Origin of the sequence: Micromonospora sp. NPDC049171 (assembly GCF_040648275.1) — a bacterium.
In the GTDB taxonomy this organism is placed as follows: Bacteria; Actinomycetota; Actinomycetes; order Mycobacteriales; family Micromonosporaceae; genus Micromonospora.
The window spans coordinates 113,625-171,295 of sequence record NZ_JBEZDJ010000014.1; the positions used below are offsets into that span (position 1 = coordinate 113,625).

The 57,671-nt window shown below is 72.0% G+C and carries 48 protein-coding genes (2 of these 48 cut by a window edge); 24 read left to right on the plus strand and 24 right to left on the minus strand.

Translation table 11 applies throughout. The features are described from left to right. A protein-coding gene (locus AB0B14_RS19205) for a hypothetical protein (RefSeq protein WP_357065397.1) crosses the window boundary here: on the minus strand, nt 1–215 show its 5' end (the start). 817 nt of this gene lie to the left of the window's left edge; the window shows 215 of its 1,032 coding nt (coding positions 1–215); the start codon lies at nt 213–215; its stop codon lies beyond the left edge, outside the window. Here AB0B14_RS19205 and AB0B14_RS19210 point away from each other — a divergent pair. Continuing rightward, a complete protein-coding gene (locus AB0B14_RS19210; protein WP_357523313.1) occupies nt 193–939 on the plus strand; it encodes a hypothetical protein in 747 nt (248 codons plus the stop codon). The genes AB0B14_RS19205 and AB0B14_RS19210 overlap by 23 nt on opposite strands. A 267-nt stretch (nt 940–1,206) precedes the next feature. Here AB0B14_RS19210 and AB0B14_RS19215 read toward each other — a convergent pair whose 3' ends face one another. Further along, the gene (locus AB0B14_RS19215; protein WP_357523315.1) at nt 1,207–3,867 is read right to left on the minus strand and encodes an AAA family ATPase; all 2,661 of its coding nucleotides are present in this window, start codon (nt 3,865–3,867) and stop codon (nt 1,207–1,209) included. A 176-nt stretch (nt 3,868–4,043) separates the two neighbouring features. Further along, nucleotides 4,044–5,147 carry a PIN domain-containing protein gene (locus tag AB0B14_RS19220; RefSeq protein WP_357065393.1) on the minus strand — a complete coding sequence of 368 codons (1,104 nt, stop codon included), beginning with the start codon at nt 5,145–5,147 and terminating at the stop codon, nt 4,044–4,046. A gap of 220 nt (nt 5,148–5,367) precedes the next feature. Between AB0B14_RS19220 and AB0B14_RS19225 the strand changes: the two genes are divergently transcribed. Continuing rightward, nucleotides 5,368–7,404 carry a glycosyl hydrolase family 28-related protein gene (locus AB0B14_RS19225; protein ID WP_357523317.1) on the plus strand — a complete coding sequence of 679 codons (2,037 nt, stop codon included), beginning with the start codon at nt 5,368–5,370 and terminating at the stop codon, nt 7,402–7,404. Between the two features lie 42 nt (nt 7,405–7,446). Here the strand turns inward: AB0B14_RS19225 and AB0B14_RS19230 are convergent, their stop codons facing one another. The 4 genes from AB0B14_RS19230 to AB0B14_RS19245 all read right to left on the minus strand — a co-directional run bounded on the left by AB0B14_RS19230 (nt 7,447) and on the right by AB0B14_RS19245 (nt 11,489). Beyond that, nucleotides 7,447–8,076, minus strand: coding sequence for a hypothetical protein (locus tag AB0B14_RS19230; RefSeq protein ID WP_357065390.1), 630 nt, complete (start codon nt 8,074–8,076; stop codon nt 7,447–7,449). A gap of 67 nt (nt 8,077–8,143) precedes the next feature. Continuing rightward, nucleotides 8,144–9,244 carry an SRPBCC family protein gene (locus tag AB0B14_RS19235; RefSeq protein ID WP_357065388.1) on the minus strand — a complete coding sequence of 367 codons (1,101 nt, stop codon included), beginning with the start codon at nt 9,242–9,244 and terminating at the stop codon, nt 8,144–8,146. A gap of 54 nt (nt 9,245–9,298) precedes the next feature. Continuing rightward, the gene (locus AB0B14_RS19240) at nt 9,299–10,348 is read right to left on the minus strand and encodes a nitronate monooxygenase (protein ID WP_357065387.1); all 1,050 of its coding nucleotides are present in this window, start codon (nt 10,346–10,348) and stop codon (nt 9,299–9,301) included. A gap of 31 nt (nt 10,349–10,379) precedes the next feature. After that, entirely contained in the window at nt 10,380–11,489 is a 1,110-nt protein-coding gene (locus AB0B14_RS19245) for a hypothetical protein (RefSeq protein WP_357523318.1), read from the minus strand. A 295-nt stretch (nt 11,490–11,784) separates the two neighbouring features. On the opposite strand from AB0B14_RS19245, the gene AB0B14_RS19250 reads away from it, so the two are divergent. The 6 genes from AB0B14_RS19250 to AB0B14_RS19275 all read left to right on the plus strand — a co-directional run bounded on the left by AB0B14_RS19250 (nt 11,785) and on the right by AB0B14_RS19275 (nt 18,953). Beyond that, nucleotides 11,785–14,082 (plus strand): M64 family metallopeptidase, encoded by a 2,298-nt coding sequence (locus AB0B14_RS19250; protein ID WP_357523319.1) that lies wholly within the window; start codon nt 11,785–11,787, stop codon nt 14,080–14,082. Nucleotides 14,083–14,164: 82 nt separating this feature from the next. Next, nucleotides 14,165–14,437 (plus strand): hypothetical protein, encoded by a 273-nt coding sequence (locus AB0B14_RS19255; RefSeq protein ID WP_357523321.1) that lies wholly within the window; start codon nt 14,165–14,167, stop codon nt 14,435–14,437. Nucleotides 14,438–14,782: 345 nt separating this feature from the next. Next, entirely contained in the window at nt 14,783–15,190 is a 408-nt protein-coding gene (locus tag AB0B14_RS19260) for a GntR family transcriptional regulator (RefSeq protein ID WP_357065379.1), read from the plus strand. Between the two features lie 89 nt (nt 15,191–15,279). Continuing rightward, a complete protein-coding gene (locus AB0B14_RS19265) occupies nt 15,280–16,170 on the plus strand; it encodes an ABC transporter ATP-binding protein (RefSeq protein ID WP_357523323.1) in 891 nt (296 codons plus the stop codon). Then, nucleotides 16,167–17,156, plus strand: coding sequence for a transporter (locus tag AB0B14_RS19270; protein WP_357065376.1), 990 nt, complete (start codon nt 16,167–16,169; stop codon nt 17,154–17,156). The genes AB0B14_RS19265 and AB0B14_RS19270 overlap by 4 nt, the downstream gene beginning before the upstream one ends. Nucleotides 17,157–17,342: 186 nt before the next feature. Then, the gene (locus tag AB0B14_RS19275) at nt 17,343–18,953 is read left to right on the plus strand and encodes a hypothetical protein (protein WP_357523325.1); all 1,611 of its coding nucleotides are present in this window, start codon (nt 17,343–17,345) and stop codon (nt 18,951–18,953) included. 51 nt (nt 18,954–19,004) lie between these two features. Here the strand turns inward: AB0B14_RS19275 and AB0B14_RS19280 are convergent, their stop codons facing one another. The 7 genes from AB0B14_RS19280 to AB0B14_RS19310 all read right to left on the minus strand — a co-directional run bounded on the left by AB0B14_RS19280 (nt 19,005) and on the right by AB0B14_RS19310 (nt 27,997). Continuing rightward, on the minus strand, nt 19,005–19,835 hold the full coding sequence (locus tag AB0B14_RS19280; protein ID WP_357065372.1) for an ABC transporter permease: 831 nt from the start codon (nt 19,833–19,835) through the stop codon (nt 19,005–19,007). Then, entirely contained in the window at nt 19,832–20,803 is a 972-nt protein-coding gene (locus AB0B14_RS19285; RefSeq protein ID WP_357523327.1) for an ATP-binding cassette domain-containing protein, read from the minus strand. The genes AB0B14_RS19280 and AB0B14_RS19285 overlap by 4 nt, the downstream gene beginning before the upstream one ends. A gap of 142 nt (nt 20,804–20,945) precedes the next feature. Beyond that, nucleotides 20,946–22,145, minus strand: a complete 1,200-nt coding sequence (locus AB0B14_RS19290; RefSeq protein WP_357523405.1) for an ROK family transcriptional regulator — start codon at nt 22,143–22,145, stop codon at nt 20,946–20,948. Nucleotides 22,146–22,314: 169 nt separating this feature from the next. Continuing rightward, nucleotides 22,315–23,418: a sugar-binding protein gene (locus AB0B14_RS19295; protein WP_357065369.1), complete on the minus strand. Its 1,104-nt coding sequence runs from the start codon at nt 23,416–23,418 to the stop codon at nt 22,315–22,317. A gap of 54 nt (nt 23,419–23,472) precedes the next feature. Further along, entirely contained in the window at nt 23,473–24,762 is a 1,290-nt protein-coding gene (gene mmsB / locus AB0B14_RS19300; protein ID WP_357065367.1) for a multiple monosaccharide ABC transporter permease, read from the minus strand. After that, a complete protein-coding gene (mmsA, locus tag AB0B14_RS19305) occupies nt 24,759–26,306 on the minus strand; it encodes a multiple monosaccharide ABC transporter ATP-binding protein (protein WP_357065365.1) in 1,548 nt (515 codons plus the stop codon). The genes mmsB and mmsA overlap by 4 nt, the downstream gene beginning before the upstream one ends. Before the next feature lie 512 nt (nt 26,307–26,818). Further along, the gene (locus AB0B14_RS19310) at nt 26,819–27,997 is read right to left on the minus strand and encodes an alcohol dehydrogenase catalytic domain-containing protein (protein WP_357523329.1); all 1,179 of its coding nucleotides are present in this window, start codon (nt 27,995–27,997) and stop codon (nt 26,819–26,821) included. Between the two features lie 112 nt (nt 27,998–28,109). Between AB0B14_RS19310 and AB0B14_RS19315 the strand changes: the two genes are divergently transcribed. Both AB0B14_RS19315 and AB0B14_RS19320 read left to right on the plus strand, forming a co-directional pair. Then, nucleotides 28,110–28,694 (plus strand): WHG domain-containing protein, encoded by a 585-nt coding sequence (locus AB0B14_RS19315; protein ID WP_357065359.1) that lies wholly within the window; start codon nt 28,110–28,112, stop codon nt 28,692–28,694. Beyond that, nucleotides 28,691–29,569, plus strand: a complete 879-nt coding sequence (locus AB0B14_RS19320) for an alpha/beta fold hydrolase (RefSeq protein ID WP_357523331.1) — start codon at nt 28,691–28,693, stop codon at nt 29,567–29,569. Before AB0B14_RS19315 ends, AB0B14_RS19320 begins: the two co-directional genes overlap by 4 nt. Nucleotides 29,570–29,637: 68 nt before the next feature. Here AB0B14_RS19320 and AB0B14_RS19325 read toward each other — a convergent pair whose 3' ends face one another. Further along, entirely contained in the window at nt 29,638–29,868 is a 231-nt protein-coding gene (locus AB0B14_RS19325; protein ID WP_357065356.1) for a 4-oxalocrotonate tautomerase family protein, read from the minus strand. 30 nt (nt 29,869–29,898) lie between these two features. Next, nucleotides 29,899–30,615, minus strand: coding sequence for an SDR family oxidoreductase (locus AB0B14_RS19330; RefSeq protein ID WP_357523333.1), 717 nt, complete (start codon nt 30,613–30,615; stop codon nt 29,899–29,901). Nucleotides 30,616–30,683: 68 nt separating this feature from the next. Here AB0B14_RS19330 and AB0B14_RS19335 point away from each other — a divergent pair, with 68 nt between their 5' ends. From AB0B14_RS19335 to AB0B14_RS19345, 3 genes are all read left to right on the plus strand, one after another. After that, a complete protein-coding gene (locus tag AB0B14_RS19335) occupies nt 30,684–31,304 on the plus strand; it encodes a TetR/AcrR family transcriptional regulator (protein ID WP_357523335.1) in 621 nt (206 codons plus the stop codon). Nucleotides 31,305–31,415: 111 nt separating this feature from the next. Continuing rightward, nucleotides 31,416–33,101 (plus strand): ATP-binding cassette domain-containing protein, encoded by a 1,686-nt coding sequence (locus tag AB0B14_RS19340; RefSeq protein WP_357523337.1) that lies wholly within the window; start codon nt 31,416–31,418, stop codon nt 33,099–33,101. Continuing rightward, nucleotides 33,091–34,554, plus strand: a complete 1,464-nt coding sequence (locus tag AB0B14_RS19345) for an aminotransferase class V-fold PLP-dependent enzyme (protein ID WP_357523339.1) — start codon at nt 33,091–33,093, stop codon at nt 34,552–34,554. The genes AB0B14_RS19340 and AB0B14_RS19345 overlap by 11 nt, the downstream gene beginning before the upstream one ends. Nucleotides 34,555–34,575: 21 nt before the next feature. Here the strand turns inward: AB0B14_RS19345 and AB0B14_RS19350 are convergent, their stop codons facing one another. Beyond that, on the minus strand, nt 34,576–34,974 hold the full coding sequence (locus AB0B14_RS19350; RefSeq protein WP_357523341.1) for a hypothetical protein: 399 nt from the start codon (nt 34,972–34,974) through the stop codon (nt 34,576–34,578). A 269-nt stretch (nt 34,975–35,243) separates the two neighbouring features. On the opposite strand from AB0B14_RS19350, the gene AB0B14_RS19355 reads away from it, so the two are divergent. The 4 genes from AB0B14_RS19355 (at nt 35,244) to AB0B14_RS19370 (ending at nt 39,338) form a co-directional block, all read left to right on the plus strand. Beyond that, entirely contained in the window at nt 35,244–36,497 is a 1,254-nt protein-coding gene (locus tag AB0B14_RS19355) for a family 16 glycosylhydrolase (protein WP_357523343.1), read from the plus strand. Between the two features lie 151 nt (nt 36,498–36,648). Then, entirely contained in the window at nt 36,649–37,671 is a 1,023-nt protein-coding gene (locus tag AB0B14_RS19360) for a DUF4331 family protein (RefSeq protein ID WP_357523345.1), read from the plus strand. 121 nt (nt 37,672–37,792) lie between these two features. After that, complete coding sequence (locus AB0B14_RS19365; RefSeq protein WP_357523347.1) at nt 37,793–38,338, plus strand: hypothetical protein; 546 nt, start codon at nt 37,793–37,795, stop codon at nt 38,336–38,338. 40 nt (nt 38,339–38,378) lie between these two features. Then, nucleotides 38,379–39,338, plus strand: a complete 960-nt coding sequence (locus tag AB0B14_RS19370) for a hypothetical protein (protein ID WP_357523349.1) — start codon at nt 38,379–38,381, stop codon at nt 39,336–39,338. Between the two features lie 111 nt (nt 39,339–39,449). On the opposite strand, the gene AB0B14_RS19375 is transcribed toward AB0B14_RS19370, so the two are convergent. From AB0B14_RS19375 to AB0B14_RS19385, 3 genes are all read right to left on the minus strand, one after another. Beyond that, nucleotides 39,450–42,455 carry a fibronectin type III domain-containing protein gene (locus tag AB0B14_RS19375; protein ID WP_357523351.1) on the minus strand — a complete coding sequence of 1,002 codons (3,006 nt, stop codon included), beginning with the start codon at nt 42,453–42,455 and terminating at the stop codon, nt 39,450–39,452. A 152-nt stretch (nt 42,456–42,607) separates the two neighbouring features. After that, on the minus strand, nt 42,608–42,838 hold the full coding sequence (locus tag AB0B14_RS19380) for a DUF2188 domain-containing protein (protein WP_184183641.1): 231 nt from the start codon (nt 42,836–42,838) through the stop codon (nt 42,608–42,610). Between the two features lie 74 nt (nt 42,839–42,912). Beyond that, entirely contained in the window at nt 42,913–43,551 is a 639-nt protein-coding gene (locus AB0B14_RS19385; protein WP_357523353.1) for a M23 family metallopeptidase, read from the minus strand. A 133-nt stretch (nt 43,552–43,684) separates the two neighbouring features. Here AB0B14_RS19385 and AB0B14_RS19390 point away from each other — a divergent pair, with 133 nt between their 5' ends. From AB0B14_RS19390 to AB0B14_RS19420, 7 genes are all read left to right on the plus strand, one after another. After that, entirely contained in the window at nt 43,685–46,087 is a 2,403-nt protein-coding gene (locus tag AB0B14_RS19390) for a PEP/pyruvate-binding domain-containing protein (RefSeq protein ID WP_357523355.1), read from the plus strand. Nucleotides 46,088–46,115: 28 nt separating this feature from the next. Then, complete coding sequence (locus AB0B14_RS19395; protein WP_357523356.1) at nt 46,116–46,781, plus strand: hypothetical protein; 666 nt, start codon at nt 46,116–46,118, stop codon at nt 46,779–46,781. Nucleotides 46,782–46,833: 52 nt separating this feature from the next. Next, nucleotides 46,834–47,400, plus strand: a complete 567-nt coding sequence (locus AB0B14_RS19400) for a TetR family transcriptional regulator C-terminal domain-containing protein (protein ID WP_357523358.1) — start codon at nt 46,834–46,836, stop codon at nt 47,398–47,400. 58 nt (nt 47,401–47,458) lie between these two features. Then, nucleotides 47,459–48,649, plus strand: a complete 1,191-nt coding sequence (locus tag AB0B14_RS19405; RefSeq protein ID WP_357523360.1) for a low temperature requirement protein A — start codon at nt 47,459–47,461, stop codon at nt 48,647–48,649. Between the two features lie 95 nt (nt 48,650–48,744). Next, nucleotides 48,745–49,392, plus strand: a complete 648-nt coding sequence (locus AB0B14_RS19410) for an ATP-binding cassette domain-containing protein (protein WP_357523362.1) — start codon at nt 48,745–48,747, stop codon at nt 49,390–49,392. A 78-nt stretch (nt 49,393–49,470) separates the two neighbouring features. Next, entirely contained in the window at nt 49,471–52,503 is a 3,033-nt protein-coding gene (locus AB0B14_RS19415; protein ID WP_357523364.1) for an FtsX-like permease family protein, read from the plus strand. After that, nucleotides 52,500–53,468: an ATP-binding cassette domain-containing protein gene (locus tag AB0B14_RS19420; RefSeq protein ID WP_357523366.1), complete on the plus strand. Its 969-nt coding sequence runs from the start codon at nt 52,500–52,502 to the stop codon at nt 53,466–53,468. Before AB0B14_RS19415 ends, AB0B14_RS19420 begins: the two co-directional genes overlap by 4 nt. A 95-nt stretch (nt 53,469–53,563) precedes the next feature. Here AB0B14_RS19420 and AB0B14_RS19425 read toward each other — a convergent pair whose 3' ends face one another. The 4 genes from AB0B14_RS19425 to AB0B14_RS19440 all read right to left on the minus strand — a co-directional run. Continuing rightward, entirely contained in the window at nt 53,564–54,877 is a 1,314-nt protein-coding gene (locus AB0B14_RS19425; RefSeq protein WP_357523368.1) for a hypothetical protein, read from the minus strand. Between the two features lie 12 nt (nt 54,878–54,889). Beyond that, nucleotides 54,890–56,416: an alkaline phosphatase D family protein gene (locus AB0B14_RS19430; RefSeq protein ID WP_357523370.1), complete on the minus strand. Its 1,527-nt coding sequence runs from the start codon at nt 56,414–56,416 to the stop codon at nt 54,890–54,892. 115 nt (nt 56,417–56,531) lie between these two features. Further along, nucleotides 56,532–57,515: a hypothetical protein gene (locus tag AB0B14_RS19435; protein ID WP_357523372.1), complete on the minus strand. Its 984-nt coding sequence runs from the start codon at nt 57,513–57,515 to the stop codon at nt 56,532–56,534. Continuing rightward, on the minus strand, nt 57,512–57,671 hold the end of the coding sequence (locus AB0B14_RS19440) for an MFS transporter (RefSeq protein WP_357523374.1). 1,127 nt of this gene lie beyond the right edge of the window; only the last 160 of its 1,287 coding nucleotides appear in the window; the start codon falls outside the window, past its right edge; it ends in the stop codon at nt 57,512–57,514. The genes AB0B14_RS19435 and AB0B14_RS19440 overlap by 4 nt, the downstream gene beginning before the upstream one ends.

Sequence of the window (57,671 nt, forward strand, 5' to 3'; positions counted from 1 at the left end):
CCGGTGCGCGCGTAGTTGTCGTAGTCCACGACGCTGCCGTTGAGGTCGAAGTAGCGCCGGCCGTAGCTGTAGACGCCGTTGTTGCCGGGCATGCCGCGACCGTCGAACGAGGTCATCGGGCAGCCGGGGCCCACCCCGAAGCCGAACTGGTGGTGCGCCGAACTGATCGAGTCTCCGGTCAGGGTCAGCACCGTGTCGTTCGTGACCGTCTGCACCTCCCGGCAGCGGATCCGGTCCTTGTTCGCGTCCACGAGCGTGGGGTTGCCGGCCACGTTGGGGCAGCCGGTCGGCGGCGGGGGCGGCGGCGACGGCGGTCCGCCGGTGGGCGGGTCGGTCGGGTTGGGCGGGTCGGTCGGCTCCGGCGAGCCGCTGGGCGACGCGGAGCCGGACGGCGAGGAACTGCCGGACGGCGACGCACTGCCCGACGGCGAAGAGCTGCCCGACGGCGACGCACTGCCCGACGGCGAAGAGCTGCCCGACGGCGACGCACTGCCCGACGGCGACGCACTGCCCGACGGCGACGCACTGCCCGACGGCGACGCACTGCCCGACGGCGACGCACTGCCCGACGGCGAGGCGCTGCCCGACGGCGAGGCGCTGCCGGAGGGGCAGGGTGTGCCGGTGGGCGACGCCGTCGCGCTGGGTGACGCCGTCGCGCTGGGTGAACCCGTCGTGGTGGGTGCGGTCGCGGTGGCGGCGAGGGCCCGCTTCGCGACCGGCTCGGTCGTCACGGGCGGCCGGGTCGCCCGGGTCGGTGCGGTCGAGGCCGACGGCGATCCGGTCGGGTCCGGGCAGTCGGCAGCGGCGGCGGCTTTCTGGGTACGGATCCGCGCGAGCCGCGCCTCCACCTCCACCGGGAGTTTCTCGCCCGGCTTGACGCACGGGTCGAGCAGCCAGGTCGTACCCTCCAGCTCGCGGGTGCACGCTGGCGCCTCGTAGGACGCCCGCTCCGCGCTGGCGGCGACGGGTGTGGCCGATGCGCCGCCGGCTGCCGGGGCGACGAGTGCGGTGACCATGGCCACCGCCGCCGCCACGCCGGCGGCGAAGAGAGCATTGTGGACGTGGAACGACCTGGTGGGTCGCGGTCCTGGCGGTCCACCCGGGTGTGCGTGGCTCATGCCGTCCTCCAGGGACTGAGGTGCGCCGGTAGTTGTTACCGCACGGTAGGCAGGTGTGCGGTAACCCCGGTAGATCAGTCGCCCTTACCTACTGTGGAGGATGAGTCGCACCCGGTGACCTGTCCGACGGCCCCGGCCGGTCGTGGCCGAGCACCACGGCCAACTCCCGGCGGTTGCGAACGCCGAGCTTCGTGAAGACGCGGGCCAGGTTGTTGTTGACGGTGTTGACCGACAACCCGAGGCGGTCGGCGATGCTGCGACTGGGCAGGGTCACCGCGAGCATCGCGACGTCCCGCTCCCGGCGGGTCAGCGTCGCCTCCTCGGCGCCCGCCGCGGTCGCGGTGAGCAGGGGTGTCCGAACCGCCAGGCAGTCCCGCGCCAGCGTCGCGGCCCGCTGCGCCACCGCCACCCGGGGCCGGCCGCGGCGCGCGTACGCCCGGGCTGCGGCACCGAGCGCCTCGGCGGCGAGCAGGGTGTGGCCGCGGGTGACGAGGTCACCCGCGGCGGTCTCCAGCACCGGCCCGTCATCGCGGACCAGACCGTCGGTCGCGCTGGCGAGCGTCGAGGCCAGCCCGCCGAGCCGGTCGGCGAGAGCGCCCAACCGGTCGCGGACCGAGTCGGGCGCGCCCAGCCGCGCGCACTCGTAGAGCGCCACCGCCTCGATGGTGGGTTGTTCGCTGCCCCGAGCCAGGTCGGCGGCGTGCCGGGCGGTACGGATCGCGGCGGTGAGATCCCCCTCGGCCACCTGCACCCACGCGCGCTCCAACTCCACCCACGGGTGGAAGATCCGGTTCGCGGCGCGCTCCCGGGCGTCCGCGGCGGCCAGCCAGCGGCGGGCGCCGGACGGGTCACCGGCGAGGGCGCGGACCCCCGCCAACGCCGCCCAGTACGTGCGCACCAGGTGGTACTGGTCGTTCTCCTCGACAAGTGCGATGGCCTCCCGTAGGTCGGCCTCGGCGGCGTCGAGCCGTCCCTGGGTCTTGGCGACGATCCCCCGGAACCCGGCCCACACGGCGACCATTCCCCGCGCGTCGCTGGCCACCGCCGCGGCATAGCCGTGATCGGCCAGGTCGGCGGCTCCGACCAGCTCGCCGGCGGCGTACCGGGCGTAGCAGAGCCCCAGCCCGACCTGCGCCTCGTTCCACGGCATCCGCTCGGGTTCGGCGGCGAGCACGGCCCGGCCCCGCTCCGCCAGCTCGTCGGCGAGCGCGAGCCGGCCGAGCATCCCGGCCGCCGAGGCCGCCCCCATGATCGCCCAACTGGCTGCCCGTACCCCGGTGTCGGGCCGGGCCAGCACGGCCTGGCCGACGGCCAGTGCGGCCTCGCACCGGCCGTCGTAGAACAGCACCCACGACCTGGTGGCCTCGGCCAGGTCGTGGCCGGGCGAGCCGGCCGGCACCAGCCGCAGTGTCTCGTGGGCCTCGTCGATCCGGTCCAGGCCCCAGTAGAGCAGGCCGGCGCGGGTGATCGCCCACATGGCGAGGCGCTTGCTGCCCGGCGGCGGGGCCGGCGGAAGCATGTCGAGCGCCTCCTGGCTGCGCGCCTGGTACTGCAACACCCGGGCCAGCAGCCACTGCGCCTCCCAGCCCGGCGCGGCGTCGTACGCCGTGCGGGCCAACCGCTCGGCCAGGTCGATGTCGAACCTGTCGATGGCCTGCCGGGCGGCGGCAAGCGCGATGTCCGGATGCCGGACGCTGCCCGACCGAAGTTGCCACACCCCGGCGACGAGCGCGTCGTCCCGCCGCCGCAGCGGCATGCTGGCCAGCACGTCGGCGAGTTGCCCGAACACGGTGCGGGACCGGCTGGCCGGCATGCAGGCGCGCAGCGCCTCCCCGTAGAGCGGATGGGCCATCCGCAGCGCCGTGCGGGCACCGGAGCGTTCCGCGACCACCATGCCGCTGCGTTCGGCGGCCTCGATGGCGACCGGGTCGGTGAACCGTTCCAGCAGCGCCAGCGAGAGCGGTTCGCCGCAGGCGACCACCTCCGACACCTGGCGGGCGGCTGGTTCCAGGGCACGCAGCCGGGCGCTGACCAGCTCGGCCAGCCGAGGGCTGCCCGACGCGGTGCCGCGCCACCGCCAGACCCCCCGCGACTCGCGGAGCCCGCCGGTGTCCATGGCGTCGGCCAGCAACTCCCGCAGCAGCAGCGGGTTGCCGTCGGCGAGCCGCGTCAGCCGGCGGCGGCTGATCGCGTCGAGCGGGCCGGGCGCGGCCTCGTCGAGCAGGTGCTCCACCGCGGTGGCCGGCAGCGGGCGGACGTCCAGTCGCCGGCCGGAACCGGCCCACAGCGAGGTGAGTGCGTCGGAGAGCGGAAGGCCCGCCCGGACGGTCGCCACCGCCACGGCCAGGCCGTGCACGGCGAGCTGGTGCAGCAGCCCGGCCGAGGGTTCGTCCAGCAGGTGGGCGTCGTCGATGCCGATCATGATCGGACGGCCGCCGCCGCGCCGCGCGAAGTCGCGCTCGACCGTGCCGACCAGCCCCACCGGATCGGCACGCGGTCGGGTCGGCGCGGGGATCAGGTGCGAGACCGCGCCGAACGGGATCGAGCGGGCCGCTCCGGTCGCGGAGACCCAGTGACACTCCACGCCGTCCTGGGCCGCGCGGGCGAGCGCCTCCCGCAGCAGCCGCGTCTTACCCACCCCGGCGTCACCGACCAGCACCAGCCCCGGCAGTCGCGCCGACACGACGTCCTCGATGATTTTCAGCTCGTCGTCGCGGCCGACGAGCGTCCATTCGCCACGTCCCGGCATGACGACCCTCACCTCGCCCTCGGGCAGCCCTACCGCCCACCCTATGGGCAGGTCCGGCACTCCCGCTCGACAGCGGTCGATGGGCCGTCGAGCGCACCGGGCCGCGCCGTCAGACGCACCGGGGCCCGCCGCCGGGCGCACCAGGACCCGCCGCCGGGCGCACCCGGGCCCGGCGCTCAGCCCTGGGTGGTCAGCAGGTAGTCGTCAGCTTCGGGGCTCCACCGCAGGTCGACAGCCCCGCCGGTGGCCGCGGCCTTGCAGAACTGCAGGAAGCTGCGGTAACCGAGCTTCTTCTCACTGAAGTCGGGCCGAGCCCGCCGCAGTTGGTTCTTCAACCCGGACAGCGCCACCGGGTTGCCGCTGCTGCCGAGCTCCGCCACCACCCCACGGAGCAGACCGAACGCCACCTCCCGGTCGCCGTGCTCGGGCAGCGAGACCTCGGGGTCACCCTTCGCGGGCCCCTCGGCCAGCTCGATCACGTTGTGCTCGGCGAGGTGCCGCAGCAGTTCCCCGAAGGTACGGAACCCGTAGTCGGACTCGCTGAACGTCGGGTCCTTGCGCAGCAGGGTGCGCTTGAGCCGGGAGGCGGTGACCTCGCCGTTGGCGCTGCCCTGCAACCCGGCCACCGTCTGGGCGACCTGGACGGCGAGTGCGTCCACGTCCCGGCCGGGCTCCTCGCCGGCGGGTCGACGGCCCACCTCCGGCTCTGGCTCCGGCTCCCGCTCCAGCTCCGTCTCGGGTGGGCGCTGGTCGGAGCTGGACTGCCGGGTCGGACGACCACGCCGGCTGCGGGTCGGCGGGATGTCCACACCCTCCAGCCGGTCGTAGTAGAGGAACTCGTCGCACGCGGGTGGGAGCAGCGCCGACGTCGACCCCTCGACCCCGACGCCGATGACCCGCTTGTTCAACTCGCGAAGCTTGTGCACCAGCGGGGTGAAGTCACTGTCGCCGCTACAGATCACGAAGGTGGAGATGTAGTCACGCTCGAACGCCAGCTCGATCGCGTCGACGGCCATCTTGATGTCCGCGGCGTTCTTGCGGGAGGCACCCATCCGCTGCGGGATCTCGATCAGCTCGACGTGGGACCGGGTGAGCATCCGGCGGTCCTCGTCGAAGTAGGACCAGTCGGCGTACGCCCGACGGACCACCACCCGCCCCCGTTCGGCGAGCGCGTCGGCGATCGGCCGGAAGTCGAAGTCCGCGCCGCCACGGTGATCGCGTGCCCCCAACGCGAGGTTCTCGTAGTCGAGGAACAGGGCGATCCGGTCTTCTTGATCCACGCGGCCCAGCGTACGCCGGCCGTGGCCGGTCCGGGCGCAGGCGAGGCGCGACACCTCAACTCGCCAATCGTCCATTTCTTGCGGCTTAATAGTCGTCTATTTTCGTGCTTCGATTGTCGTCTTGCAGAGCGATGTCCGGTGCTGCATCATGGCGATCAATGTCGGGCGTCGGGGAAGCGCCGGGCGGACCTCCACCACCACCCACCCAGGAGGGTCACCGATGATTCGCAGCATCCTGTCCGCACGGGGACGACCCGGCCGGCCCACCGGCGCCGCCGTCGCGCTCGCGGCCGGCCTCGCCGTGCTGGTCGCCGGACCCGCCGTGGCCGTCGCCGGTCCATCCGCGTCCGCCGCCGCGCGGCCGGTGGTCACCCGCGCCGCCCTCGACCCGGCGCTTGTCGCCGGGCGCGGCGCCGACGTCGACTTCGTCGAGCAGGAGGCGGAGAACGCCCGCACCAACGGCGAGGTCATCGGCCCCGACCGGTCCGCCTACACACTGCCCGCGGAGGCCTCCGGTCGCCGGGCGGTCCGGCTCACCCCCGGCGAGTACGTGGAGTTCGTCCTGCCCAGCGCGGCCAACGGCATCACCGTGCGGTACAGCATCCCGGACGCGCCACAGGGTGGTGGGATCACCGCGCCGCTGCGGGTCGCCGTCAACGGCAAGCACCTGCGCACCATGACCCTCACCTCGCAGTACTCGTGGCTCTACAACCAGTACCCGTTCACCAACGACCCGTCGGCCGGGCTGCTGCACCCGGACTGGTGGATCACCGAGTGCCAGTGCGTGCCGGCGGTCACCACGCCGACCCCGGTCATCAGCACGCCGTTTCGGCCCACCCACTTCTACGACGAGCAGCGGCTGCTGCTCGGACGCACCTACCGGGCCGGTGACACGATCCGCCTGACCGCACCGACCGGCAGCGCCGCCGCCTGGACCGTCATCGACCTGCTCGACTCCGAGCTGGTCGCGCCGCCGCACGTCCGACTGCTCGCGGCGAACGTGCTCGCGTTCGGCGCCGACCCCACCGGCCGGCGGGACTCCGCCGACGCACTGGACCGGGCCATCGCCTTCGCCCGACGCGCCCACCTCACGGTGTACGTCCCGCCGGGCACCTACCAGGTCAACCGGCACATCATCGTCGACGACGTGACGATCGAGGGCGCCGGCAACTGGTACACGACCATCAAGGGCCGCGAGGTCGCCCTGCCGACCCCCGCGCCGGACGGTTCGGTGCACACCGGCGTCGGGTTCTACGGCCGCGACGCCGCCGACGGCGGCAGCCACAACGTGCACCTGTCCGGCTTCGCGATCGAGGGGGACGTCCGGGAGCGCATCGACACCGACCAGGTCAACGCCATCGGCGGTGCGATGAGCGACTCCACGATCGACGGCCTCTACCTGCACCACACCAAGGCCGGCCTGTGGTTCGACGGGCCGATGCGCAACGTCCGCGTCACCAACAACATCGTCGTCGACCAGATCGCCGACGCGCTCAACTTCCACACCGGCGTCACCGACTCCCTGGTGGCGCAGAACTTCGTCCGCAACACCGGCGACGACGGTCTGGCGATGTGGTCGGAGAAGACGGCCAACGCGCGCAACACGTTCGACCACAACACCGTGCAGTCACCGACGCTGGCCAACGGCATCGCCATCTACGGCGGCACCGACACCACCGTCTCGCACAACCTGGTCGCCGACCCGGTCCGCGAGGGCAGCGGTCTACACGCCGGTGCCCGCTTCGGCGCCGAGCCGTTCACCGGGCACCTGCGGTTCACCAACAACACCACCGCCCGCGCCGGCACGTACGAGCTGAACTGGAACATCGGGCTCGGCGCGATCTGGGTCTTCGCCCTGGACCGCAGCATCGAGGCGGCCGTCGAGGTGACCGGCGACGCGTACCTCGACAGCACCTACAACGCGATCATGCTGGTCAGCGACTGGCCGGTGAAGGACCTCTACTCGATCTCCAACGTGCGGTTCCGGGACGTCCGGGTCGACGGCACCGGCACGTCGGTGGTCAGTGCCCGCTCGGCCGGGTCGGCGTCGTTCGCCAACGTGGACGCCCGCAACGTGGGTGCGGTGGCGGTCAACAACTGCGGTTCGTTCCACTTCACCCCGGCCGGTTCGGAGTTCACGCTGACCGACCTCGGCGGCAACGACGGCGGGTGGCTCGCGCCGTGGCTGCTGCCCAACACCATCACCTGCGACGACCGGCCGCCCGTGTCGCCGCCCCCGCCTCCGGCGCAGTGGTGAACGCGGTGGGCGGCTCGACGAGTCGGGCCGCCCACCGCACCGTCAGCGGGTCCGGACGTACGCCAGCGGCACGCTCGTCGGCTGCCCGTCCCAGCTGCCGAGCAGGGCAGCACCGGCGGCGTCGACAGCGCCGGGGCGACGGACGACGACCAACTCGACGGAGTCGGTGACGACGAGCGTGGTGTCCTCGTCGACCACCCGGCGCACGGCGCCGACCGGTGCCGCGTCGGTGTTCCCGGCGCCGCTGACGGTGACCGTCACACTCGGCTCGCGCACCTCACGCCGACCGTCCACCTCGAAGTACTGCTCCGCCTGGCCGGAGCCGGTGCGGATGGCGTGGGCGAGCGCGGCAGCGTACACCTCGTCGACGCAGCCGTCGTACACCCAGCGCCGGCCCAGCACCGAGTGCTCGGTGGTGCCGACCAACCAGGTGTCCGCACCGTCGAGGGGTGCGGCTCGGTAGGTGAGCGGAACGTGGTGGACCGGCCCGTCGGGAGCCCCGACCAGTATCGTCTCGATGCCGACCTCGCCGGCCGGATCGTCGAAGCGGTAGGCCCCTCGGCTCACCACCTCGGCAGCGGCGGGCCCGGTGTACCAGGGTCGGTCGGGGAGCCAGATCGCCAGCAGTTCGAGCTTCGTGGGGCGCAGGGTCGCCTTGTGCAGCAGTGCCATGACGGCAGCCTAGGGCGTGCGTGTGTCAAAGCCCCTGGCCGGCCGAGGACTTCGACACACGGCCTGGTCAGAGGCCCGCGCAGGGTTGCCCGCCGATCACGCAGCTCTCCGGGCCCCGGGCCTTCGGCCGGCTGTCGCGGACGTCGAAGCTGATCGTCTGGGATCCCCCGGCCGCCACGGCGGCTCCGGTGAAGGTGATCGTCCGCCCGTCCTGTCGCCAGTTCGCGCCGTCGACATCGTCGAGCGTGGTGCCCTCGCCGAGGGTGACCACCACGGCCCAGTCCGCCACCGGTGCGCCGCCCGGGTTGTCGACCACGATCTCACCCGTGTAGCCGAACAGTCGGCTGGAGTCGGTCTCGTACCGGGCCACCACGGCCGCCGGTGGTGGGGGTGGCGGGGGTGGCGCGGCGGACTCGGGCGTGGGCGAGGGCGTCGCCGACGGGGTCTGGCTCGGGCGGGTGGTGGCCGACGCGGTGGTCCGCGCGGGGCGCACCGAGGGGGTGGCCGTCGGCGCGACGGCGGTCTTGCCGGCCGTCACGGACGGCGACGGTGAGGTTGTCGGCGCCGGTGCGGCGGCGGGTTTCGACTCCGGCGGCAACGTCAGCCAGGCCGCCGTCCCCGCCACCAGCACGGCCCCGGCGACCGCGACGACGAGTGTGCGACGTCGGCGGCGGGTGCGGCCGGACGCGCCGCGCGGGCCGACCAGCGGCAGCTCGGCGGTCAGCGCGCCGTCGCCGCGGCGCAGGTCGACCTGCTGGAACGCGAGCCAGTCGAGGATCGCCGGCAGACGTACGGTGAGCGCCTGGCGCAACTGCTGCTCGCGGGGGTCGTGTTGCTCGGCGGACCACGCGCCGTGCGTCGTGACCTCCCGCACCTCCAACCGGCAGCCCTGCTTGGTGGCCGTGACCGCGCAGGTCAACTCGCTGAGCCGGCCGGCCTCGTCACAGGCCAGCACGAGCAGTGTCGGCTCCTGCCGCTCGGTCACCTCGACCTCGACGTTGGCCTCGAAGCCGGGCAACTCGGCCGTGTGCAGCAGCAGGCGGTCCGCGACACCCTCGACCGTGTCGGCCTCGGCGAACCACCGTCCGAGCAGCGACCGATCGGCCAGTGCGCGCCAGACCCGGTCCGGCGGGTGGGACAGGTCGACCTGCGCACCGATCTCGATCACGGCGAGACTCTACGGGTTTCCCGGCCGGCGGTCCCGACCGCCCGAGGCTGCCGGTCAGCCCCAGCGCGTCGACCGCTCGACCGCCGCCGCCAGCGCGGCTCGGGCACCGGCACTCACCCCGGCGACCACCTCGGCCGCCGGCAGGTCCCGCGCGAGGGGGTGCGCCTGCCCCGCCCACAGGTTGGCGACCGACGCGTCCCCGTCGCGCCGGGCGGCGGCCAACAGCGGACGCGTCAGGTGCAGCACCTGCGGGTAACCGGTCGGCGCCGACGCGTCGTGCTGGCGAAGGAAGTCGTTGGCCATTCCCCGGGCTCGCTTGCCGGTGTACGACCGGGTCAGCGCCGTCGGCGTGGTCCCGGCCACCGCCGCGCGGTGCATCGGCGAGCTGCCCGCCTCCGGACAGCGCAGGAAGGCCGTGCCGAGCTGCCCGGCGGCGGCGCCGGCGGCCAACACGGCGGCCAGTGCGGGGCCGTCGACGATGCCGCCGGCCGCGACCAGCGGCCGGTCGCAGCGGGCGGCGGCCAGCCGCAGCAGGGGCAGCAGCGCGTAGTCGTCGTCGTCCGGCAGACCCCCGCGATGCCCGCCGGCCTCGGTGCCCTGCACCACCACCGCGTCCACGCCCAGGTCGGCGGCGGCCGCCGCGGCCTCCGGGCGGGTGACGGTGGCCCACACCTCGGTGCCCCGCTCGCGCAGCGCGACCACCACCGCCCGCTCGGGCAGCCCGAACACGAAGGACACGACTCCGACCGGGTCCGCGAGCAGCGCGGCCACCTTCTCCGGGTACGCGTCGTCCCCGCCGACCGGCTCACCCAGGCGCACCCCGCGCGCGGCGGCCTGCGGGGCGAGCCGTTCGGCGTACGCCCGGACGGCGGCCTCGTCGACGCCGCCGGGGTCGGGCAGGAAGACGTTGACGCCGAACGGCCGGTCGGTGCGCGCGCGAACCTGCGCGATGTCGGCGGTCAACCGCTCGGTGTCGATCATCCCGGCGGCCAGGAAGCCCAACCCACCGGCGGCGGAGACGGCTGCCACCAGCGCTGGCGTGGACGGGCCGCCCGCCATCGGGGCCGCGACGATCGGGTGACGCAACGTGGACAGCACGGACATCCCACCATCCTGCCGCACCGCCGGAGTTGGGTCACCGGCGCGCCGTGTGCCTCCTCCGCAGCACACCGGCCAGCCCGAGCAGCGCCACGAGTGTTCCGACGCCGGCCGCCACCAGCCAGGTGCGGTTGCCCGGGCCGGTGGTGTCCTCGGCGATCGGTCGGGCGAGGGTGGGCAACGCCGAAGCGGCGGAATCTGTCGGGCGCGCGGCGGTGGCCGGTCCGTCGGTGGCCGGGTAGCGCAGGATCGTCGGACGGGTGCCGGGTGGCTGGTCGGCGGACTCGGAGACGGTGAGCAACGAGCGGCCGTCGCGACTGTAGGTGATCGACTCGCCCTGGGGTTCGTCCGGCAACGGGGTGATCCGCGCGGTGCCGGCGGTCAGCGCGCGGACCACGTCGCCGTCGGGCACGTCGTACTCGAACGCGTCGGCGTAACTGCGCAGCACCACCCGGCGCCCGTCCGGCGCGCTCGCCGCGCCGGTGATCACGCCGCGCCCGAGGAACGAGAACGGGTTGCTGGTGCTGGTCGTCGGCAGGGTCACCTGGCCGACCGAGGCCAACGGCGTCGTCGCCCCGGACCGCAGCGCGGCGGTCGGGGCGTACAGGAAGACGGTGCCGCTGCCGCCCTTCGTGACGACCACCGGCCGATCGGACGCGTCGAGCAGCAACGCCTCCGCGTCGTGCGGGCGGTCCGGGTACGTCATCCGGTGCAGCACCGGCTCGTCCGCCCCGGGAGCGAGCCGCCAGAGGGCGATCGTTTCCCGGGAGTGGTCGTTGTCGCCGATGTCGGCGACCCAGACCGTGCCGTCGCGGCCGATGGCCAGGTCCTCGGTGTCGCGGGGGCGGGATGGGTAGGCCACCGCCCGGACCACCTTGCAACGCTTGTCGAGGAAGAAGATCCGGCGGCGGGCCTCGTCGTCGGCACCGTCGTTGATCATGACGTACCCGTCGTCGGTGGCGACCATGCCGGAGAGCTCCCGGAGCCGGTCGTCGCGCACCTGGCAGACGGGCGTCCCGGCCGCCGCCGCACCCGCCGCTGCCGGCGTCAGCGCGACGGCCGGCGCCACCGCCGCGGCGAGCAGCGCCGCCGACGCCACACCCGCACGGGTACGCCGCCCCCAGGTCAACCGCCCGCTTACCCGCATCGCCCACCCTCCTCGTCGCGGCCGAGACCGGCCACCTGCCCATCCTGGCCGATCCCGGCCACCGGCGTGGCCGGCGCGGCGGAGGTAGTCGCGCGTCGTCGACGTGCTGTCACCCCGCGAGCCGAACGGTCACCCCGCCCCCACGATGCGCCGGGGACGGCGCGGGCTTACGTGTCGGCCCGCACCCCGGTACGGTCCGAGGTGACCGCGGTCACGGCCGACCCGGGCGACGGCGCCCCGCCGGGTCCGACGTCCGACGCCGTCCGGCCGCCCGGCACGACGGAAGGGGCGCGGGGTGCGGATCAGAGCGGGGTTGTGCGTCGCGGCGCTCGTCGCGGCGGGGCTGGCGGTCGCCACACCGGCCGCGGCCGCACCGGTGGACGCCGCCACGGTGGTGCCGATCCAGGTGACAGGTGATCCGGCGAAACGGTTCAACCTGGTGCTGCTGGGCGACGGCTACACCGAGGCCGACCTGCCGGCCTTCCGGTCACACGTGGACCGACACCTCAACACCCTGTGGACGATCGAGCCGTTCAAGTCCTACCGCAGTTACTTCAACGTCTACGCCGTCGAGATCGTCTCACCCGAGTCCGGGGTGGACTGCGACCCCGGCCTGTCCGCGCCGCAGCGCGACACCGTCCTCGACATGGGTTTCTGGGGTGGCTGCAACCCGGCCAGCGTGCAACGCCTGCTCACCGTCGACGGCGCCGCCGCGAACGCGTACGCCGATCTGGCCGTCGGCACCACCCCGGGCAACCGGCAGCTGATCGCCCTGGCCAACAGCGGCACCTACGGTGGGGCGGGCGGCAGCAACGCCACCGCCTCCGGCGGCAACGCGCTCTCCGCGCTGATCAGCCCGCACGAGCTGGGGCACTCGCTCGGTGGCCTGCAGGACGAGTACGACTACTACGGCCGTGGGGTGCCCGGCGACACGTACGAGGGGCCGGAACCGGACTCGGCGCACCACACGGTGCTGACCGAGCGGCAGATGCGCGACACCCGCGCCAAGTGGTGGCGCTGGCTGGGCGAGCCGAGCGAGGCGGGCGGCACGATCGGCCGCTACGAGGGCGGCCTGTACCTCCAACGCGGGGTGTGGCGGCCCAGCCGGCACTCGATGATGAAGTCGCTGGGCTTCTACTTCGACCAGGTCGGCCGGGAGCAGCTGACCGAGCGGATCGCGGGCCGGGTCGGCATCGTCGAGGGTGGCACGGCCACCGACCAGCCGGTCGGCCCGGACCGGCTGCTCTGGGTGGACACCCTGCACCCGGTGAGCCACGCGTTGACCGTGACGTGGTCGGTGGACGGCCGGGCGGTGCCGCGTACCGGTAACGCCCGCCACCTGGACCTGCGGACGCTGCGCCTCAAGCCCGGCCGGCACACCGTGACGGCCACGGTGACCGACCCGACGGAGTTCGTCCGCGACCCGGCGGTGCGCCGCGCACCCTCGCTGACCCAGACCCGCACCTGGACGGTGGACACCGGTGTGCGCACCCCGCCGGTGGCGCAGCCACTCGCGATCACCGACTCCACCGCGACCGACCGACCGGTCGGCGCCCGCGACGTGGTGTACGTGCGGACCAGCCAGCCGACCGACCGGGTCCCACGCGTGCGCTGGTCGCTCGACGGCCGGCCGGTGGCCGACACGGGCAGCGACCGGGACGTCCAGTTGGGCGCTCTGCGGCTGTCGCGCGGCACCCACCGGCTGACCGCCCGGGTCAGCGACCCGGTGACCCGGGCGGTGGTGACCCGCACCTGGGCTGTCGACGCGACCGGACCCGACGTCACGTCCGCCCTCTCCGAGCCGCTGCTCACCGTGACCCGGCCGGGCCGACCCACCGAGTACGTGTACAACGGCCCCTTCACCATGGGGCTCACCGGCACGGACGACAGCGCCGGGCAGGTCACCGCCGAGTTCCGGCTCGACGGCGACGGGTGGCACAACTACTACGGCTGGCCCACCGACGCCCGGTCGCCGTTCCGGTTCACCGCCACCGGCACCGACGTGGACGGCCTGGTCTACGGCAACCTCGGCTCGGGCGGCCTGTCGGTGTCCCCGTTCACCGAGCGGTCCCCCGGGTACGGCCGGCACACCATCGACTACCGGGGCATCGACGCGGTCGGCAACATCGGGGCCGCGCGCGCGTTCGTGGCCACCCTGATCCCGCCACCACCGGCCTGCAGCCGCGTGGTCACCGGCCGGCACACCGGCCCGCTGACGGTCACCGACGGCGTCACCTGCCTGCGCACGGCGACAGTGGCCGGCCCGGTCACCGTCGCGGCCGGCGCCGCCCTGGTCGCCGAGGGATCCACCATCGCCGGCAGCCTGGCCTCCTCCCGCGCCGCCGTGGTGGAGCTGCTGAACACCGAGGTACGCGGCGCGGTGGCGCTGACCGGCACCACCGACCACGTCACGGTGGTGGGAGCGCGGGTCGCCGGGCCGCTGGCGCTGACCGGCACCGCGTCGGCGCCCGTCCTCGCCGGCGGCCAGGTGGGCGCGCTGAGCTGCACGGGCGGCCCGGCACCCGTGGATCTTGGCGCCCCGACGACGGTCCGGGGCACGACCGGGGGGCACTGCCGCGCCAGCGGATCGTGACCGGGTGGCAGGTCTGAGTTTCGCGGTGCGGGGTAGGCAGCGGCCCGGCGGCATGTCGACAACCGCCGGGCAGGAGGCTCCGATGAGCACGTACTCAGATGATCAGGGCGACACGTTTCCTCCCCCGGAGGCGGACGCCCACGAGCAACGGCAGGACGCCGTCGACTACGGGCCGCCGGACCGGGTGTCGGGTGACGTCGACCCGGAAGCGTCCGAGGCGGACCTGGCCGAGCAGGGCGCCCTCCCGGCGGGCACGCTCGAGGAGGTGACGTCGCTGCCGGCCGACGCCAACCCGGCCGACGCCCTCGAACAGCGCCAGGTGATCTCCACCCGCGACGAGGGCCGCCGCACCTGACCGCGTATGCCGTCGGCCCGGCCGCCCGTCGCCGGCGGCAGGGTCGCCAACACGTGTGATGCCGGTGAGTCATCAAGATGACTCACCGGCATCACGCTTGTGCGGACGTCCGCACCTGGACGGGTGGCCAGCGAAGCTCAACCGGCGACGACCCGCAGAGCCGCCGCGGTGCCGATGCTCTGGCGAGCCCGGCGTGCACCCCCTCCAGGCTGTCCGCAGCACCCGGGCCGCCACCACGGAAGCTGGCCGCCGCGACGCGCCGCGTCGTGCTTGACAGCGACGAGGGCACCGATGAAGCTGTCTATTAGTCCTACTGTCGTAGGACAACAGGAAGGATCATCGCGAGTGATCGAGTTCGTGTTGGACAGCCGGTCGAAGGTGAACACCTACATGCAGCTCGTGCAGCAGGTGAAGCAGGCGCTGCGCGTCGGTCTGCTGACGCCGGGCGACCAGTTGCCGAAGGTCCGGGACGTCGCGCAGTCACTGGCGATCAACCCGAACACGGTGCTGAAGGCGTACCGGGAGCTGGAGATCGAGGGTCTGGTCGGTGGCCGACCCGGGGTGGGCACCTTTGTGCAGCGCACCCTGGCCGGCGCGTCCCTGCCCAACCAGGCCGAGCTCCGCGAGGACCTGGTCGCCTGGTTGCAGCGCGCGCAGGACGCGGGCCTCTCGGCCGAGGACGTCATCGCCCTGGTGGAGACCACGCTGCGCGCCACCCTCGCCGACGACGCCCCGCAGAAGGAGCCCGCCTGAGCGAGCGCGGCGAGCGAACCACCAGACACCGAAACAAGCGCCGCGCCGCCGCGAGGCGGCGGACGCAGGCGGATCGAGAGGAACAGAGGATGGACATGGTCTTGGAGGCCGACCGGCTGGGCAAGCGGTACGGCAGCACCTGGGCGTTGCGGGACTGCTCGCTGCACCTGCCGGCCGGCCGGATCGCCGCACTGGTCGGGCCGAACGGTGCGGGCAAGAGCACGCTCCTGCACCTGGCCGTCGGGTTGCTCAAGCCCGACGCGGGCGAGGTGCGGGTGTTCGGCAGATCCCCGTACGGCGACACGGAGGGCCTGGCCGACATCGGGTTCGTCGCCCAGGACACCCCGCTGTACCGGGACTTCACCGCCGCCGAGCTGGTCATCGCCGGTGGCAAGCTGAACAGGCGGTGGGACGCCATGCTGGCCCGCCAGCGACTGGCGCAGCTCGGCATCCCCCCGGACCGTCCGGTCGGCAAGCTCTCCGGCGGCCAACGGGCCCAGGTCGCGCTCGCCCTCGCGCTGGCCAAGCAGCCCCGGCTGCTGCTGCTCGACGAACCGGTCGCCAGCCTCGACCCCCTGGCCCGACGGGAGTTCCTCCAGTCGCTGATGGGCAGCGTCGCCGAGTCCGGCACCACAGTCCTGCTCTCCTCGCACCTGCTGGCCGACCTGGAACGCGTCTGCGACTACCTGATCGTGCTCAACTCCGCCCAGGTGCAGCTCACCGGCACGGTCGACGACCTGGTCGCCGAACACCGGCAACTGATCGGCCCCCGGCACGACGGCGGCGTCATCGGGGGCGTCGCCGCCGTGGTCCGGGCCAGCCACACCGACCGGCAGTCCACGCTGCTGGTCCGCACCGACGGCCCGGTCACCGACCCGGCCTGGACGGTCCGCGAGGTCAGCCTGGAGGACGTCGTGCTGGCCTACCTGGCCGACGGCACCACGCAGACCCGGCACAGCGAGTGGGGAGTGGCAGCATGATCTGGCTGACCTGGCGGCAACACCGCAAGCAGGCGCTCTACACCCTGCTGGGGCTCGTGGCGCTCGCCGCCCTGCTGGTGCCCATCGGCCTGGCCATGCGGAACACCTTCAGCGACCTCGGGCTGACCGACTGCGCCAGCCAGCTCGCCCGCGCCGACGTGGCGCAGGCGACCCGGGAGACGTGCGACGCGGGCTATCGGCGTTTCGGCAACCAGTACGGCAGCCTCAGTCTGGTGGCCGTACTGCTGATCACCCTGCCGGCCCTTGTCGGCCTCTTCTGGGGCGCGCCGCTGGTCGCCCGCGAGGTGGAGCACGGCACGCACCGGTTCGTCTGGACCCAGGGCGTCGGCCGGACCCGCTGGGCCCTGGTGAAGTTCGGTCTGGTGGGCGCGGCCGTCCTGGCCCTCGCGACGGTCTACGGGTTGGGCATGTCCTGGTGGGTCGACCCGCTCACCAAGGCCGCGCACGAGGGCCGGTTCGGCATGATCGTCTTCGACCTGCAGGGGATCGTCCCGATCGGGTACACCCTGTTCGCCGTGGCGCTCGGCATCTTCGCCGGCACCGTCTGGAAGCGGATGCTGCCCGCCATGGGCATCACCCTCGCCGGCTACATCGGCGTCCGGGCGGCGGTGGAGCTGCTGGCCCGACGGCACTACCAGCCGGCCCGGACCCAGACGTTCCCGATCGAGGGGGAAGGCCCACCGGAGATCAGCCGGGGGGACTGGATCCTCACCCAGGGCGTCCGGAACCCCGACGGGACGATGATCGCTGAGGGCGGCCGGATCCAGTGTCCGCCGGGCGGCAAGGGGCCGGACGATCGGGTCTGCGGTGCCGAGCTGGGGCTTGAGCCGGGCGCGTACAACTGGCAGCTGTACCAGCCGGCGGACCGGTTCTGGCTGTTCCAGGGGATCGAGACCGGCATCTTCGTCGCCCTGGCCGTGCTCCTGCTCTACCTCGCCATCCGCCGGGTGCGTCGGATCGCGTAGCCGCTCGACGGGTGATCGCCGGGGCCACGGGGCTTGGCGATCACCCGTCCGGCAGGCCGTCGACGCTCCGCGCAGTCGGATTCCGGCCCGTCGCCTACGCGACTCAACGTGCCGATCCACTCACCCTCGGTGCTCCGATGTGGACTCCGGGCCCGGGTTGGCCGGGCCACAGGGATGGGAGCGCGCGTGAAGTCCAGAATCCTCCGTCGGGTCGCCGCGTCGGCCGTGGCGCTCGGCTGCGCCGTGCTGGGCGCGGTGGCGTTGCCGCCCTCGGCGGCGTCGGCCAGCCCGATCCGCAACGCCACCGCCTGGTCGGTGCTGCTGTGCAAGTTCAGCGACAAGCCGGCGGAGCCACAACCGCCGTCGCACTTCGCCAACTTCCTCACCGCGGCCGGGGTCGGCACCGGCGGTGTGGCGGACTACCTCGCCGACCAGTCCGGCGGGCGGGTGTCGCTGGCCGGCTCGGTGGTGCGGGGCTGGTACCCGATGCCGTACACGTTGGCGCAGTTCCAGTCGATCGACAGATGGACCCGGATCCAGCGCTGCGTGGACACCGCGGCGACCGCCGGCTACGCGGTGCCCGCCGGCAACCGGATCGCGGTCATGCTCAACGACTGGGTGGATTCCGGCGCGGCCGGCGGCCGGGTGCTGCTCGACCCGGGTGCCTGGAACGTCGGCTTCGCCGCGCACGAGATGCTGCACGGCTACAACCTGGGTCACTCGTTCTCCAACGACACGACGTACCAGAACGCGCCCTGGTCCCAACCGGGCGAGTACGACGACCCGTGGGACGAGATGAGCGCGATGAACATCTACGCGTTCACCACCGCGAACTACGGCACGAGCGCGGTCGGGCTCAACGGGCCGCACCGCGACGAGTTGGGCTGGCTGCCGAAGAACCGGATCCTCACCATGGCCGCCGACGGGGTCGGTTCGCGCACCGTCACGCTGGCCCCGCTGGAGGTGCCCGCCGCGAGCGGCACGCAGTTGATCCGGATCCCGTTCGACCCGGCCGACCTGTTCCGCTACTACACCGTCGAGTTCCGCCGCAAGACCGGCTGGAGCGCCGGCATCCCCGCCGACACCGTGCTGCTGCACGAGGTCCGCAACGGCACCCCCACCCTGCTGCGCACCGGGCCCGGCGGCGGCCCGGCCCAGTCGCTCAACGCCAACGGTGTGCAGATCGCCGTGAACTGGCTCTCCGGCAACACCGCGTCGGTGACGGTGACCACCGACGTGGTCAACCGCTGCCTGCAGGGGTACGTCTGGCGCGAGGCCCGTGCCGGCGACCTCGTCTGTGTCACAGGTGCCACCCGCAGCCAGGTGTGGGCGGACAACGCCGCCGCCGCGAGCCGCTGGGTGAACGGCCCGTACGGCCCGCACACCTGCGTCGCCGGGTACGTGTGGCGCGAGGCGTACGCCGGGGACGACGTCTGCGTCACCGGGACACAGCGCAGCCAGGCCGCCGCGGACAACGCCGCCGCCCCGTCCCGGCGTAATCCGGCCCGCCTGGTGTCCGGCCCGAACACCTGCGTCAGCGGGTACGTCTGGCGTGACGCCGACCAGTCCGACTACGTCTGCGTCAGCGGTACGACCCGCTCCCAGGTGCTGGCGGACAACGCGGTCGCCACGAGCCGCTGGGTCAGTGGCCCGTACGGCCCGCACACCTGCGTCGCCGGGTACGTGTGGCGCGAGGCGTTCCTCGGCGACGACGTCTGCGTCACCGGGACACAGCGCAGCCAGGCCGTCGCCGACAACGCCGCCGGCCCCGGCCGGGTGTTGCGGCCGGCGGGCTGACCGACCGCGCCCCCGGTGGGTCGACCACCGGGGGCGCATCGGTCGGGCGGGTCAGCCGGCCAGTCGCCGGTAGCGGGCGACCGAGAGCGGCAGGAAGACCGCGACCAGGACGACCGGCCAGAGCACCGCCAGCCAGGGGTAGTGCTGCGCCGCCCAGGAGTCACCACCCCAGCCGGGGTTGCCGAACAACTCGCGGGTGGCGCCGACGGTCGCCGACAGCGGGTTCCAGGCGGCCACCGCGCCGAGCCACGCGGGCATGGTGGACGGTGCGACGAACGCGTTGGACAGGAAGCCGAGCGGAAACTCCAGGGTCTGCACGGCCACCACGGCCGTCTGCCCGCGGGTGACCAGCCCGAGGAAGATGCCGACCCAGATCAGGGCGAAGCGCAGCAGCAGGATCAGCCCCACCGCCGCCAGTGTGGCACCGGCCCCGCCGTGCGCCCGCCACCCGACGGCGAGACCGGTCAGCAGCAGCACCGCGAGGGTGACCAGGGCGAACAGCATGTCGGCCACGGCCCGGGCCGCCAACGGGGCCAGCGGTGCGACGGGCATCGACCGGAGCCGGTCGGTCACCCCACGCTCCAGGTCCTCGGCGACGGCGATCGTGGTGAGGCTGATGCCGAAGACCATTGTCATCACGTACATGCCGGGCAGCAGGAATTCTCGGTAGCTGCCGCCGCCGGGCACCTGCAACGCGCCACCGAACAGGTAGGCGAACATCAGCACGATCAGGATGTTGAAGCCGAGTGCGGCGACCAGCGGGCCGGGATCGCGTCGCCACCGGGCCAGGCCACGCCAGATCAGCGTGGCGCTGTCGGCCACGAGGGCGGGCCGGCCGGGCGTCAGGTCCACCGCCGGGACGGGCGTGCTGGCCACGCTCATGCGGCCACCTCCTCAGTGGTGCGGGTCCGCTGCCCGGTGAGGTGCAGGAAGACGTCGTCCAGGGTGGGGCGACGCAGCGCGACGTCCGCCACCGGGACGTGCACGGCGTCCAGCGCCCGCAGCACGTCGACGAGCGCGCCGGCCCGGTGGCCGACCCGGACGCTCACCATCCGCCGGTCCGCGTCGACAGTCGGTTCGTCGCCGGCGACCCGGCGTACCTGGGCAACGGCGACGGCGAGGTCGGTCGGGGCGGCGACGACCACCTCGATCCGGTCGCCACCGAGCCGGGTCTTGAGGTCGTCGGGGGTGCCCTCGGCGATCACCCGGCCGGCCTCGACCACCGAGATCCGGTCGGCGAGTTGGTCGGCCTCGTCCAGGTGCTGGGTGGTCAGCAGCACGGTGGTGCCGGTGCGCACCAACTCCCGGACCGTCTGCCACACCTCGTTGCGCCCACGCGGGTCCAGTCCGGTGGTGGGCTCGTCGAGAAAGAGGACGTCGGGTGCCAGGATCATGCCGGCCGCCAGGTCGAGCCGGCGGCGCATACCCCCCGAGTACGTGCGGACCGGCTGCTCGGCCGCGTCGGCGAGACCGAAGCGGTCCAGCAGCTCGACCGCTCGCTGCCGGGCGCGGCGGCGACCCAGGTGGAACAGCCGGCCGAAGAGCACCAGATTCTGCCGGCCGCTCAGCGCCTCGTCGAGCGCGGGATGCTGACCCACCAGCCCGATGCGGTAGCGCACCTGGTCGGGCTGGCGCGTCACGTCGAACCCGGCGACCTCGGCACGACCCTCGTCCAGGCGCAGCAGGGTGGACAGGATGCGTACCGAGGTGGTCTTGCCGGCCCCGTTCGGGCCGAGCAGGCCGCACACCGTCCCCGGCCGCACCCGCAGGTCGAAGCCGTCCAGCGCGTAGCGGTCCCGATACCGCTTACGCAGCCCCTGGGCCACTATCGCGTCGCCTCTTGTCGGCACAGTGCTCCCCTTCCGCAGGCGATCAACCCTTCCGCGGGCGATCGACGGAGGCTACCGTACAACATACGGTAGGAGATACGGGATCGATGTGTCGACGAGGGTTGGCCGAAGACCCGGGGCGGGCGCTCGGCGGAGGGTCTCGCTACTCGGTGGTCCCGACCTGGCCGGCCACGCCGACGTTCAGCGGGTCGGCAAGGAGTTTGTCGAAGGCCAACTCGGCGGCGCCGATCAGGACGGCGTCGCGGCCGAGTGCCGCCGCGCGCAGCCGCAGGTGCTCGCGGGAGGCGGGCAGGGGCATGGTGTCCAACCGCCCGCGGACGACGTCCGCCCCGGCGGTGAAGATGTCGCGCAGCGACCCGCCGAACACCACCGCGTCCGGGTTGACCACGTTGACCAGGTTGGCCACCCCGAAGCCGAGCCACCCGGCGACCTGCTCGACCGCGGCGCGGGCAGTTCGGTCGCCGTCCGCCGCCGCGCGCAGGACCTCGGCCACCGCACCGCGGTCGCTCGGGTCACGGCCCGCGTGCCGCAGCAGCGCGGCTTCGGAGATCTCGGTCTCCCAGCAGCCACGTGAGCCGCAGCCGCAGGGCAGACCGTTCGGGTTGACGACCATGTGGCCGACCTTGCCGCTGTGACCACGGTGGCCGATCACCAGTCGGCCACCGACGATGATGCCGGCGCTGATGCCGAGGTCGCCGTGCAGGTAGATGACGTCGTCGATGCCCACCGCCACGCCCCGGACGTGCTCGGCCAGCCCGGCGATGTCGGCCAGGTCACCGGCCACGAAGCCGGGTGCTCCCGTGAACTCCGCCTCCAGTGCGACGGCGAGGGTCTCGTCGAGGCTGGCGACCCGGATCCGGCCGTCCGGGTCGCGGGTGGTGTCGGTGACCGCGGCGGCACCGCCGACCAGCAGCGCGTCGGTGGCCACGGACCGTTCCATGTCCCGGACCAGGCCGGCGAGGGGCCCGACGGCGTCGATGGCCGACATGCCGCTGGGTCGCGAGATCTCCCGCCGGTCGAGGATCTGCCCACCGAGGCCGACCCGGGCGGCACGTAGCCGGTCCGCGTCGATGCTCAACGCGTGGGCGTACACCCGGTCGGAGCGGGGACTGACCACCAGTGACGGGCGGCCGGCGCGGCGGGCGGTGGTCGGTGCCTCCTCGGTGACCAGGCCGCTGGCGACCAGGTCGGCCGCGAGGGCGCCGATGGTGCTTCGGTTGAGGCCGAGCCGGCTGGTCAACTCGGCGCGGGACGTCGGCCCGTGCAGGTGGACGTAGCGCAGCACGGCGCCGAGGTTCTGCCGCCGGATCTCCTCCTGGCTGGCGCCGGGGACCGACGGCAGCGGGGATTCGGTGGTGCGGCCGACGCCGGCTGGCCTGGCCCGGACGGGTGTCGCCACGGTCAGACCTCCTTCCGGGTCGAAGCCGGTTGGCGCGGTGGCGCGAGGACGACGATGGGTCCCGGTAGAGGAGACCCGGGACCCATCGGCGTTGCTGCCTACCGTGCGGTGATTACTTGGTGAGCGGCGCGAGCTTCGGGTCGTTGGCGTACGCCTCAGCCGCGTTCGCCTTGGTGACGGCGACCGGCGGGAGCAGGTACGTGTCGACGACCTTGCTGCCGTTGTTGTAGGACTTGGTGTCGTTCACCTGCGGGGCGTTACCGGCCTGGAGAGCCTTGACCATGTTGATGGTCTCCTTCACCAGGTTGCGGGTGTCCTTGTTGATCGTCATGTACTGCTCGCCCTTGACGATCGACTTGACCGACTCGACCTCGGAGTCCTGGCCGGTGACGATCGGGGTCGGCTTGCCAGCGCCCTTGACCGAGGTCAGGATGGCGCGGGCCAGCGTGTCGTTCGGGGAGAGGACGCCGTCGAGCGGCTTGGTGCCGTAGGTCGAGGTCAGCAGCTGGTCCATGCGGGCCTGCGCACCCTCGGCCTTCCAGCCCTGGATGGCGGTCTGCTTGACGTCCTTCTGACCCGAGGCGACGACGACGTTGCCCTTGTCGATCTCCGGCTTGAGCACGCTCATCGCGCCGTCGAAGAAGACACCGGCGTTGTTGTCGTCCGGCGAGCCGGAGAAGAGCTCGATGTTGTACGGGCCGTTCGGCTTCTTGGCCTTCATGCCGTCCAGCAGGGCCTGGCCCTGGAGCTGGCCGACCTTGAAGTTGTCGAACGCGACGTAGTAGTCGAGGTCCGGGGTGTTCTTGATCAGGCGGTCGTACGCGATGACCTTCACGCCGGCCTGGTGCGCCGCGGCGACCTGGGTCGACAGCTGCGCGGCGTCGGTCGCGCCGATGACGATGACCTTGGCGCCCTTGGTCACCATGGCGGTGATCTGGGCCTGCTGGTCGGCGACCGTGGTCGACGCGCCGGCGTACTGCACGTCACCCTGGAAGCCGGCCTCCTTGAGACCGTTGGTGAACAGGTCACCGGCGAGAACCCAGTTCTCGGAGGTCTTGGCCGGCAGGGCGACACCGATCAGGGAGTTCGCCGCGAAGCCCTTGGCCTCGCCACCGGAGCTGCCGGAGTCGCCGTCGCGGCCGGAGCCGCAGCCAGCGAGGGCCAGCATGGCGGCGGCGCTGATGGCGACCACCGACGTGCCGAAGAATTTACGCATGGTGAGGACTTGCCTTTCTGGATGTGTAACAGGGTGGTGAGGGGTCGGTGGCCGTCAGCCGGACACCGCTGCCTTGGCGGGCTCGCGCTCCGCGTCCGGCGGTGAGGCGGAGTCGTCGCGGCGGAACGGCCGCATCAGGCTCCCGATGATGGAGAAGCGCCCCTGGCTCTTGTTGTAGACGTCGACCGCGACGGCCAGCAGCAGGACCAGGCCCTTGATGATCTGGACCTTGTCGGTGCCCACACCTTCGAGCTGGAGGCCGTTGTTGAGCACGGCCATGACGAGACCACCGACGATCGACCCGCTGATGGTGCCGATACCGCCGGCGACGGCAGCGCCACCAATGAAGACCGCGGCGATGGCGTCCAACTCCCAGCCGTTGCCGTCCTGCGGGCCGGAGGCCGCCGAACGGGCCACGAAGATCATGCCGGCCAGCGCGGCCAGGACGGACATGTTCATCATGACGAAGAAGTTGACCCGCTTGAGCTTCACGCCGGACAGTTCGGCCGCCCGGGAGTTGCCGCCCACCGCGTAGATGTGCCGGCCACCGGCCGTGTTGCGGGTGTAGAAGGAGTAGGCGATCACCAGCACCAGCAGGATGATTCCGGAGATCGGGAAGCTGGTGCCCACCCGACCGCTGGCGAAGCGCAGCGCCGCGAAGGCGATCACGCCGACCATGACGGCCATTCGCAGGACCGAGATCCACATGGGCGCCGGGTCGGCGTCCATGGCCCGACGGGTCTTCCGGGCCTGCAGCTCGCGCCACACCACGGCCACCGCGGCGGCCAGGCCGAGCAGCAACGTCGCGTTGTTGTAGCCGGTGTTCGGGCCGAACTCGGGCAGGAACCCGGAGCCGATGTCCCGGAAGCCCTCCGGCACCGGAATGCTCTGCGCGTTGCCGATGAACTGGTTGCCGCCGCGGAAGAGCAGCATGCCGGCCAGGGTGACGATGAACGCCGGCACCCCGATGTAGGCCACCCAGAACCCCTGCCAGGCGCCGATCACCGCGCCGATGGCGAGACCGAACACGATGGCGGCGGGCCACGGCAGGTCCCACTCGGTCATCGACTTGGCGACCAGGATGCCGGTGAAGGCCGCGACCGAGCCGACCGACAGGTCGATGTGCCCGGCGACGATCACCATGAGCATGCCGATGGCCAGGATCAGGATGTACGAGTTCTGCTGGAACAGCGCGATCAGGTTGTCCGAGCGCAGCGTCAGCCCGTTGGTCCAGATCTGGAAGATCAGGACGATCGCCACCAGGGTGAAGATCATCCCGAACTGGCGCGCGTTGGAGGTCGTACCTCCAAACAGATTCTTCTGAAGGTCCTTGATACGGCTCATCGGGAGGCCAACTTCTTCGTCGAGGTCATCTGCTTCATGAGGTTTTCCGGGGTGGCGTCCGCCCGAGCGATCTCGCCCGTGATGGCGCCTTCGAACACGGTGTAGATGCGGTCGCAGAGCCCGATCAGCTCAGGCAGCTCCGAGGAGATGACGATGACGCCCTTCCCCTGGTCGGCGAGCCGCTGGATGATGCCGTAGATCTCGTACTTGGCGCCCACGTCGATGCCGCGCGTCGGCTCGTCGAGGATCAGCAGGTCCGGGTCGGTGAACATCCACTTGGCCAGGACGACCTTCTGCTGGTTGCCGCCGGAGAGCTTGGAGACGCTCTCGTCGACAGTCGGGGCCTTGGTCCGCAACTCCTTGCGGTACGCCTCGGCCGCCTGGTACTCCTCGACCTCGTCCAGGACGCCGTGGTGCGAGATCTTGGACAGCTTGGCGGCCACCGTCGACGTCTTGATGTCGTCGAGCAGGTTGAGGCCGATCGCCTTGCGGTCCTCGCTGACGTACGCGAGCCCGTTGTCGATCGCGTCCGCGACCGACTTCAGGACGATCTCCTTGCCGTCCTTGATGATCGTGCCCGACTCGAACACCCCGTAGGAGCGGCCGAAGATGCTCATCGCGAGTTCCGTGCGGCCCGCGCCCATGAGACCGGCGAAGCCGACGATCTCGCCGCGGCGCACCACGAAGCTCTCGTTCTTGCAGACCTGCCGGTCGGCGGAGATCGGGTGCCGGACGTTCCAGTTGCGGACCTCGAAGAAGACGTCGCCGATCTTCGGGGTGTGGTCCGGGAACCGACTGCTCAGCTCACGGCCGACCATCCCCCGCACGATCCGGTCCTCGTCGACCCCGTCCGCCTTGACGTCGAGGGTCTCCACGGTCCGGCCGTCGCGCAGGATGGTGATCTGGTCGGCGATCGCCTCGATCTCGTTCAGCTTGTGCGAGATCATGATCGAGGTGATGCCCCGAGAGCGGAACCCGCGCAGCAGGTCCAGCAGGTGCCGCGAGTCCGCCTCGTTCAGGGCGGCCGTCGGCTCGTCCAGGATGAGCAGCTTCACGTCCTTGGCGAACGCCTTGGCGATCTCCACGAGCTGCTGCTTGCCGACCCCGATGTCCTTGATCAGGGTGTCCGGGTCCTCCTGGAGGCCGACCCGGGCCATCAGGTCCAGTGCCATCCGGTTCGCGGCCTTCCAGTCGATCGCGCCCCGCTTGCGCGGCTCGTTGCCGAGGAAGATGTTCTCGGCGATCGACATGCCCGGGATGAGCGCCAGCTCCTGGTGGATGATCACAATTCCGGCGTTCTCGCTGGCCCGGATGTCGGAGAACTTGCTCTCCGACCCCTGGTAGACGATCTGGCCGTCATAGCTGCCGTGCGGATAGACCCCGCTGAGGACCTTCATCAGCGTGGACTTGCCCGCACCGTTCTCGCCGCAGATGGCATGGATCTCGCCGGCGCGAACCACCAGGTTGACGTCGGAGAGGGCCTTGACTCCGGGGAACTCCTTGGTGATGGAGCGCATCTCAAGGAGGATCGGCACGCTGCTCATCGCTCGTACCACCTCGCCAACGTCATCGGTTGCCTCCGGAAGGTTGAACCTTCACTTGGTTTTGTTGTTGACGGCAACGTATTGCGGCCGGAGGGCCATCCGCAAGGCGAGGGACTGTTGAAAATGTAACAATCCGGCAATATCGACGTTACCCAGTCTTCGCCTGTCACAGCCGCACCCGCAGCCCCTCCCGGCACCTTCGCCTGCTTGTGGCAACGTTGTCAAATGGCCGGCGCCGCGATGATCGGCACCGGAGCCGTCGGCAGGCCCCGCCACCAGGCACGATCCGCGACGGGCCCGCCGAGTGCCGCCCGACCGCACGATCGGCGTCATCGAGTGATCTTGATGGGACCGCGACGCGGGCACCGCCTGCGGGACACCGGAGCGGCCCTCGGTCGACGGTGTGAGCCACGCCTCCATCTGCGGGCCGGATCGACGATGATCACCTCGTCACGCCCGCCACCAGGAGAGGGATCCGCGGCTTAACGTCCCTTAAGGGCGGATCGGGCCCGTCAGCTCGGGTGCAGCACCGCCTTGATCACCCCGTGCTCCCGGCGGTCGAAGCTGCGGTACAACTCCGGCGCGTCGGCCAGGGTGCCGTGGTGCGTCACGACGACGCTGGGCCGGGCGCGACCGGCGACGACCAGGTCACGCAGCAGCACGGTGTAGCGGCGGTCGTGGGTGCGGCCGAACCGGACGGCGACGCCCTTGCTGAACAACGTCCCCCACGGTGCCACGAGATCCTCGCGAGCGTCCGCGCCAGGTCCGGGACGCAGGTCCTGCTCCGGGTAGACGCCCGCGACCGCGATCGCGCCGGCCGGATTGACCAGCCGGGCGGCGTCGGCGATGACCTGGTCCGGGCGTTCCCGGTCGGGCCGCTCCCGGTCGCGGGCCTGGAACCCGACCGCGTCGATCACCTTGTCGACTCCGCCCAGCTTCTCCTCGCCGAGCGGCAGCCCGACCCGGGCCCGGTCGGCGCGGATCTGCTCGACCGGATCCCCGCGACGGAAGTCGATCGGCACGGCACCGATCTCACCGGCCTTCTCCAACCGAGCCTCGACACCGTCGACGCAGTAGACGACCCGGGCACCGCGGAGCAGCGCCGAGTAGGCACCGAGCAGGCCGATGGTGCCGGCACCGAAGACGGCCACCGTGTCACCGGGCTCGACCCCGGCGAGGGTGGCGGCGGCGTGCCACCCCGTGACGAACGCGTCGGCCAGCAGCACGAAGTCGTCCTCGTGCCCGTCCCCCGGCTCGCCGGGCACCGGTACGCAGTTGGCGTCGGCCCACGGCACGCGCAGCAGGTCGGCCTGGGCGCCGCGGTAGGTCCCCATCCCGGCGTAGCCGTACGCCGCACCCGGCCCCTGGGCCCGCGCCCGCAGACAGGCCGCCGAGAGCCCTCGGGCACACATCACACACGTCCCGCAGAAGAGGTGCGTGGGGATCACCACCCGGGTGCCCGGCCGGACGGTCTGCACCGCCCGACCCACCTCCTGCACCACGCCCAGCGGTTCGTGGCCGAGCACCAGCCCGGGGTCGGCGCCGGTCCGTCCGTCGTACATGTGCAGGTCGGTGCCGCACAGCGCGGTGGAGGTGATCCGCACCAGCGCGTCGGTCTCCGCCTCCAGCGTCGCGTCGGGCACCTCCCGCACCGCGACGGTCCGGACGTCGGCGTAGACGACGGCTCGCATCCCGGTCTCCTGTTCGGCGGTGAAGGAGCCGGTCTTCCCCAGGCGGGGCCGTTCATGCGGCGGTGCTATCTTAGGTCTCCTAAGTTCGTTCCTAGCGAGGCAAAGGTTCGGTATGCCACGGCAGGGTCTGACCAGCGCGCGCGTCTCCGCCGCCGCCGCCGAGCTGGCGGACGCGGTCGGCCTGTCCCGGCTGACCGTCGCGGCCGTCGCCCGACACTTCGGCGTCTCGGACGCCGCGTTGTACGTGCACGTCCGCAGTCGCGACGCGTTGATCGAGCACGTCGCGGTCCGGGCGGCGGCCGCGTTCGCCGACCAGCTCGCGCTCGCCGTGGCCGGGCGGGCGGGCCACCAGGCTCTCGTCGCGTTCGCCGACGCCTGGCGCGCGTTCGCCCTGGCGCACCCGGGGCAGTACGCGGCGACGCAGCTCCCGTTACCGCCCGAGGTGGGCACGAGGTCGGCCGGGCACCTGCGCCTGATCGAGCTGAGCTACGCGATGCTGCGTGGCTACGGGCTCGACGAGCCGGCGCTGACCGACGCGATGCGATTCGTCCGCAGCACCCTGCACGGCTTCGCGAGCCTCGAAAACGTCGACGGTTTCGGGCATCCCCGTGGTGTCGACGCGTCGTGGCACTCGATCCTCGACGCGGTCCACACCACTCTGAGCAACTGGCCGACCAACCCGCGGGAGCGACAGTGAACAGCCACGATCAGCACGTCGAGTCCTCCGACGGGACGCGCCTGGCGCTCCGGCGCCTGGGTGCCGGCGACCCCGTCGTCCTCGTGCACGGCTCGGGTGGCGGGTTGCACTCCTGGGCCGCCGTCGCCGACCAGCTCGCCCCCGACCACGAGGTGTGGATGCCGGCCCGACGCGGATACGGGCCCAGTGACGTCCCGCCCGGCACCAAGTCCTTCGCGGTCGAGACCGCCGACCTGCTCGCCGTCATCGAGGCGGCCCGCCAGCGGACCGGCCGGAGGGTCCACGTCGTCGGAGCCTCCTACGGAGCGACCCTGGCGTTGCACACCGCCTCGGCCGATCCGCGCGACATCCGCTCGCTGGCCATCTTCGAGCCTCCGCTCTTCGCGGCCGGGCCGGAGATCGCCCCCCTGCTGGACCGATACCGTGCCGCCTTCGAACGCGACGACGCCCCCGCGATGGCGGCGGCGTTGCACGAGGTGACACGGGTGCCGGCGGAGATCGTCGCCGCGCTCGCCGCCGGGGCGGGCGACCGGACCCCCGACCCGGTCGAGGCGCGGCGCGCCGCGATCGGCTGGCTGCACGATCTCGAGGCCCTCGCCGGGGACAGCACGGACATCGCCCGCTGGTCCTCGATCACCGTGCCGACCCTGCTGCTGGCCGGCGCCGACACGTGGGAGCCCATGCCCACCATGATGAACGCCCTGGCGACGGCGATCCGGCCGGCGCGCCACCTCGTCTGGACGGGTCAGTCGCACTTCGTGACCATGACGGCACCCACCCTGGTCGCCGACGCCCTGCGACAGTTCTTCGCCGAGGTATCGGCGGCCCAGCCGAGTTCGGGCGACCCCACCGGGACGGCGACCGCCACCCGCTGATGCCGCCGGGGCAGGATCCCTCACCACCGGTACGGATCCTGCCCGTCACATCGGCGGGCGCCCTCGGCCTACCCGGTCGCCTGCTGCTGGCGGAACTGTTCGACCGGGAGGCCGCCGCGACCCCAGTTCTCGGTGTCGACCTCGTCGATCACCACGAAGGTCGACGTCAGCGGCTTGTTCAGGACGTCGCGCAGCAACTCGCTCACGCCCCTGATGAGGGCGGCCTTCTCCTCGGCGGTCGCGGCGGACGCGCCCGCGGTGCTGCCCTCGCGGGTGATCTGGATGGTCACGATCGGCATCGTGTGCTCCCTTCCAAGGTGTGGGTGGCGTCAGTGACCGGCGTTCTGGCCGCCGTCGACGTGCAGGATCTCCCCGGTGACGAAAGGAGCGGACTCCAGGTAGAGAACGGCGTCGACCACGTCGCTGGTCTCGCCCATCCGGCCGACCGGGTGCAGGCCCGCGAGCGTCTGGTGCGTCTCCACCGGGTGCATCGGGGTCTTGATGATGCCGGGCGCGACGGCGTTGACCCGTACGCCGCGAGCCGCGTACTCGATGGCCAGGGACTTGGTGGCCGAGCTGAGGCCGCCCTTGGTCAGGGACGCGAGCGCCGACGGAACGTGCGAACTGGGCTGGTCGACGAAGCTGGTTGTGATGCTGACGATGTGCCCCGATCCCCCGGCCAGCAGGTGCGGCAGGACGCGTCGGGTCAGGTGGAAGAACCCGGCGAGGTTGACCCTGGTGACCAGGTCGAACTCCTCGTCGGTGTAGTCGGTGAACGGCTTTGCGACGAAGACGCCGGCGTTGTTCACCAGGGTGTCGATTCGCCCGAACCGGTCCAGAGCAGCACGTACCACCCGCTCTGCGGTGTCGGCCTCGGCGATGTCACCCCGAACCGTGACGACCTCCGGGTCGTCAGACGCGTCAATCGAGCGTGACGTCGCCACGACGCCGTACCCGAGCTTGCGGTAGGCGTCCACGAGGTCGGCGCCGATGCCCTGGGAGGCACCGGTGATCACGACGACCTGCTGTCCCTGACTGCTGCTCATGAGGAAATCACCTTCACTAGACGACTGGTCGACTAAAAGCTAGCCGACCGGTCGTGTATCGTCAAAGCATGGGACGGACCAGTGACGCGCGGAACAAGATCCTCGACGCCGCCGCCGCGCTGATCGAGCAGCGCGGCTACACCGCGCTCGGGGTGGCCGAGATCTGCGCGACGGCGGGCGTGCCAAAGGGCAGCTTCTACTACTTCTTCGAGTCCAAGCAGGCGCTCGCCCGCACCGTCATCGACGAGCACTGGGTCACCCAGCGCCGCCAGTGGGAGCAGTTGCTCGGCGGCGAGCGCGACCCGCTACAGCGGCTTCGGGACCTGTTCGAGGCCACCGAGGAAGTCCAGAGCGCCGGTCAGCAGAAGGCCGGCGTGGTTGCCGGTTGCCTGTTTGGCAACCTCGCCCTCGAACTCAGCAACCAGGCCGAGGAGATCCGCGGTCGGCTCCAGGAGATCTTCGAGGAACAGATCAGCCTCATCGAGCAGGTCGTCGTCGAGGCGAAGGACCGCGGACTGGCCGGCGCCGCGGTCGACAGCCGGGAAGCCGCCCGATCGATCGTCGCGCAGATCGAGGGGCGGGTCCTGCTCGCGAAGTTGCTCAACGATCCGACCCAGCTGGACATGCTGTGGCGCAACTGCCTTGATCTTCTCCAGGTGCCGGCGCAGGCGCGGACCACCACCGGCTGAACGGACGACGGTCGTCGACCGTCCACTTCGGGCGCACCGCGCGCCCGCTCAGTAGCATCGGCGGGGCACGATGTTCAGGCGGACCACCACCGACCGGATCGGGCACCCGACATGACGACCGAGCAGACCAGCTCTCCGCCGCGTACCGGCGTCGGCATCGCCGCCAGTGGCCTGGGCCAGCGTGTCCGAGGTGGTCGCCAGATCCTGGACGACATCTCGCTGGCCATCGCACCGGGCCAACTGGTCGCGATCATCGGCGCCAGCGGCGCCGGTAAGACCACCCTGTTGGAGTTGCTGGCCGGGGTACGACGGCCAACGGCGGGCACCGTGACGTTCGACGGCACGGCCGCGGTGGGCGCGATCGGTTTCGTCCCGCAGGACGACATCATCCACCGGGAGTTGCCCCTGGCCCGCACCCTGCGCCACGCCGCCCGGCTACGCCTGGCACCCGGCACCACGCCGGCCGAGGCGACCCGCCGAGTCGCGCAGGTGCTCGCCGAACTGCGCCTCACCGAACGGGCCGCCGTGCCGGTGGGCCTGCTCAGCGGTGGTGAGCGCAAACGCGCCAGCATCGCCGTCGAGCTCCTCGCCCGGCCCGGCGTGTTCTTCCTCGACGAGCCCACCTCCGGGTTGGACCCGGCGATCGCCGTGGAGACGCTCCGGGTCCTGCGCACGCTCGCCGACACGGGGACCACAGTCGTGCTCACCACCCACCAGATCACCGACGTGGACCACTGCGACCAGGTCGTCGTGCTGACCCGACACGGCCGTCTGGCGTTCGCCGGCACGCCCGCCGCCGCCCGGGAGTTCTTCGACCTGCGGTCCCTCGTCGAGGTGCACCCGCGGCTCGACGAGGCGGCGCACCCGGCCGAGTGGCCCGACCGCTTCGCCGCGTACCGCGAGGCCGGCCCGCCGGCCCCCGCGATCGGCGGCGGTGACCACGCGACGCCACCACCTCGGCGGGTCGGCCGGCTGCGCCAGTGGGCCGTGCTCACCGCCCGCAACGCGGAGATCGTCGTCCGCAACCGGCTGACCCTGGCGATCCTGCTCGGCTCGCCGTTGCTGGTGCTCGGCATGTTCGCACTGCTGTTCCGGCCCGGGGCGTTCGAGCCGACCCGGCCGAGCCCGACCGTGACCGTGATGATCCTGTTCTGGATCGCGTTCGGCGGCTTCTTCTTCGGGCTGACCTACGGGTTGCTCCAGATCTGCACCGAGCTACCGATCCTGCGCCGGGAGCGGCTGGCCGGGGTCCGGCTGCTGCCGTACCTGATGGGGAAGGTCGCGGTGCTGCTGCCGCTGCTGGCCCTGGTGGACCTGGCCCTGCTCGGTGTGTTGCGGGGGATCGACCGGCTGCCGCCGGTCGACGGCACCGCCTTCGCGGCCCTGTACGTGACCCTGCTGCTCTCCTCGGCGGCAGCGCTCACCCTCGGCCTGCTGTGCTCCGCGGCGGTCTCCGACGCGGCCCAGGCGACGCTCCTGCTGCCGATGCTCTGCTTTCCACAGGTGCTCTTCGTCGGCGCGATCCTGCCGGTGCCGGCCATGGCGGTCGGCGGCCAGTGGCTCAGCTTCGCGATGTCGAACCGCTGGGCGTTCGAGGGCCTGGGGCACACCGCCGGGGTGGAACGACTCTGGCGCGACGGTGGCTCACCGCTCGGCCCGCCGCTGCTGGCCACGTACGGCGACAGCTTCTCCCGGCCGGTGTGGGTGAACTGGCTGGTGCTCGGCGGTTTCACGGTGCTCTTCCTCGGCGCCGCCTGGGCGGTGCTGGCCCGACGGGACTCCCGTCGTGCGAGCTGAGCCGCCACCGCACACCTCCCCCACGACGCTGCCGGGATACGCCGCCACCGGCCGGCTCGACGAACTGCGCGCCACCGAATACCGGCACCTGGACACCGCCGGGCAGGTGTACCTCGACTACGCCGGGGCCGGGGTCGCCGCACACGCCCAGGTACGCGAACACCACGATCGGCTGCTCGCCGGCCTGTACGGCAACCCGCACTCGGAGAGTCCCACGAGCGCGGCGGCTGGGTCCCTGGTGGAGTCGGCACGACGCGCCGTGCTCGACTTCTTCCACGCGGACCCGTCCGAGTACGCGGTCGTCTTCACCCCGAACGCGACAGGCGCGTGTCGGCTGGTCGGCGAGGCGTACGACTTCGGCCACGCCGCTCCGCTCGTGCTGACCTGGGACAACCACAACTCGGTGAACGGCATCCGCGAGTACGCTCGCACGGCCGGCTCGCCCGTGCGCTACGTACCGCTGAGTGGGCCGGAGCTGCGGGTCGCCGATTCGGACCTGGTCACCGTGCTCGATGCCGGCCGTGGTGGGCTGGGCCGGCGGTGGCGTCGGGGTCGGCGAGGGCTGTTCGCCTATCCGGCGCAGAGCAACTTCTCCGGTGTGCAGCACCCGCTGGGCTGGGTGGAGTTGGCCCACCAGCACGGGTACGACGTGTTGCTCGACGCTGCCGCCTTCGCGCCGACGAATCGGCTGGACCTCAGCGTCGTCCGGCCGGAGTTCGTGTGTCTGAGCTGGTACAAGCTCTTCGGCTACCCGACCGGGGTCGGTGCGTTGCTGGCCCGCCGCGACGCGCTGGCCCGGCTGCGCCGGCCGTGGTTCGCCGGCGGCACGATCCGCGCGGTCAGCGTGCAGGGCGACTGGCACCGGTCGATGGACGACGAGTCGGCGTTCGAGGACGGCACCCTCAACTTCCTGAGCATCCCGGACGTGGAGTTCGGCCTGCGATGGCTGGGCTCGATCGGCGTGGACCTCGTGCACTCCCGGGTCGGCCTGCTCACCGAGTGGCTGCTGGAGCGGCTGACCACGCTGCGGCACGCCAGCGGCCAACCCCTGGTCCAGGTGTACGGGCCGACGACGGGCGCGGGCCGCGGCGGCACCGTGACGTTCAACCTCCGCGACCCGGACGGCACCCTCGTCGACGAGCGGCTCGTCGCGCGGGAGTCGGCGGAAGCCGGGTTTTCCTTGCGTACCGGTTGTTTCTGCAATCCGGGCGCGGGCGAGGGCGCGTTCGGGATCAGCCGGGAGTCGGTGCGGCGGCGGTTGTTGGCGCGGGTCGACACGATCGACGACTACCTCGCCGCGCTGCGCCTGCCGACCGGCGGCGCGGTCCGTGTCTCGTTCGGACTGGCGTCCACCGCGACCGACGCGGAACGCTTCGTCGCCTTTGTCCAGTCGACCTACCTCAACCGCGGTGTCGGCGCCGAGACGCCGCTGCCACCCCGGCTGCGCTGCTGACGCCGCCGTGGCCCTAAGGCCTTAGCTGACCTGGGCCACGGGCGCCGGGCGGTGCGTGATCTCCTCCATGAACGGGAACTGGGCGGTGAGCTCGGCGACCGTCAGCCCGGCCCGCCAGGCCGCGGCCACCCTGGCGACCTGCAGCAGGTCCATCACGTCGCCACGTGCCAGCACCTCGCCCGAGACCCGCAGGTCGATCATGAAGTAGCGGGCCTGCGAGCCCAGCGTCACGCAGACCACGCCCTGGTCGGAGTGCAGCTCGGCGCAGGTGAACCGGCCGCGCCCCTGCTCCGGGGCGGTGACCCGGCCCAGGTCGAGCCCGTGTCGGGTGCCGGTTTCGACGAGCGCGGGGGCCAGACCACCCCGCTCGACCAGGTCCGGGTAGAGGCGCACACCCAGCGCCGTCGACGCGTCGCTCATGACTGACTCCCACTTCCTTGTGACAGAGACCAGCAGCGTGCGGGTTACGAGGAGGTTTCCGGCACGCCTCGTCATCCTGTCCCGGGTGGACGTCCCACGGCAATAGGAAGTGTCGATTCGACAGCTGTCGAGTAACACTCGGCCGCGCCGTGCGGGCTACTGGAAACACTCTTGACAGAAAGTCCCCATATCGACATGCTTCTGTCTGGAGAGCGCTCTCCGTCCTCTCGCCGTGCAGCCTCCGCCACTCCCCCGCCGAGGAGCCTCCCGTGTTCACAACCCGCCTCAGCCTCCGCTCTCGTCCTCTCGTACTCCTGGCGGCCGCCGTGGTCGCGACAGTCGGCGCGCTCGTCCCGGCGCACCCCGACCGCGCCGAGGCCGCCATCGGCCCGATCAGCTGGCAGGACGAGTTCAACTCGCCGGCCGGCACACCCGTCGACCAGAACAAGTGGCGCTTCGACATCGGCGGCAGCGGTTGGGGCAACAACGAGCGGCAGTACTACACCAACAGCACCAGCAACGCCGTGCACGACGGCCAGGGCAACCTGGTCATCACGGCCCGCCGGGACAATCCCGCCAACTACCAGTGCCACTACGGGCGCTGTGAGTACACGTCGGCGCGGCTGCTCTCGGCGGCCACCTTCACCCAGACCTACGGCCGGTTCGAGGCCCGGATCAAGATTCCGCGCGGCCAGGGCATCTGGCCGGCGTTCTGGATGCTCGGCACCGGCGATGGGTGGCCCGACGCCGGCGAGATCGACATCATGGAGAACATCGGCCGGGAGCCCAACACCGTGTACGGCACCGTGCACGGGCCCGGCTACTCCGGCGGTGGCGGCATCACCGGCAGCCGCACCATCGGGGCACCACTCGCCGACGGCTTCCACACCTACCGGGTGGACTGGGAGCCGAACGTGATCACCTGGTACCTGGACGGGGTCCAGTATCACCGGGTCGATCCCGCGCGACTCGGCGGCAACCGCTGGGTGTTCGACCACCCCTTCTTCATGATCCTCAACGTGGCGGTGGGCGGTAACTGGCCCGGCTACCCCGACGGCTCCACGCAGTTCCCGCAGCAGATGCTCGTCGACTACGTCCGGGTCTCCAGCTACACCCCCGGTGGCGGCGACCCGGCACCGGGCACCAGCCGGATCAGGGGTGCGCAGAGCGGGCGCTGCATCGACATCCCCAGCGCCAACCCGGTCGAGGGCGCCAAGCTGCAGATCTGGGACTGCAACACGACCGCCGCCCAGGCCTGGACCTTCGCCTCCGACGGGACGGTCCGCGCGATGGGCAAGTGCATGGACCCCGCCTGGGCCGGCACCGCGAACGGCACCGAGGTCAACCTGGTCAGCTGCAACGGCAACACCGCGCAGCGCTTCACCCTCAACGCCGCTGGCGACCTGGTCAACCTCAATGCCAACAGGTGCGTGGACGTGCGCGAAGCCAACCCCAACAACGGCGGCAAGCTGCACCTGTGGGACTGCCTTGGCGCCGCCAACCAGAAGTGGTCCCGCGTCTGACGACGCCGGCACGAGCGGGTGGGCCGTCCGGCAGCGACTCCGGGCGGCCCACCACCGTCCGCGACCCGGGTTTACCTCGATAGGACTAAGACCGCCTGATGCCCCGCTATGTTCGGATACGTCCAGAATCCGGCATTTCGGGAGTCAGCTCATGTCGCACCATCTCGACACCCCCCTCGCCGCCCAGGGCGGTCAGCTCTACATCGACGACCTGTACGTCTTCGACGGCGACCGCGCCACGGTGTTCGTCATGGACGTCAACAGCTCGGTGACGAAGGCCGACATCAAGCGCGGCTTCCACGCCGAGGCACGCTACGAGATCAAGATTCACTTCAACGGTGCGGAGGAGGAGGGGCTGACCTACCGATTCGCCTTCGGCGAGCCGGACGGCGACGGCAGGCAGACGTTCCAGTTGTACGAGCTTGCCGGATCCGATGCCCGCGACGACGCCGCGATGGGCACACCCATCGCCGAGGGGCACACCGGCGAGGTGTCCACCGGCGGCAACGTCCGGATCTGGGCCGGGCGGATCACCGACCCGTTCTATGTCGACCTCGACGAACTCGCCACCATCAACGGCGCGGTGCAGAACGGCGCACCTGTCGACCGCTCGGCGTGGCGGGTCGACCAGGCCAAGAACAGCTTCGCCGGTACGACAGTCGAGTCGATAGTCCTCGAGGTCTCCCACGACGAGCCGCTGCTGCGCGACGGCACCGAGATCGGCGTCTGGTGCCGCACGATGCTGGCCACCGACGCCGGTGGATGGCGGCAGATCAACCGCGCCGGCCACCCCATGATGTGGCCGATCTTCTGGCCGCACGACACCGACTTCTCCGACCCGGCCAACTTCCGGCACCCGAGCAAGGACCTCGCCGAGGACGGCGAGGAGATCGCCACCGCCGTCGCCGGTGTCGTGAAGGCGAACGGCACCGCCCCCGACCCGCAGGCGTACGGCTGGAGCGTCGCCCGACAGCTCTACCCCGACCTGCTGTCCTACCAGGTCGGCACGGCGGCCAACTACGGCTTCGCGGTCCGCAACGGCCGCGGCATGGCCGACAACGCACCCGAGGTGATGTTCTCCCTGGTGCTCAACACAGGCACCACGTCCGGCCTCACTCCCGACGTCACCAGGGCTGCCCGCGCCGCCAGCTTCCCGTACGTGGTGCCGGCCTGACCGGCCGCCTCCAACCGGGCCGGCGAGCGGTGACGATGGTGCCGATCGTCCGATATGCGGCTTTCATCCTAGATATGCTCTGACCTGCCGCTGAAGGGCGATTCCAGGACAGAGGAGACTCATGCGTAGAAAGTTTCTCGCGGGCTTGGCCGGCGTTGCCGCCGTCGTGGCGCTCGCCGGACCGGCCGCCGCGGACACCACTGGCGAGACGATTGTGACCCTCACCGTCGACGCCGCCGGCGGCCTGTCGATCACCGTGCCGGCGACGGCGAACATCGGGCACGGCGTGGAGGGCTCCACCGTCACCGGTCAGCTCGGCCCGGTAACCGTGCTGGACCAGCGCGGGTCGCTCACCCCCAACTGGACCGCCACCGTCGTCTCCACCGACTTCACCACCGGCGGCGGCAGCTCCGGGGAGACGATCCCGGCCATCAACGTCCTGTACTGGTCCGGCCCCGTGACGGGGACCGCCGGTGGTGGCACCTTCACGCCGGGTCAGCCCACCGCCGCCCAGCAGGTGATCATCAACGTCCCCCGGACGGCGATGAGCCACACCGGCGGCACGGGCAACAACTTCGCGAGCTGGAACCCCACCCTGTCGGTGAACATTCCGGACGGCACCGTCGAGGGTGTCTACACCGGGACGGTGACACATTCGGTGTTCTGAGCCGCTCGGCCGGCTGGCGTTGCTGGCCTCGGTCGTCCTCGTGGCGCTCGGGGTTTCGGCGGCGCCAGCCGCTGCCGTGCGGGAGCAGCGACAGGAGCCCGCCGACGAGGCCGCGATCAGCATCCGGATGGTGGACATCCCGGCCAGCCGGGTGCAGGATCCCCGGGCCCGGGTCTACATCGTCGACCACCTCAACCCCGGGACGACGATCAATCGCCGGGTCGAGGTGCGGAACACCTCGGGTGAGACGCAGAAGATCGAGTTCTACTCCGGTGCGGCGTCGATCGAGGACAACGCCTTCACCGTGCCCGAGGGGCGCGAGGGCAACGACCTCAGCGGGTGGATTCGACTGGAGACCGCCACGATGGAGTTGGACCCGGGCGAGCGGCGGCCGGTAGCTGTCGAGATCGCCGTGCCGAGGAAGGCGTCCAAGGGCGAGCGGTACGCCGCCATCTGGGCGCAGGTGACAAGCACCAGGGAACGCACCGGCAACGTCACCCAGATCCACCGGGTGGGTATCCGGGTCTACCTCGACGTCGGTCCCGGCGGCGAACCGCCGACGGACTTCCGCATCGACGGGCTGGCGGCGGAACCCGGGCCCGGTGAGTTTCCCGTCGTCACCGCGAGGGTCACCAACACCGGCCAGCGCGCGCTGGACATGACCGGCACCGTGACGCTGCAGAAGGAGGCGGTGCGGGCCGGCCCGTTCAAGGTGACGAACGGTGTGACGATCCTGCCCGGCCAGAGCGGCCAGGTCCGGGTCGAGGTCGACCAGGCCCTGCCCGCGGGGGACTGGGAGGTGAACGCGAAGCTCGTCAGCGGCACCGTGGAACGCACCGCGACCGGGACGATCAGCCTGCCCGTCGCGGCGCCGATGGCGGTCGCGACGCCCACCGGGCCGCGGTGGTTGGTCTACGCGTCCGGCGGGATCGCCCTGCTGGCGCTGATCGCCCTTGCCGGCTGGTATCTCGTCCGCCGGCAACGCACCCGGCTGGCCTGACTCGCACAGCCCTGACTCAAACAGCCCGCACGTCGCTGCCCGGTCGTCCCCCCGAGGAACGGCCGGGCAGCGACGTGTCACCCCCTCGCCCACACGAACCAGCAGCGGGGCCTAGATGACCGAGTGCGTCACGACTGCCACGTAGTCGCCGACCACCACCGCGGACGGGATCACCAGCCACAGCGTGGGGTTCCAGGTGACGGAGTTCGGGTCACCGGCCGGACCGGACCAGCCGGCGGCCGTCTGCGGCATGTCCAACACCACGCCCGGCTGGGGGAGGAACGTCCCGACGCCGGTCGTGGCGAGGGCCGGCCCGGAGGCGTACGTGATGTTGCTGTTGGGGATCGTCTCGCCACCCGTGCCGGAGCCGGTGGTGAAGTTCGTGCTGGAGACGACGGTGACCCAGTTTCCGGAGAACGGCCCGCGGTCGTCGGTCACGGTCACCGGGCCGAGGTGGCCCGAGACGCCTGTCGTGCCCGAGGTGACGGTTCCGAGCGGGGAGATCGCCGGAACGCTGATGGAGAGCCCGCCGAGCGGGCTGATGACCAGCTCGACTGGTCGGGTCGCGGCCTGGTCGAACGAGTCGGTCACCCGGACGGTGAACGCGAACGTCCCGGCCACGGTGGGCGTGCCGGAGAGCAGGCCGGTGACCGGGTCGAGGGTCAGCCCGGCGGGCAGGCTCCCGGCACTGATCGACCAGGCGTACGGGCTCGTGCCACCGGCCACCGTCAACTGGTACTGGTACGGGTCGTACGCCCGGCCGGGCGGAGGTGGCGCGAACGTCAGCGTCGGCGACGGGTTGACCGGCACGGACGCGGAGGGCGGCGACTGTGGGCCGGTCCCGGCGGCGTTGGTCGCGGCCACCCGGAAGGTGTAGGTGGCGCCGCCGGTCAACCCGGTGACGATCTGGGTGGTGGCGGCCCCGGTGAAGGTCTGCGGCGTCTGCGCCGCACCGTTGAGGTACGGCGTCACGGTGTAACCGGTGATCGCCGAGCTGCCGTTGGCCGGGGTGGTCCAACTCAGCGTGGCGGCATTGGTGCCGGCGGTGGCCGAGGTGATCGTCGGTGGGCCCGGCAGGGTGTACGGGACCACCGCCGCCGAGGCCGGGCTCGCCGTCCCGGTGCCGTACGCGTTCACCGCCGCCACCCGGAAGGCGTACGACGAGCCGGCGGTCAGCCCGGTCACCGTACGGCTGGTGGTGGAGGCGTCGAAGGAGAGCGTGGGTTGGGTGGCCCCGTCCCGGATCGGCGTGATCAGGTACCCGGTGATCGGGCTGCCGTTGCTCGCGGGCGCGGTCCAACTCACGGTGGCGCTGGTGACGCCCGCGACAGCGGTGGGCGTGGCCGGCGTGCCCGGCGCGGCGGCGTAGACGTAGCTCGCCGATCCGGCGGCGCCTCGGGTGACGACGCTGACGGTGACCGTCGCCGGGGTGGATCGCGCGGGCATGGCGGAGATGTCGAGTGTGCCGTCGGGGTTCACGGTGAAGCAGCCGGCGGCCGGGCCGGACGTGCACGGCACCAGCAGCACCGAGGTGCCGGCCTGCTGCTCGGCCGTCGTACCGATGGTGATCGCGGTCGCGCCGGTGAGGTTGCTCCCGCCGACGGTGACCGCGATGCCCCCGGAGATCGCGCTCTGCGCCGGGGTGACGGTGACGCCGCTCGGTGCGGTGGCCGGCACCACGGGTGTGGTGCCGGCGGAGTAACCCGGGTTCGCGTCGATCGAGGACGAGGTCGCCACGGTGGTCGTCTGGATCAGTGCCGGCGTCACCTGGCTCCCGGTCACCGTCGCGACGACGGTGATCGGCGGCAGCGAGCTTCCGCCGACGAACGGGCCGTTGCTGTTGGTGCAGGTGATGCTCTGGCCGGAGGGTGCGGCGCAGACCCAGCCGGTGCCGTAGGCGGCCCGCGGCACGACTCCGGCAGGCACGGTCTGGGTGACCGAGATCGGCGCTGTCTCGGTCGCGCCGGAATCGACTCCGGCGGTGATCGAGTAGGTGACGGGGTCGCCGGGCTGCGGACTGGCCGCGACCGAGCTGGTCTGTGCCACGTTCAGGTCCGGCACCTGGTCGAAGGTGACCGCGCGGGTGTTGTCGACCTCGTGGAAGTCGGTGACCGAGCCGGTGGAGCCCACCCAGCCGAAGGCGAGTTGCCGGGGGTAGCCGTTGGCGTTCAGCCACGTCGGCGACGGGTACAGGCCGGCCGGGACGACCGGGAGGCTGCCGGCCAGGGTCCGGGCCGTGCCGCCCACCGGAGTGAACCGGACCCGGTACTCCCCCGCCGGCACGGCGATACCGGTGTCGGTGGTGAACGGCGACGAGGTGGTGTTGGCGACCACCTCGACCGGCACCACCGAGGCGGCCCGGGTGGTGGCCCGCAACGCCACGGCAGGCGACGAGGTGGTGGTGGCGGTGCTGTTGATCGCGCAGTAGCCGACCCCGTTGCGGCCCGGTCCGCGGATCACGACCTGGCCGGGCACCCGGGTGTTGGTGGTCGAGATGTACGGCGGATTCGTGCAACCAGTGCCCTGGTAGAGGCTGTTGCTGAAGTTTCCGAAGACGTCCAGCCCGATGCCCAGGTAGCCGTTGGACAGACCCACCGAGGCGCCGTTGAACGCCGCCGAGTAGCCGAGTGATCCGCCCGACTGGCCGATCACCGTCGGGGACCGCGGGTTGGCGGGGTCGGCTGCGGCCAGCACGAACGCCAGACCGTCGGCTCCGGTGCTGATGCCGCCGTACTGATAGGTGTTGAAGGTGACGTGCAGTCCCTGGGAGGTGGGCACGCTCACCGCACCGAACACCCCACCCTGCCGGTTCGCGACGGCCGGGGTGAGGCGCAGCTTGCCCGAGCCCTGCGGATCGGTGGACGTGGTGCAACTCAGCAACGGGCCGGTGGTGGAGTTGCCGGCCGCGCTGAGGCAGGCCGCGTTGCTGGCACCAGCGGTCGGCACGGCGGGCACCGTCACCGCGCCGATGCCGTTCGCGGTGTTGTTGTGGAACGGCTGATCGAACAGGACCGACCCGACCGCCGCCGCCGGCCGGGGCGCGACCACCACAGCACCCACGGTCAGGGCGAGCACCAGCGCGACAAGTGCTGACCCGCGCCGGCTTGGTACCACCATGCCCACCTCACTCCCGCACCCACTCCAGCCCCAATTCGGACTTTATCGGACAATAGGCGTAGGTGGCCCGGTATCCCGATGCAACAGGAGCGAATCGCGCTGGCCCCGTCGACGCGGAGTCGACGGGGCCAGCGGCTGCGGGTGGGAGGGTGTCAGCCCTCGATGTCGCGGGGATCCCGGCTGCGGGGGTAGGTGTTCTTCTCCCCGATCGTGCCGTCCTGCTTCTTGACCACGTGTTCGACGCCACGGTCGGCCGCCATCTCCCGGCCCTGGGCCTGCGCGTCGGCCTTCACGTCATGCGTGCTGCTGGCCCGCTCGTTGCCCTCGGCCTTGTTCTTCCACTGCCCGTCCTCGTGGTACGTGTCGACGTCACCCTTGACCATGGCCGGCTCCTCCCTGCGTCCGAAGTGTTCCTCGGATATCAGTGCCCCGAACCGGGTCGGACTAACCGCCGTCCTCAGGAGACGCCGGGGGGACAGTTGCCGCTCGTGCGCTGGACCGTGTACTCGCGTTCGTCGGTGGTGATGCCCGACGGCTCCCCGTCGAAGTGGGTCTCGACCTTCTCCCAGCCGCGCCGCTGCTCGTAGTGCAGGTGCGGTGCGCCGGAGTTGCCGGTGCTGCCGACCAGCCCCAGCTGATCACCCTGGGCGACCTGCTGCCCGACCTTGACCAGCGGTGGTTCGAGCATGTGCAGGTACTGCGTCTCCCACTTGCCACCGTGGTCGATCTTCACCCAGTAGCCGCCGCCGCGCCCGCGAGGGCCCTCCGGGTTCTCCGGGTTACGGCCACCCAGCGACCCGTTGATGCCCGCCTCGGTGACCGTGCCGGCGTAGGAGGCGAGCACCGGCCGCCCCCACGCCTCCCCCTCGATGGGGAACAGGTCGACGTCGTAGTCGTCGTGACCGGGGTAGGTGCCGAGTTGCCACGTCTCGCCGCAGGTGACCGGCAACTGGAAGAGCGGGCGCGGCCCCGCCGGTCGCAGCATCGGCACGACGACGAGCGCGACACCGAGAACGGCCGCCGCCGCGACGACCCCGACGAGGACGCGCAGAGCGCGGCGGCGGGAACGGGCTGTGGTCGGGCTGCCGGTCGTCACCGTCCCGAGGATGACAGACGCCGACAACGCCTCGCTGCCCCGGTCACACCATCGCCGGGTGACATTGCAGTTGCATCGTAAAGGCGTTACGGTGGGAAGAAATACGAGTGCATTGCTAAGAGAGAAGGCTCCGATGCGGGTGATCGCGTTGTCCGAGGCGACCGCCGACCGGGTCGACCTGGTCGGTGGCAAGGCGGCCGGGCTGGGCGAGTTGATCCGGTGCGGCGAACGGGTGCCCGACGGCTTCTGCGTCACCGCCGAGGCGCACCGACTCGGCGTCCTCCCCACGGCCGAGGTCGTCGCCGCGTACGAGCGACTCGGGGCGGGCCCGGTGGCGGTGCGCTCCAGCGCCACCGCGGAGGACCTGCCGGACGCGAGCTTCGCCGGGCAGCAGGACACGTTCCTCAACGTCACGGGCACCGCCGAGCTGATCGCCGCCATCGAGAAGTGCTGGGAGTCGCTGCACAGCGAGCGCGCGAGGGCGTACCGCGACGCTCGCGACATCGAGCACCAGACGGTGCACATGGCCGTCGTCGTGCAACGCATGGTCACGCCCACGGTGGCGGGGGTGCTGTTCACCGCGAACCCGCTGACCGGCCGCCGCGACGAGATGGCCGTCGACGCCGCAGTGGGTCCCGGCACGCTGGTGGTGGACGGGGCGGCGCGGGTGGACCACTACGTCCTCGACGGCGTCGCGCGAGACGACACGGGCTGCCTGACGTCCGCGCACCTGGCCGACCTGCGCGCCACCGGCGAACGGCTACAGGCGCACTTCGGCTGCCCCCAGGACGTGGAATGGGCGATCGACACCGACGGCGTCCGGTGGCTTCTGCAGTCCCGGCCGATCACCACCCTGTTCCCCCTCCCACCGGAGACGCAGAAGCCTCTCCCCCGCGTCTACCTGGAGTTCGGTCACGTCCAGGGCATGCTGCAACCGGTCACGCCGATGGGCATGTCGACCCTGCGGACGCAGATCGCCGCGATGCTCGCCGCGCTCGGCGTCCGCGTCGAGATCGTCGACATCGGCGGTCGGCTCTACGGCGACCTGACCGACCTGGCACGCGACTCCTCGGCCCGCAAGCGACTGGTGAAGCTCCTGGCTGTCGACTTCGGCCCGCGCGCCCAGGCGGTGATGCGGCACGTGCTTGCGGATCCCCGGTTCGCCCCGACCGGTGGCCGCAGCACGCGCGGCCGGGCGCAGGGCGCCGCGGCACTGCGGACGGCCGGCCGCGCGGTGGTGGGGATCCTGCGGGCTCTGGCCCGCCCCGAGGCCGCGCGGATGCGGATGTTCGAGGCGATCGAGCAGCTCAGAGTACGCTCGGCCGCCCCCGCCGACCTGCGGACCGCCGCCGACCGGCTGCGCTTCGTGCAGGCGAACGACGCCGACGACAGCGCCGACGCGATCATGTGGCCGATCGTCGCGGGGATGCTCGCCACCGCGCTGCCGACCACCCTGCTCAAGGGGGTCGCCGGCCCGGACGAGATCCACGCCGTGCTGGGCGGGATGCCGCACAACGTCACCATCGAGATGGACCTGGCCCTGTGGCGGCTCGCCCAGGGCGCCGGCGAGCACCGCCAACTCCTCCTCGACACCCCGCCGGCCGAGTTGGCGGCGCGCCACCTGCGCGGAACACTGCCCGACGTCGGCATGACCGCCTTCCTGGACGTCTACGGCCACCGGGGCATCGCCGAGGTCGACCTCGGCGTGCCGCGCTGGGCGGAGGATCCGACGCCGGTCTTCGCCGCGGTCGCCAACTACCTGCGGGTCACCGATCCACGGCAGGGCCCCGACAAGCGCTTCCAGCGGGCCAGCGCGGCAGCCGAGGCGGCGTTGGCGGAGCTGGTCGGGCGAGCCCGCCGTCGGCGGCCGGTGCGAGGCAGCATCGCCGGGTTCCTGCTGCGCCGGGCGCGGTCCCTGGCCGGCCTGCGCGAGGCCGGCAAGTTCGCCGGGCTGTACCCGCTGCGCGAAACCCGCCGCCAACTGCTGCTCATCGGCGCCGACCTGCACGGCTCCGGGTTGCTGGACCAGCCCGACGACATCATGTTCCTGACCGTCGACGAGGTGCACACCCTCGTACACCAGGGTGTCGATCTGCGCGGCACCGTCACCGCCCGACGGGCCGTGCACCGCCGGGAGCTGCGCCGCCGCAGCGTGCCGGTGGCGCTGCTCTCCGACGGCACCGACGTCGAGACCGTCCTGCCGGCGACGCCCGCCAGCGACGGGACGCTCGTCGGCGTGGGCGCGTCGGCGGGCCGGGTGACCGGCCCCGCCCGGGTCGTCCACGACCCGGCCACCGCCCACGTCGAGCCCGGGGACGTCCTGGTCGCCGCGACCACCGACCCGGGCTGGACCCCGCTGTTCCTCACCGCCGCGGCGGTGGTCACCGAGACCGGCGCGATCATGGCGCACGGCCCGACGGTGGCCCGGGAGTACGGCATTCCCGCCGTCATCTGCGTGCCGGACGCCACCCGGACGATCTCCACGGGGCAGCTCGTCACCGTGGACGGTGGCGCCGGAACCGTCACGCCGCACTGACCGTCGGCACCTACCGGGAAGGACGACCATGACCGACACGAAGGCACCGGCCGGGGCTCGGGTGGGCTCGTTGCTCCGCCGGGCCGCCCAGGCCGAGGCCGCGACCTGGCGCAGCCTGTACGTCTGGGCCCGGCGCCGCCCCCTGCCGCTGGGACCCGGCGACGAGCCGTTCGGCTACCTCGGCGTGGTCAAGCCGATCCTGGGCATCTTCATCGGCCTCTCGGTCGTGGAGATCCCCATCTTCGATGTCGTCGTCACCCACGTGGTGCCGTGGCGGCCGGCCCGCTGGATAGTGCTCGGCCTCGGCGTCTGGGGTCTGCTCTGGATGATCGGCCTGTTCGCCAGCATGACCATCCACCCGCACGTGGTGGGTGACCGGGGCCTGCGGGTACGCCTCAGCTCGGGCATCGACATCCAGATCCCCTGGTCGGACATCGAGGCCCTGCGCAAGCGTTACCGGTCGCTGCCGTCGAGCAGGTCGGTGCAGGTCGAGCAGGAGGGCGACCGCCGGGTGGTGTCCCTCGCGGTCGGCAGCCAGACCAGCATCGACGTCCTGCTGCGCCGGCCGCTGACCGTCGACCTGTCGAAGACCGGATCCCTGCCGGTGAACGAGCTGCGGCTGTACGCCGACGACCCGGACGGCCTCCTGCGCAGCGCGCGGGGCACCCCCGCGAGCACCACCGCCAGCCGGTAACCACCGCCGCTGGCGGGAGGTCCGGGCCACCCACTGTGAAACGATCGAGGCCATGCCCAAGAAGGTCGATCACCAGGAGCGACGCACCCTCATCGCGGACGCGCTGATGCGGGTCGCCGCGGACCAGGGCCTGGAGGCGGTCAGCCTCCGCCACGTGGCCGCCGCGGCCGGGGTGTCCGCCGGCATGGTCCAGCACTACTTCCGCACCAAGGACGAGATGATGGCGTTCGCGTTGAGTGTGGTGCGGGAACGCAGCCAGCTCAGGATCACCGAGGCACTGGCACGCCTGGGTAAGACCCCGCCGCCTCGGCTGCTGCTGCGGACGATGCTCGCCGCCCTGCTGCCCCTGGACGACCGGACCCGCGACGACGGCCGGGTGGCGCTGGCGTTCCTCGCCTACACGGCGGTGCGACCGTCGGCCGAGCCCCGCCTGCACGAGGACACCGCGCAGTTCACCGGCTTCATCGCCGGTGTCCTGCCCGAGGGGCACGGTGCCGCCGCCGCGGCCGGCCTGCTGGCGCTGATGGAAGGTCTCGGTCTGTACCTGCTGGGTGGGCAGTACACCGCCGAGCAGGCGCTCGCCGCGCTGGACGCCCACCTCGACCTGCTCTTCGACTGATTCCGCCGGAGCCGGGCGTTGGCCTCCGACGAGCTGCGAAACAGACCAGGATGAGCGGATGAGCCGCGTCCACCGGTCCCGGCCGGTGCTGGTCGACGAGGCACACCGGGCCACCACCTTCGAGATCTTCTTCGACCTGGTCCTGGTGTTCGCGCTGACGCGGCTCATCGACTTCATGGCGGAGTCGCTGGGGCCGCTCACCCTCTACCAGGGACTACTGCTCCTGCTCTGGTTCTGGTACGCGTGGAGCTGCTACGCCTGGCTCGGCAATCAGGTCCGGGCGGACAACGGCCCGGTGCTGGCCGGGATGCTCGCGGCGATGGCCGCCATCTTCGTGGCCGCGCTGGTGATCCCGCAGGCGTGGCAGCGCCACGACGGCGCGCTGAGCCCGCCGCTCACCCTGGCCATCGCCTACCTCGTGGTGCGTGGGCTGCACCTCGGCCTGATGACCTACTCCTCGTCCGGCAACCCGCAGTACCGCCGGCAGACCCTGCGCTTCGCCGTGTCCACCACGCTCGCCTGGGTCCCGCTGCTGGTGGGCGCCGTCCTCGGCGGGACCACGCAGACCGTGCTGTGGACTGTGGCGTTCCTCGTCGACTACGGCGGCGGTCGGATCGCCACCGCCGCCAGCTTCGGGGAGGTCCGCAGCGGGGCGCACTTCGCCGAACGCCACGGTCTGGTACTGATCATCGTGCTCGGTGAGTCGCTGCTGTCGGCCGGGGCCGGCGCGGGTCTGTCGATGCTCGCCTGGCCGGTGCTGCTGGCGGCGGTGTTCGGCTTCGCCGCGACCGTCTGCCTGTGGTGGCTCTACTTCGTGGGCGTCGCACCGGCCGCGGCGAAGGTGCTGACCTCGGCCTCGCCGCGCTCCCGCCGCCGCCAGCAACTGGCGTCGGACGCCTACACGCTGGCGCACCTACCGCTGGTCGCCGGAGCCGTCTCCTTCGCCCTGGGCATCCACCTGATCCTCGCGAACCCGACGGAGCAGACACAACCCCGGCACTTCGGCGGGGAGCCGATGAGCTGGTCGGCCATCCTCGTGCTCTACGGCGGCGCCGCGCTCTATCTCACCGGCCGACTGCTGTTCCTCCGGCTGACCGTACACAGCTCACCGGGCCACCTCGTGGCGATCGGCATCGTCCTGCTCCTGATGCCCCTCGCCCGGGCCCTGCCCGCGCTGGCCGCTCTCGGGCTGCTGACGGCCTTCCTCGCCGCCCTGGTCAGCTACGAGCGGCGACCCCGGGTCGACTGACCACCTCGGATCGCTGGCGGATCGACGGGATTGTGCGGGTCCGCCCGCCGTGGCAGTCTGCGGATCCTCGGGTGCCGGAAAAGGGGCGGTGGCACATGCTGAGCATGCACGGAGCGTCAGTGGGCTACGGCGGTGAGCCGGCCGTCCTCCGGGAGATCTCGGTGACGCTCCGACCGGGTCGCATCCTGGCGGTGACCGGGTCGTCGGGCGCGGGCAAGACGACACTGCTCCACGCCCTGGCCGGGCTGCTGCGGCCACGGGACGGCTCGGTGACCGTCGACGGGCAGCCGCTGCGCGACCGTGATCACGCGGTGGAGCACCGGATCGTGCTCGTCCCCCAGGACAACGGCCTGGCCCCGATTCTCACCGCCGCCGAGAATCTTCAGGTGGCGCTCGTGGCCGATGGCGTGACACCACCCGAGGCCCGTCGACAGACCGCCGCGATGCTGGAGCTGCTGGGCCTTGCCGGCCAGGCCGACCAACTCGTCGAGGAGTTGTCAGGTGGCCAACAGCAGCGGACGGCCGTCGCCCGCGGCCTGGCCCTGCGCGGGAGCGTGCTGCTGGCCGACGAGGTGACGAGCGAGCTGGACGCGGGCAACCGGCGGCGGGTGCTGGACCTGTTGCACGACGAGGCGCGGCGGGGCGCGGCCGTCGTGTTCGCCACCCACGACCCGGAGGTGGCCGCCGCCTGCGAAGCGGAGGTGCACCTCGTCGAGGGGCGGGCGGAGATCCTCCGCGACTGAGGCCCGCGATAACCGGTAGGTCTCGGTCCACCCGCACGGGACGGCGGGCCGGCGGGCGGGTCGATAGCCTCGGCGTCAATGCTGACCGTCATCTGGGGTGCGCTCGCGGCCCGCCGGGCACACGCGTTGGCGGTGCTCCTGCTCGCCGTGCTCGCCAGTGCCGCCGCGGCGGCCGCACCGAGCTACGTCGCCGCGGCCGGGCAGGCACTGGCCCGGTATGAGATGTCCACCGCGGAGCCCAACGAGCTTCGCATCCGGCTCGCCGAGGGCGCCGAATACCCGGGGTTGCCCGCCGACCCCACCCACACCGTCTTCACCACCACGGTCAAGCGACTGACGCCGGCCGGGTTCGACGTCGTCCTGGGCGCTCAGAGCGGTGGCGTCGCCGCCGGTCGAGCCGGCGAGGTGACCACCAGCCTGTTCTTCCGAGCGGGGGTGTGTGAGCGGGTCGCGGTGACCGGCGCCTGCCCCCGGGCCAACTCGAGGGGCCAGCTCCCCGAGGTCATGGTCAGCACGCACACCGCCGCGCTGCTCGGTGTCGCCGTCGGCGATCGCTTCACCTTCGCCGAGGTGCCGGTACGGGTGACCGGCATCTACCGACCGCTGGAGGTGACAGATCCGTTCTGGCTCGGCGGGGAATTCATTCGGCCGGCCGCCGGAGGCTCGGCCGGCACGTCGATCCCGGGCAGTGCCCAAGATGCCATCTTCACCGCCGAGGCTGCTCCCCTGCCCGATGACGATGTCATCCTGCACCGGTCGATGGCCGACCTCTACGTCACCGAGACGTTGCTGGACAGCCGGTCCATGCCGGAGTTGCGCGCCGAGGTCATGCGGATGCAGCGGGACGGAAACCGCGAGGGCTTCGGTGCCGGCACCACCGTGACCAGCCTGTTCGACCGCATCGAACGGCAACGCGGGCAACTGGCCGACGGTGTCACGCTGGGCGCCGGGCTGCTCGTGCTGCTCTGCTGGCTGGTGCTCTTCGTCGCGGTCGGCTCGGCGGCGGACCAACGTCGACCGGAGCAGGGCCTGCTCCTGCTCCGCGGGGTGCAACGCCGACGACTGTGGGCGCTGGCGATCGGCGAACACGCCGTCCCCGCGTTGGTCGCGATCCCCCTCGGCTGCTTGGGTGGCGTCGCCGCTGCCACACTGCTCGCCGCGCACACCCTCCCGGCCCGCGCCGACGTCACGCTGGACGCCAACGTCGTCGCCTTCGCCGCCATCGGCGCGGCCGGCGCGCTCGCCGCGGTGCTGCTGGCCCAGGCCCGGATGCTGTCCGCACCGGTCGTCGACCTGCTGCGTCGGGTGCCGGCTCGGGTTCGGGGATGGCGGGCGACGATCGGTGACGTCGTCGCGGTGTCCATCGCGGCAGCCGCCGTGGTGCAGTTGCGCACCGGCGGTTCGCCCAGTGGGCTGGCACTTGTCGCACCGGTCGCCGGGGCGCTCGCCGCGGCCGTTTTGCTGGCACGGGTCGCGATGCTGGCCGGCGCCGCGGTGGGTGCGGCACTGCTGGCGCGGGGGCGCACCGCCGTCGGGCTCGCGCTGGTGCAGGTGGCCCGGCAACCACGGTTCCGGCCGCTGATCGCACTGCTCACCGTCGCCGTCGCCATGCTCGCCTTCACGGCGGCGATGAACGAGGTCGCCTCAGCCGCCTACGGCGATCGGGCGGTCGTGGAGGTCGGCGCGCCGCGCGTGGTCGAGGTCGACGCGCCGTCCCGTTCGCACCTGTTGACGGCCGTGCGGAAGGCTGATCCCGAGGGTCGCTACGCGATGGCCGCGGTCGTGACGAGAACACTCCCCGACGGCGGCACACCAGTGCTCGCCGTGGACTCCGCCCGGCTGGCGACGGTGGCCGTGCCGCATCCGTCCTACGGAGTGTCCTTCGCGGACATCGCACGGGCCATCCGCCCCGCCCCGCCCGGGGAACCGGTGCTGCTGCGGGGGCGGCTGCTCACCGTCGTCATGTCGGCCACCTTCGACGCGGAGGCCTTCGGCGGAAATCAGGTGCAACTCGCAGTAACCGTCTCCAGCGCCAATGGCACCCGGGTGGTCGCCGCACGCCCGGACATCCGGCCGGGGCGCGACGAGTACGTCGTTCAGGTGCCCGAGTGCGTGGCGCAGTGCCGCCTGGTCAAGGTAGAAGTCGTCACCCAGGTGCTGTGGCGGGACCTGACGGTCCACTTCGAGGAGCTGCGCAGCGGCGATGACGGCGCCGACACGGTGGTGCTGACCGGTACGCAGTTCGCCGATCTGAAGCGGTGGCGAAGCGCCGCCACGACGGGTGCCTCGGAGATCAGCGCCACGGGCGGTGCGTCCCCGGCGCTGGCCCTGCAGAAGGGGGAAGGTAGTCCGGGGGCAACCGGCTTCAGTGTTGCCGATTCACCGTTTCCGCTGCCCGTCTACCTGACCGGGTCGGAGGGGACACCGCTCGGCGGGGCTCATGCGTACGAAGGCGTCGACGGGTCACCGACCACGGCCCGGATCGCCGGCGTGGCCGACGGTCTGCCGCAGCTCGGTCGCGCGGGCCTGATCGCCGACCTGGAATACGCTGATCGACTCGCGGTCTCCGGCCAGAGCGGCACCAAGGAGGTGTGGCTGGCCGCGACCGCGCCCGCCGACGTCCTCGACCGGCTTCGCGCCCAGGGTCTGGCGATCGTCGGTGAGCGGACGATCACCGGGGTTCGCCAGGACTTCGATCGGCAGGCTCCGGCGTTGGCGCTGCGCTTCAACCTGTTCGCCGCGCTGGCCGGGGTGCTGATCGGAGCGGCCGGCCTGATCGCGATGGCGGCGGCCGAGCAGCGTAGCCGGGTGGCCATGCTGGTGGCGCTGCGGCGGCAGGGGTTGCCGCCACGCGCCGTCCGTGGCGGCTACGGGTTACCGGTCGCGGTCGCCGCCGTGTCGGGCGGTCTCGTCACCCTGGTGATCTGGCTGCTCACCCGAAGCGGGCAGCGGTTGTTCGGTGACGGCCGCTCCCCGGTCCCGATCCCCGAATGGCCGGACATCGGCCGTCTGCTGGTGTTCGTGGTGCCCACGGTCACGCTGTTCACCCTCACCGCGGTCGTCCTCGGTCGGGTCGTCGCCGCCTCGGTACGCCGCCGGAGCAGTCGATGAGCACCGCACCGCACGACGAGCCGACGAGCACCGCACCGCGCGACGAGCCGCTGAGCGCCGCACCGCGCTCGGGTGGGGGTGTGGCCGTCACCTGCCACCGGCTCATCCACATCTACCCCACCGCGAACGGCGACGTCGTCGCGCTCTCCGGCGTGGACCTGCGCATCGACGCCGGCGAGATGTTGGCGCTGGTGGGCCCCTCCGGCTCGGGAAAGTCCACTCTGGTGGCGATTCTCGGCGGGCTCATGCAGCCGTCCGCCGGGCGCGTGCACGTGGGCGACCACGAGCTGTCCCGACTCTCCGCCAAGGGCCTGGCCGCCCTTCGCGGGGCCACGGTCGGCACGGTGTTGCAGGGTGCCGAACGCAACCTGCTGCCGTACGTGTCGCTGTCCCGCAACATCTGGTTGGCGCAGCGACCCGCGGCACGCCTCGCCGGGCGCCGGCTCGATCCGCCGGAGGCGATCCTGGAACTGGTCGGCCTCGCCGGTGCCGGCGCGCGGCGGGTGGGCGACCTGACCCCGGGGCAGCGTCAGCGGGCCGCTCTGGCGCAGGGGCTCGCGGCCGGGCCCGGGCTGCTCCTGGTCGACGAGCCGACCAGCCAGCTCGACGCGTCCGGTCGGGACGAGGTGCTCGCGGCGCTGGCCACCGTCAACGCCCAGCGGGGCACCACTGTGGTCGTGGTGACCCACGACGGCGAGGTGGGTGCCCGGCTGGGCCGAGCGGTCACCATCCGGGACGGTCGGGTCGGGGCCGAGGGGCGGGACGGCCGGGACTTCGCCGTGGTGGCCGGCGACGGCACGATCCAGTTGCCGCCCGAGACGTTGGCGGCCTTCCCGGCCGGGACGCTGTTCGAGGTCGACCACGCCGACCGGTCGGTCACTCTGCGCGCCGTCACGTCCTCGTCGTCCTCACCGGACGAGGCGGCCAACGCCAGCGGTGCGCCCGACCGCGCCGCCGGAATGTGATCGACTCGGTTGTGCCGAAGTCGCGGTGTCCCCGGTAGCGGGACACCGCGACCTCACCGAACCCGAGTGGATCACGCCGGCCGTGGCTGCCCGCCTCAGCCCGCCGCCGGGGTGCCCCGTGCCTTCAGCCGGCGCAGCTCGTCGGCGGACATCAGCCAGGTCGAGTTCGTCGCGCCCAACCCGAGGAGCACCTGGTCGAAGGCGTTGCCGTCGTTGTCGTCGGTGTAGCAGACGCTCACCTCGCCCCACGGCGACGCGGCGACGGCCACCTGCTCCTGCCGGCCGGTCGTGGTCTGGCTCAGCGCCTGGGCCGCCAGGCGGCCGGTGGACGTGCCGTCCGGGTTGAGGCCCCGCGCCCAGACGTCCGGGTTGCTGCCCGACACCGTCCAGCCCACCACCACGTTGTCCTGGTCGTCGATGCCGACGCCGGGAGTGCCGGCACCGGCACCGGTGGAGACCTGGACCTCGTCGTGCCGGGCGGTACCGGCGGAGGTGAACGACCGCGCCCAGACACCTCGGGTGCCGGTGTGGTCGGATTCCCACCCGACGGTGAAGTCCCCGGCGACGTTCGCCGCGACCGAGGCGCGCTGCTGCTGCCCGCCACTCTGCGCGTTGGCGGTCCGCCGCGACAGCACCACGGCGCCGTTGGACCGGGCCAGGCGGGTCAACCCGATGTTGTACGACCCGTTCGCGTCGGCGTCCTCGTCCCAGACCACAAGTGCCTCACCGGCGGCGGACACCGCCACGTCGGGGCGGTGGTGCGTGCCCGTCGTCTGCGAGGCGGTCACCTCGTACCCCTTGGTGGTGGCCGCGGTGTAGCCGGCGGCCTTCACGGTGGCCGGGGCGGTCCCCTGGACGTCCTCCCAGACCACGGTGAAGCCGACCCCGGCGGTGGTCGGCGCGCCATCCGGGTCGAGGGCCACCTTCGGCCAGATCTGCTGCCCGGCGTCACTGGCGTTGGCCTGCCCCGAGCCGAGCACCGCGCCGCTGGGCGACACCACCCGGTACTGGATGTTGTAGACGCCGTTGCCGTCGCCGTCGGCCGCCCAGACCACCACGGCGTTACCCCGGTCGTCGAGCCCCACGTCCGGGCTGATGTGCCGCCAGGCGGCCCCGCTGGTGCCGCCGCCGGAGAGCTTCAGCTCGTAGGCGGGCGTGCCGTCGCGGAACAGGCGCAGGTAGATCTCGCTGTGGGTGTCGTCCTCGGGCGCGGCGCTGTCCCGGTCGTCCTCCCACACCACGGCGACCTGGCCGTTGCGGTTCATGGCGATGCCGGGCAGGTCCTGGTCGCCGGTGGCCACGCTGTTCGCGGTGGTCCAGGTGACCGCCTCGGCGGTGACGGCGATCGGGGCCGGTGCCAGGTTTCCGACCAGCAGGGACGCGGCGAGCAGTGACGTGATTGCGGTCATGGTGGTTCTCCTTTACCCGGCCTGCAGGCCGGGCTGGCCGTCGAGGATGACGAACGAGCGCACCGTGGACGCCGCGGCGCCGTGCTCGGTCACCGTGTTCACCGCGCGGAAGTCCGCGCGGACCTGGCTGCGACTGATCGTGGTACGCACGTAGCCACGCCGGTCCGAGTAGAACTTCAGGTGCGGGTTGGTCGCCGCGTTCGGGATGGTGGTGCTGCCGGTGCCGTTGCCGGTCGAGCTGATCGAGGTGCAGACCAGTTCGGTGCCGATGGTGGCCGAGGCGGGGTTGGCGTAGTCGGCCTTGAGGTCGTTGGCCCACGACCGGTGCACGTCGCCGGTGAGCACCAGCGGGTTGCGCACTCCGCGCTGCTGCCAGCCGGTCTGGATCCGGCTGCGGGAGGCCCGGTAGCCGTCCCACGCGTCCATGCTCGCCGCCCCGTTCGCGTCGAGCTGTTGGGCGAAGAAGACCTGCTGGCCGAGGATGTCCCAGGTGCCGTAGCGCTGGGCCAGTCCGTCGAGCAGCCACGCCTCCTGGTTCGCCCCGGTCAGGGACCGGGAGGCCAGGTCGGCGTCCGCGCAGACCTTCCAGCCGTCCCCGCAGGCCTGGTCGTCGCGGAACTGCCGGGTGTCGAGCATGTGGAAGGTGGCGAGCTGTCCCCACCGCACCCGCCGGTACAGCGGGATGCTGTTGCCGCTGGCGGCGGAGGTTGGCCGCAGCGGCATGTTCTCGTAGTACGCCCGGTACGCGGCCGTGCGCCGAGCGGTCCACTGCGCGGCGGTCAGCGTCGGGCTGCTGTCGGCGCGGACCATGGTGGCGTAGTTGTTCTCCACCTCGTGGTCGTCCGGCACCACCAGCCAGGGTGCCGCCGCGTGCGCCGCCTGGAGGTCCGGGTCGGACTTGTAGAGCGCGTACCGGCGGCGGTAGTCGGCAAGCGACACGATCTCGGCGCCGATGTGCTGCCGGACCGCGGAGGTGTTGACGCCACCCTCGTAGATGTAGTCGCCGAGGTGCAGGATCAGTCCGGGGTTCTCCTCGGCCATCCGCCGGTACGCCGTGTAGTAGCCGGCCTCGTAGTGGGCGCAGGAGGCGAAGGCCATCACCAGGTCACGGCCGAAGGTGCCGGGCGCCGGGGCGGTCCGGGTCCGCCCGACCGGGGAGATTTGACCCTGGGCCCGGAATCGGTAGTAGTAGTCGGAGTCGGCGGCGAGCCCGCCGGCGATCGCGTGCACGGAGTGCGCGTCGGCGTAGCGGGCGGTCACCGAGCCGGAGGCGACGAGCGAGGTGAACCGGTCGGTGGTGGACACCTGCCACTCCACTGGCACGTCCGCGTTGGCCATGCCGCCCTGTCCGTCGGCGTTGAGGGGCGACGGTGCCAGCCGGGTCCACAGGACCACGCTGTCCGGCGCCGGGTCACCGGACGCCACACCGAGTTTGAAGGGGTACGGCACCGCGGCGCGGGCACCCTGGCGGGGTGTCACCGCGACGCCGGCTACCACGAGTCCACCGAGGACGAAGATGCGACGGCTCAGCCTTGTCATGGTCAACAGCCTTGAGAACGTCGATGAACGGCGATGGGTGCGGCGCGGAATCCCACATGACGGAAGGCTGTCCGCACCACGGCGGTCAGGTGTCCTGGCCGCCCGGCAGTCGCCGTCAGCCCAGCGGTGCCGGAGACTCCGCGCCCGGAATGGTCAGCTTCGGCGCACCGGACCCGTCAGCCGGGACACTCCAGACGTCGGGCAGGCCGTCGTCCTGGCGAATCGTGTAGGCGAGCGTCCCGCCGTCCAACCAGGCGGCCTGGTCGTCGACGCTGCGGCTCTCGGCCGTCGCCGTGACCCGCATGGTCGCCAGCTCCAGGACCGACAGACGCCAGCCCTTCGCCGGGTCGGCGTCGACCGCCTCCTTGAAGGCGATCCGGGTGCCGTCGGGTGACAGCGACGGGCACTCGACGTTCTCCTTCAGCGTCTCGACCGTACGGGCGGCGACGTCACCCCGAACGAGGTAGCGCCTGCCCGCGGTGGACATGGTGGCGTAGAAGCGGTTGTCGTCGGCGGTGAAGGTGACGCCCCAGTAGTTGACGTCCGGGCTGCGGTAGCTCCGCCCGTCCCGGGTGATCGCGAACTCCTCCAGCGAGGTCACCGTGGCGCCGGTGGTGGTGTCGAGGATCCCGGTGCGGGTGGAGAAGCCGCTGGCCGTGTAGGAGTCGCCGCCGACGAACGTCGTCCAGGAGACCATCCGGCCGGAGGCCGAGACGCGGGCCCGGTTCGGCAGACCCGGTACGCCGACCGCCCGGGTCTGCCGCAGCGCCGCGTCGAGCACGACGACCTGGTACGACCAGGCGGTCTCCGGTTTCAGACAGACGCCGGTGCCCGCGGCGGCGTACACCCGCAGGCATTCCAGGGCGGAGACGGTGCGCGGCCCGGTGGGGTCGGCCGTGGCGACGGTGGACAGGTGCCGGTCGGTGATGGCCAGCAGGCGGGGGCCGGGTGCCAGGGTGACCGCCTGGTCGCCGCCGACGGCTGGCGGTGTCCGGGCGGGTTCCGCGGCCACGGCCACGTAGCCGGCCGCCACACTGCCCAGCAGCACGGCCGAGGCGACCACCACGCCGAGTTTCGCTCGGGTCGACAACACGGTCATCGGGACACCCTCCGGGTGACGAGACGGGACGGGGCGGTCAGCAGGAGCAGCGTGCCGACCAGTACGCCGGCGACGGCCACGGCCGCCGCCCGGATCGCGGCCTGCGGCCCCCACGCCTGCCAGGCCAGACCGAACAGGACGGAGGAGACGAGGTAT

Excerpts from the sequence above, each read along its gene's own strand:
- AB0B14_RS19215 (WP_357523315.1), bottom strand. The coding sequence starts at position 3,867 with ATGCCGGGACGTGGCGAATGGACGCTCGTCGGCCGCGACGACGAGCTG.
- AB0B14_RS19225 (WP_357523317.1), top strand. The coding sequence starts at position 5,368 with ATGATTCGCAGCATCCTGTCCGCACGGGGACGACCCGGCCGGCCCACC.
- AB0B14_RS19230 (WP_357065390.1), bottom strand. The coding sequence starts at position 8,076 with ATGGCACTGCTGCACAAGGCGACCCTGCGCCCCACGAAGCTCGAACTG.
- AB0B14_RS19240 (WP_357065387.1), bottom strand. The coding sequence starts at position 10,348 with ATGTCCGTGCTGTCCACGTTGCGTCACCCGATCGTCGCGGCCCCGATG.
- AB0B14_RS19245 (WP_357523318.1), bottom strand. The coding sequence starts at position 11,489 with ATGCGGGTAAGCGGGCGGTTGACCTGGGGGCGGCGTACCCGTGCGGGT.
- AB0B14_RS19255 (WP_357523321.1), top strand. The coding sequence starts at position 14,165 with ATGAGCACGTACTCAGATGATCAGGGCGACACGTTTCCTCCCCCGGAG.
- AB0B14_RS19265 (WP_357523323.1), top strand. The coding sequence starts at position 15,280 with ATGGACATGGTCTTGGAGGCCGACCGGCTGGGCAAGCGGTACGGCAGC.
- AB0B14_RS19270 (WP_357065376.1), top strand. The coding sequence starts at position 16,167 with ATGATCTGGCTGACCTGGCGGCAACACCGCAAGCAGGCGCTCTACACC.
- AB0B14_RS19280 (WP_357065372.1), bottom strand. The coding sequence starts at position 19,835 with ATGAGCGTGGCCAGCACGCCCGTCCCGGCGGTGGACCTGACGCCCGGC.
- AB0B14_RS19295 (WP_357065369.1), bottom strand. The coding sequence starts at position 23,418 with ATGCGTAAATTCTTCGGCACGTCGGTGGTCGCCATCAGCGCCGCCGCC.
- mmsB (WP_357065367.1), bottom strand. The coding sequence starts at position 24,762 with ATGAGCCGTATCAAGGACCTTCAGAAGAATCTGTTTGGAGGTACGACC.
- mmsA (WP_357065365.1), bottom strand. The coding sequence starts at position 26,306 with ATGAGCAGCGTGCCGATCCTCCTTGAGATGCGCTCCATCACCAAGGAG.
- AB0B14_RS19310 (WP_357523329.1), bottom strand. The coding sequence starts at position 27,997 with ATGCGAGCCGTCGTCTACGCCGACGTCCGGACCGTCGCGGTGCGGGAG.
- AB0B14_RS19315 (WP_357065359.1), top strand. The coding sequence starts at position 28,110 with ATGCCACGGCAGGGTCTGACCAGCGCGCGCGTCTCCGCCGCCGCCGCC.
- AB0B14_RS19325 (WP_357065356.1), bottom strand. The coding sequence starts at position 29,868 with ATGCCGATCGTGACCATCCAGATCACCCGCGAGGGCAGCACCGCGGGC.
- AB0B14_RS19330 (WP_357523333.1), bottom strand. The coding sequence starts at position 30,615 with ATGAGCAGCAGTCAGGGACAGCAGGTCGTCGTGATCACCGGTGCCTCC.
- AB0B14_RS19335 (WP_357523335.1), top strand. The coding sequence starts at position 30,684 with ATGGGACGGACCAGTGACGCGCGGAACAAGATCCTCGACGCCGCCGCC.
- AB0B14_RS19340 (WP_357523337.1), top strand. The coding sequence starts at position 31,416 with ATGACGACCGAGCAGACCAGCTCTCCGCCGCGTACCGGCGTCGGCATC.
- AB0B14_RS19350 (WP_357523341.1), bottom strand. The coding sequence starts at position 34,974 with ATGAGCGACGCGTCGACGGCGCTGGGTGTGCGCCTCTACCCGGACCTG.
- AB0B14_RS19360 (WP_357523345.1), top strand. The coding sequence starts at position 36,649 with ATGTCGCACCATCTCGACACCCCCCTCGCCGCCCAGGGCGGTCAGCTC.
- AB0B14_RS19365 (WP_357523347.1), top strand. The coding sequence starts at position 37,793 with ATGCGTAGAAAGTTTCTCGCGGGCTTGGCCGGCGTTGCCGCCGTCGTG.
- AB0B14_RS19375 (WP_357523351.1), bottom strand. The coding sequence starts at position 42,455 with ATGGTGGTACCAAGCCGGCGCGGGTCAGCACTTGTCGCGCTGGTGCTC.
- AB0B14_RS19380 (WP_184183641.1), bottom strand. The coding sequence starts at position 42,838 with ATGGTCAAGGGTGACGTCGACACGTACCACGAGGACGGGCAGTGGAAG.
- AB0B14_RS19390 (WP_357523355.1), top strand. The coding sequence starts at position 43,685 with ATGCGGGTGATCGCGTTGTCCGAGGCGACCGCCGACCGGGTCGACCTG.
- AB0B14_RS19395 (WP_357523356.1), top strand. The coding sequence starts at position 46,116 with ATGACCGACACGAAGGCACCGGCCGGGGCTCGGGTGGGCTCGTTGCTC.
- AB0B14_RS19400 (WP_357523358.1), top strand. The coding sequence starts at position 46,834 with ATGCCCAAGAAGGTCGATCACCAGGAGCGACGCACCCTCATCGCGGAC.
- AB0B14_RS19405 (WP_357523360.1), top strand. The coding sequence starts at position 47,459 with ATGAGCCGCGTCCACCGGTCCCGGCCGGTGCTGGTCGACGAGGCACAC.
- AB0B14_RS19410 (WP_357523362.1), top strand. The coding sequence starts at position 48,745 with ATGCTGAGCATGCACGGAGCGTCAGTGGGCTACGGCGGTGAGCCGGCC.
- AB0B14_RS19415 (WP_357523364.1), top strand. The coding sequence starts at position 49,471 with ATGCTGACCGTCATCTGGGGTGCGCTCGCGGCCCGCCGGGCACACGCG.
- AB0B14_RS19420 (WP_357523366.1), top strand. The coding sequence starts at position 52,500 with ATGAGCACCGCACCGCACGACGAGCCGACGAGCACCGCACCGCGCGAC.
- AB0B14_RS19425 (WP_357523368.1), bottom strand. The coding sequence starts at position 54,877 with ATGACCGCAATCACGTCACTGCTCGCCGCGTCCCTGCTGGTCGGAAAC.
- AB0B14_RS19430 (WP_357523370.1), bottom strand. The coding sequence starts at position 56,416 with ATGACAAGGCTGAGCCGTCGCATCTTCGTCCTCGGTGGACTCGTGGTA.
- AB0B14_RS19435 (WP_357523372.1), bottom strand. The coding sequence starts at position 57,515 with ATGACCGTGTTGTCGACCCGAGCGAAACTCGGCGTGGTGGTCGCCTCG.